This is a genomic window from Oribacterium sp. oral taxon 078 str. F0262, from assembly GCF_000160135.1.
GTDB lineage: Bacteria > Bacillota > Clostridia > Lachnospirales > Lachnospiraceae > Oribacterium.
Genome location: NZ_GG729935.1, coordinates 133,959 through 191,629 on the forward strand (window position 1 = coordinate 133,959; position 57,671 = coordinate 191,629).

The window sequence follows — 57,671 nt, forward strand, 5'->3', positions numbered from 1 at the left end:
CATCTGAAAAAGGCGGACTTTCGCCGAGTCCCCCCCCGCCGTCTCCTCTCGATTGAACTTTGTCTGCTTCTCTCCGTCTTTGAGTACCTCGGACAGAAGCTTCGGGAGAAGGGAGGCCTGTCCCATGCCCATTGAACCCAGGCGGAGAATACGTTATCTCACCAGCGCCCAGATCATCATCCTCGGCTTTTTTTCGATCATTCTCCTCGGGGCACTGCTTTTGATGCTCCCCCTTTCCTCTAAATGCGGGAGGATTACGCCCTTTTCGAAGACCCTTTTTACCGCGACCTCTGCGGTCTGCGTCACCGGCCTCGTCGTAGTGGATACCGGAAGCTACTGGTCCGCCTTCGGACAGACCGTCATCCTCCTCCTGATCCAGATCGGGGGACTCGGCGTCATCACCGTCGCATCGCTCTTTACGATGCTCTCGCACCAAAGGATCTCCCTTATGCAAAGGAGCATCATGCAGGATGCGATCTCCGCCCCCCAGGTCGGCGGCGTCGTCAGGCTGACCCGCTTCATCCTCCGGGGCACGATTCTCATCGAGCTTCTCGGCGCATTTTTTCTGCTCCCGGTCTTCCTCCGGGACTACGGCATCCGCGGAGTCTGGATGGCTCTCTTCCACTCGGTCTCCGCCTTTTGCAATGCGGGCTTTGACCTCCTCGGAACGAGCGCCGCTCCTTTTGTCTCCATCAGCTCCTATGTCGGGAACCCCGTCGTAAATCTCACGATCATGCTCCTCATCATCCTGGGCGGCCTCGGCTTCCTGACCTGGAATGATATCTACACCTGGCGCTTCCGTCTCCACCGCTACCGCCTGCAAAGCAAGATCATCCTGACGGCCACCGCCTTCCTCATCCTTTTGCCCGCAGTCTTTTTCTTCTTTGAGGATCTCTCAGCTCTCCCGCTCCGATCACGGATCCTGGCCTCTCTCCTCCAGTCCGTCACCATGCGGACGGCCGGCTTCAACACCGTAGAGCTCTCGAAGATGTCCGGTCCCTCCCAGGCGATTCAGATCGTTCTGATGCTGATCGGAGGCTCCCCCGGCTCAACGGCGGGCGGGATAAAGACGACGACCTTCGTCGTGCTCCTGGCGAATTTCGTGGCCACCATTTTCCAGAAGGAGGATGCGCAGATGTTTGGCAGAAGGATGGAGGAGAGCGCGGTAAAGACCGCCGCGACCATCTTTTTCATGTACGCCGCGCTCTTCTTTACGGGCGCTGTCATCCTCAGCGTATACGAGAGGCTTCCCCTCTCCGCCTGCCTCTATGAGACGGCCTCCGCCGTCGGCACCGTGGGCGTCACGCTGGGCATCACGCCAAAGCTCCACCTCCTCTCCCAGCTGGTCCTGATCGTCCTTATGTTCCTGGGCCGGGTCGGAGCGCTGACCCTGATCTTTGCGGCCATTTCCACGAGGACCCACAGCTTCGCGAAGCTTCCGCAGGAAAAGATCGCGGTGGGCTGAATACGCGTATAACGGATACGCCTATCACTTATGAAAAGAAAGGACTTTATCTATGAAAAGTATTCTCCTGATCGGCCTTGGGCTGCTCGGAAAGCATATCGCCGTCCACCTGAACGAGCTCGGACATGAGGTCATGGCCGTGGACAGCAATGAGGAGCGGGTCAACGAGGTCATGCCCTTTGTGACGAGCGCGCAGATCGGAGACAGCACCAACGCGGAATTTCTCCGCTCCCTCGGGATCGGAAACTACGACATCTGCATCGTGACGATCAGCGACAATTTCCAGGATTCCCTGGAAACCACCTCCCTCTTAAAGGAGCTCGGCGCAAAATGCGTCGTCTCCAGAGCGGAGAGAGATGTGCAGGAGAAGTTTTTGCTCCGAAACGGAGCGGACCATGTCGTATATCCGGAAAAGCAGATCGCAAAGTGGACCGCAATGCGCTATACGACAGACCATATCTTCGACTATATCGAGATCGACCGACAGCACGCGATCTTCGAAGTGGAGATCCCGGAGTCCTGGGTCGGCAAGAGCATCGGAGAGCTGGATATCCGAAGAAAATACGGCATCAATATCCTCGCCACAAAGCAGGACGGAAAGACCAATGTCACTGTGACGCCGAGTCTCGTCTTAACGAGAGATCTAACCATTCTCGCCCTGGGAGAATATAAGGAACTCCAAAAGTGCTTTCAAATCTGAGCTATCCAGACATGCGAATGAAATAGATACGCAGGCAAAAAGCCGCCCCGGCCTCTCTCCGAAGCGATCCCCTCTTTCAAGGAGCTCGTTAAAAAATCATGGATCCGAAGAGGCGGGATTTTGGCCGCTCCCCGGGGCGATCCTATCTTTGAGGAGAGCGATAAGGTAGAGGAGAAGCTCTCGATTGAAGAACCAGGAGATCAGGGGGTAGAGAAGCAGCCCTACGATACACTGGAGGAGAAGCGTCGGAAGTATCGCAAGGCCCGCATTTTCCAGGAGCCGGACCGGAATCGCCATCAAAAGCGAGCAGAGCGCGGAGGGGAGCATGTCCACGCATTGTGGGAGCGGTCCGTAGCCGATCAGCCTCTGATTCGGCCAGGCATTGATCAGGAGGTCCAGATATTCGACCCCCGCCTTCAGAAGAAGCATCGGGAGGATCCCAAAGGGAAGGCTTCCGATAAGAACCAGGATTCCGATCCCCTTTTTCAAAAGTTCCAGCTTCAGGAAGAGATCGGAGCGCCCCGCCGCATTCAGAAGCTGCAAATTGATCGAATGCATGGGGTAGATCGCATAGTAAAAGCAGAAGATACAGAGGTAGGGGACGACGGAGATCCATTTCTCCGTGAGCAGGAAGAGGATCAGGGGGCGGGAAAGCGCCATCATCCCGGCCATCATCGGAAAAAGCAAAAAGGCGGAGAGCCGGATCGAGCGCCGCGCCGCATCCCGAAGCCTCTCCCTGTCGGACTGAAGCTTCGAATAGGCGGGAAGCATGACAGACTGTACGGAGGAGGAAAGCGTCGCGCAGATCAGCTTCGGAAACATCTCCCCCCGATTATAGACGCCGAGCTCCGAGAGGGAGTACTTCCGGCCGATCACAAGGCCATAGACGTTCTGCCAGACGGTATCGATGAGTCCGGAGACCAGGATCTTCCAGCCGAAGGAAAAGAGCTTCTCCACGGAGCGGAGACGGAAAAGCGCGCGGGGGCGCCAGGGAAGATCCCAAAAGAGAAAAAGCATCAGACTGAAGTAGTAGATCAGCTGCTGCCAGGCCATGGACCAGGCCCCGAAGCCCAGAAAGGCCATGGATACGGAGGCCGCTCCGGAGAGAAGGACCGCGCCCATGGTGGCGCGAAAAAGGGCGCGAAACCGAAGGTTCCGGGAGATCCAGGCGGTCTGAATGGAGATGACGCCGCCGGGGAAAAGGACAAGGGCCATCGCGCGGAGCATGGGACAGAGCGCCTTCACGCGGTAGTAGCCGGCGACAAATGGCGAAAGCAAAAAAAGAAGGAGGAAGCAGCCGAGAGAGAGAAGCATGGAGATCCAGAAGACGGAATCATAATCCTCCTCGCTCACCCTTTTTCTCTGTACAAGAGCCGTCGCGAAGCCGGACTGAACGAAGGTATTTGCGATCGTGATGAAAATGCCGATCATGCTGACTGTTCCGACCTCCTCCTTTGTGAGAAGGCGCGCAAGCAGTATCCCGACCAGCACCTGGACTCCCTGATAGCCGCTTTGCTCTAAAAGCTTCCAGAAAAGCCCGTTCACTACCTTCGATTTCAGATTCTCTCCCGCCATATCCCTACCGTTTCTCTGCCTCTTAGCCCCCGGAAAATGTCTCTCCGTCCCTCACCGGAATCCGCGATCACGAAGATCCCTGCCGAATTGCCATTTCCGCGCATCACTTTTCCCACAGTCCAAGCTGCGAAATTCCGGCACCCCTATAAAGCCCTATCCGATCCCCTGCCCGAATCTCTTCTGCATCGCGCGGTAAAGCCCCGGAAGCCTTCTCTCAAACTGTAAAAAGAAGCGGTCCCGGAGACTGAGCTCACGATAGAATTCCCTGTTCCCTCTCCGATAAATCTCCGGAAAATCCCGGAGATTTACATCGCTTAAGAAGCGAAGCCTTCCGATCGCCCTCTCGATCTCCGGATGAAATCTCCCGCCGCTCTCCCGGTCAAATTCCAGGAAGCTTTTCTCCATCGCCTCCCGGTATCTTCTCTGCTTCTTTTCTCTCTCCCCTTCCCCCTGCTCCCTCGTCCAGGAGCCGCTGTGCTGAAAGCGATAGACGGAGAGAGGCTCATCCAGATAAAAGGACTTTCCGCAGCTCGCAGCGATCCACTCCAGAGGCCGGTCCCCCACCGGGCAGTCAAAATAATAATCCGGAAGCGTTTCAAGGATCTCCCTCCGAAAGAGAAAGCTCGCAAAGGGTGCGCCGCCTCTTCGGTCCACAAGCTCTGCGCCGCTTAAGATCCGGCTTCCCCGGTAGGGCCGCATCAGAGCGGAATTCCCGAAGCTTCCGTCCGGGAGGAGAACCTTCGCGGAATGAAAGCAGAATACAAGCTCCCTCTCCCTTTGAAAACATCGGATCTGCTTCTCAAGCTTTCGGGTATCGCAATAATAATCATCCCCGTCCATCACCGCGAGGAACTCTCCCCTCGCGCGCGGGATGTTGAAGATCCCGGTGATATTCGTCTTTCCCTTCGAGTACTGATTCTCCGTCTGTAAAATCGGCTTTATGATCTCCGGAAAACGCCGTTCATAATCCTCGATCAGCTCCCTCGCCCCATCCTCCGAGGCGTCGTCGTGAATCAGGATCTCAAGGCGGAAATCCCCCTCCTGCTTTAAAATGCCGTCCAGGCAGTCGGAAAGATAGGGCCTGTGATTATAGGTCACGACGCAGACGCTGATAAGGGGAAGCTCCGGATCCTCCGCCCTCCGCCTTGCCTCCGAAAAAATCTTTTCTTTTCCCAAAGATTCCAAAGACGCCCCTCCCCAAAAGCGGCTTCCCCTCAGATGAAGATCAGCTCTCCGATCGTCCGGTGCAGCAAATTATAGGTGAAGCCGTGCCCCAATATATTGATTATCTTCCCAAGCCTCCCCTGCTCTCTGATTCTGAGAAAATCCTCGAGAAGCCTCCTCTGCTCCGGCCTGAGCTCCTCCCCGTAAATCCGAAGGAAGCTCTCCGCCTGCTCAAAAAGAGCGGCATAAACCGCGCGGGAATGCTCGTCCATCTCTCTTTTGCTCCTTCCGTCCTTCCGCCCGATCCCAAGCCTCCCCAAAATCTCCGAGAACAAAGATCCCTTTTCGGCGCCGAGGACATTGGCCCCGTGCTGACGGTAGAGATAGAGCGGCTTCGGAAGGTAGAGGAGTCTCCCGAAGGCAGCCGCGATGAGCGCAATCCACTGGTCATGCATGACGATCCGCTCCGGCATCGTCCTGATCCGCTCCGAGAGGGCGCGGTTTATCATCACAGAAGCCCCGACCACATGATTTTGTACGAGGAGCTGCGCCAGCCTGTCCCTTTCGGGACTCATCTTCTGGTAGGCCGTAAAGGAAGGAGCGATCTCCCGGAGCTCTCCGTCCACAAGCCGGGAATCGCAGTGGACCAGGAGCGGGAGCGCCGCCCCACAGCTTCTCTCCATTTCCCGCATCGCGTCCAGGCTCTCCGAAAGCTTCTCCGGCTCCCAGACATCATCCTGATCAGAGAGCATGATATAATCCGCCCCCGCGGCATGGCCCTCCGTGAAAAGGCTCAGGAAATGCCGCCACGCTCCCCCGCTCGGGCTCTCTCTGAGGAGGAGGCGGACCCTGTCCGGCCGCCTCTCTCGGTAATTGCGGAGGATCTCTCTCGTCCCATCCCCGGAGCAATCGTCCGAGATCAGGAGCTCATAGTCCTCCTCCGTCCTCTGAGAGAGAATGGAGTCGAGCTGAGCCGGGAGATAGCGCTCCCCGTTATAGCTGCACAGCAGAATTCGGACCATTGTCGGCTCCTCCCTTCCGGATCTCTGTCCGCCCATTCCACGCTCATTGATTTCGTCCGCCAAAAACCAGTTTTTGTCTCTTTCTCCGGCCGTCCCAGCCCCCTCCGCACAGAATTCCGTCCCTTCAGCGAAGCAGGCCGAGCCGCTCCAGAAGCCGGGTCTCGAGGAGGACGATCCACTGGAAGAGCAGGGTCAGGAGCTGCCCCGGGAGCTTGATCCCAAGGTACTGCCTGTAGTAGTAGCGCTCCGATTCCTGGCGAAGCCTCTGGCGCTCCGTCGGAGTGCGGATGCTCCGGGAAATCGTCCCGGAATTTTCATGGTAATAGCTCTGTCCCCGGAGAAGATAGCTCTCATAGCCCCTTTCCGAGAGTCTCCGCGCCAGGATATTCTCCTCGGCATAGAGGAAGACCTTCGGGTCATAGCCTCCGGAACGAAGGTAGGCCTCGGCGGAGAGAAGGAGGAGAGAGCCGTGCAGGACTCCGACCCTCACCGCCCCTCTTCCGCGGAAAAAGGAGGGTGAGTAGTCGATAAAGCGGGAGAAAAGCCTCCGGCAGACCGGTCCGGAATTCAGGAGCTCCGGCAAAAAGCCGCGGAGCGGCCAGGCCGTCTTCTGCGCTCCCCCCTGCCGGTCCCGCATCACGGCGCTCGCAGCCCCCGCCTTTTCCTTTTGGATGAAAAGCCGCGCCATATCCCCGAGGCAGTCCTCGGAGAAGACAGCGTCCGGGTTTGCGACAAGGATATGAGTCGCTGCGAGATTTTTTGCGGCATAGCGGATGCCGAGATCATTTCCGCTCCCGTATCCTCCGTTCCTCCGGCTCGAAAGGAAGCAGATCTTCCCTCCGGCGAGCTCTCTCAGCCTCTCCCCGCTTCCATCGGTCGAGTGATTGTCCACGATCACGATCCGGGAGAGGAGGGAGAAGTCCCGGATCCTGTCCAGCTGCGCCCTCGTCCCCTCGTAATCATTGTAATTTAAAAGCACTGCCGCAAGCTTCATCTTCCGCCCTGCCTCTCCGTCGTTTCCTTTTCCGCCTCTCTCTGGAAGCTTTTCCTATAATAGCGATCCCCGATCCTAAAGCGAAGAGCCGGGAAACAGAAGCTCAGCAGGTTCATCCCGTGGTAGAGCTGCAGATAGAGCTCCCGCCCTCTCTCCCTCCTTCTGCCGGAAAAGGGAGTCCTCGAGAGAAAATAGTCATAGGCCCTCCGGTAGTGGCTTCGATTCCCGAAAAGCCAGGGGCGCTCATCCCCCGCAAAGTGAACGATAGTCGGGTGGTGCTTCGCCTCCCAAAAGCTTTCCTCGCTCTCGCAGGAGCGATACCAGGGGGAACGCGAGAGGAAGGAGCGAAAGCGGAAGTAATAATAATTACTGAAGAAATTATATCGCTGCGGGAGAAGCTTAAGCCTTCCCCGAAGAACCGCATTCAGAATATCCTGGTCATTAAAAGGAAGCCTTCCCTGCATCGAACGGTAGTAGGAAAAGCACTGCTCCTCACAGCCCTCCTCCCTCCAAAGGGCGAGGTTCAGGAGAAGCACCCCCGCATTGCAGTAGGGCTCTTCCGGAGAGAGCCCCAGAAAATCCCTGTGCGCCGGGTAGATGCTTGGCTCCGGCGCCATCGCCGCCGCCTTTTGTCCGAGCCTTGTGCGGTAGAGATCGTGGATCGACTGAAGAATGACGGTGTCCGCATCCAGATAGAGCGCCTTTGTGACCGTCTCCGGGAGGATCGATCCCATGAGAAGGCGGGCGAGCGTCGTCGTGCGGAACCTTCCGGTATCCATGCCGGGGACCCTCTCCGAAAGCTCCCCGGAGAGGTCCGAAAGCTCATAGAAGATGACGCTCTTTCCCTCATCCTCGATCTCCTCCCGGAGCATCCGGCGGTGCTCCTCCGAGATGCCGTCGGAGAGAATGTGAAAGCAGAGCTCCTCTGACTCATTGTGCTCCATAAGGGAAAGGATGGAGACCGAAAGACAGGCGGCATAGCCGTCATCCGAGGCATAAACGATATTCAAGCCTTTTTCTCCTCCGCTTCCTTTACTCTTCTTCTCCCGCTCTCCTCTGCCTCCTCCGGATAGAAAAGGCGGTTCACCGCGGCAAAGAGCGCGCGGATCGAGGAGCGCGTGATATTTGAGGAGACGCCCACGCCGTAGCTGCTCCTTCCGCTCTCCTCATCCAGGAGGTGGATATAGGAGACAGCCTTGGAATCCGAGCCCGCATTGAGCGCGTGCTCGGAATAGTCCAGGACCTTTCCCTGCATGGAGAGCTCCTTATTCAGACCGGAGAGCACCGCCGCGATCGGTCCGTTGCCCGAGCCGCTGAACTCGTGGAGGCGGCCCGCATTCCGATAAGTGACATCCGCGAAGGTGGTGTAGCTCCCGTCTGCATTCTCAATATCGGTGCTTCGGACATTCCGAAACTCGATCGGCTCCCGGCTCTCCAGATACTCGATCCGGAAGACCTCAAAGATCTGCTCGGGCGAAACTTCTCCCTGCTCCTCGGAGATCTTCTGGATGTAATCCGCGAACTCCCTCTGCATTCCCTTCGGCAGACGGTAGCCGAAGCGGTCCTCCAAGATGAAGGCGACCCCGCCCTTTCCGGACTGCGAATTGATGCGGACGACCGGTTCGTACTCTCTCCCGATATCCGCGGGATCGATCGGAAGATAGGGCACCTCCCAGATCGTCCCCTTCCTCTCCCGCATCGCCCGGAGGCCTTTGTTGATCGCATCCTGGTGAGAGCCGGAGAAAGCGGTGAATACAAGCTTCCCGGCGTAGGGATGCCGCGGCGGGATGCTCATCTTCGTGCATCTCTCATAGACCTCCTGAATCTCCCGGATGTTCTCGAGATTCAGCTTCGGATCGATCCCCTGCGAAAACATATTATAGGCCAGGGTCAGGATGTCTACATTGCCGGTCCGCTCCCCGTTTCCAAAGAGCGTGCCCTCCACCCTCTGCGCCCCCGCGAGGAGAGCGAGCTCCGCCGCAGCGACACCCTCTCCCCTGTCGTTATGGGGATGAATGGAGAGAATGACGGAATCTCTCCTCTTAAGGTTCCGGGACATGAATTCGATCTGATCCGCATAGACGTTCGGGCTGTGCATCTCCACGGTAGAGGGAAGGTTGATGATGATCTCCCGCCCGGGGCGGACGTCCCAGGCCTCGATAACCGCATTGCAGATCTCAAGAGCATAGTCCATCTCCGTGCCGGTGAAGCTCTCCGGGGAATACTCCAGGCGGACCTTCCCGGAAAAATCCTTCTCATGCCGCTTCACCATCTCGACACCCCGGAGCGCGATCTCCTTGATCTCCTCCCGGGATTTGTCGAAGACAACATCCCTTTGAAGGACAGAGGTCGAATTATAGATGTGGACGATTGCCTTGTCGAGCCCCACAAGACTCTCAAAGGTCCGATCGAGAAGCTCCTCACGGCACTGCACGAGAACCTGTACCGTCACATCCTCCGGGATCTGCTTTCGCTCGATCAGATTCCTCAGGTAATCGTATTCGATCTGGCTCGCGGCGGGAAAGCCCACCTCGATCTCCCGGAAGCCAAGTCTCACGAGAAGCTGAAAAAATTCAAGCTTCTCCTCCACGCTCATCGGCTCCACAAGGGCCTGATTTCCGTCTCTTAAATCGACGGAACACCAGATCGGAGCCTTTTCGATCTCCCGCTCCGTCCAGCTTCTCTTTGGATACCGGAAAATGGGGAACCCTCTGTACCTTTGATAATTCAGCATCCTCTTCCCTCCGTTTCTCTTCCGCCCTTCCCGAAATACAGCCTGCCGGCGCAAAAAGAGCTCTCCGCCGTCCTGCCTTTAAATCGTGAGCCCCGATTTTTCCATCACGGCAATGAGGCGGTTCACGCAGTCCTCACATTCCTCCTCTGTCTTTGCCTCTGCCATCACGCGGATCAGCGGCTCTGTGCCGGAGGCGCGAAGCAGAACCCTTCCCTCCTCTCCCAGTTTCTCGGAGAGCGCCCTGAGCTCCGCACGGACGGCGGGATCCTCCTCCGCCTTCTCCTTGTCCGAAACGCGAACATTCTTTAGGACCTGCGGATAAACGATGAAGTCCTCACAGAGCTCATGCAGGGACTTCTTTTTATCGAGGATGAGCTCCATGATCTTTAAGGAGGTCAGGATACCGTCTCCCGTCGTCGCATGCCTTAAGAAAATGATGTGCCCGGACTGCTCCCCGCCGAGACCATAGCCGTTCTCCGCCATGGACTCATAGACATAGCGGTCCCCCACCTTCGTCCTCTCATAGCGGATACCGAGCCGGTCGAGCGCCTTATAAAGACCGAGGTTTGACATGATCGTGGTGACAATGGTATTTCCTGGAAGCTGCCCCTTCTCCTTCATATAAGCTCCGCAGAGGTAGAGAATCTGGTCTCCGTCCACAAGCCTGCCCTCGTGATCCACGGCGAGGCAGCGGTCGGCGTCCCCGTCATAGGCGAAGCCCAGGTCGCAGTGCTCCCCTACGACGAAGTTCTGCAGCCTCTCCATATGAGTCGAACCGCAGTTTTCGTTGATATTAAAGCCATTCGGCTCGCCGGAGATCACATGGGTATCCGCGCCAAGAGCATCAAAAACCGCCTTTGCGCAGGAGCTCGCGGAGCCGTTTGCGCAGTCGAGTGCGACCTTTACTCCCTTAAAGGACTTCGTCGCGAGGGAGATGAGATAGCCGATGTAACGGTTCCTCCCCGCGGCGAAGTCCACTGTCCTGCCGATCTCCTCCCCCTTCGCAAGGGGGATCTCCGCTGTCCTGCCGTCGAGATAGGCTTCGATCTCCTCGATCACCTCGTCCCCGAGCTTCTCCCCGTTCTCGTTGATGACCTTGATGCCGTTGTCCTGGAAGGGATTATGAGAGGCCGAGATCATAACACCGCAGGAAAAGTCCTCGGAGCGGACGATGAAGCTCACAGAAGGAGTCGTCGTCACATGCATAAGATAAGCATCCGCGCCCGCTGCCGTAATTCCCGCAGCAAGCGCGTATTCAAACATGTAGCTGGATCTCCTCGTATCCTTTCCGATCACGATCCGGCATCTCTCCCCGACTCTTCCCTTTTTCTGATAGTACCATCCCAGGAACTTCCCGACCCGGAAGGCCGCGTCTGCCGTGAGATCCACATTGGCCTCACCGCGGTATCCGTCGGTACCAAAATATTTTCCCATTCTCTCCCCTCCTGCGCTGAGAGTTCTCCTGCGATTTCACACCTGCAGCCGGCAAAGCACCTGTGCCGTCGACAGGCATTCACAAGGCGGGCTTTCTGCCGCCCGGTCCGGACTTTCCTCTTCCCCTATAGGTGGCTGCCGACATTTTGAGGCACCTACCGGCATTTTGCCGCTGCTTCGCCAATCCGGGAGCCGGCCCGGCACTCAGCGGCACTTTCCAAAATAAGTCCCCGCGCGGCCGGACAGAGCAGGCGGCCGGAGCGAGAACGTCCTGCACCGGACGAACTTACCGCAGCGCCGCCGATCGATCCTTTTGTCCCTCCAAATCTCCTGTCCTGTCGAATTTATGCGGATTAGCCTGCCATCCATCCCGGATCTGCCTTGACAGAAGCAGTTCTCTTTCAGAGTATTCAGTATTCGGCATTCGGTATTCAGTATCCCGTATTTAGTGTTCCGTGAGCTCTGAGAGATAGCGGGAGAGCGCATCCCTCCAATCGGGAAGCGGCTGAAAGCCCTGCTCCAAGAGCTTCGACTTATCCAGGCGGGAGTTAAAGGGACGGGCCGCCTTGCTCAGTCCATACTCCGCCGTCGTGACGGGGATGAGCTTTGTCGAAAGACCCGCCTGGCGGTAGATCTCCTTTGCAAAATCATACCAGGAAATATAGCCGCCCTCATTGGTCGCGTGATAATAGCCGTATTTCTCGCTCTCGATCATATCGACCAGAAGTCTCGCAAGATCCAAAGTATAGGTCGGCGTGCCGACCTGGTCACTGACGACCCGCACACTCTCATGGGTCCTACCGACATTCAGGATGGTCCGAATAAAATTCTTTCCGTTCAGGCCGAAGACCCATGCCGTTCTCACGATGAAATACTTTTCCAGTATCTCGGAGACCGCGAGCTCCCCCTCCAACTTGCTCTTCCCGTAGACATTGAGGGGCGCATAGTCCTTCTCATCCGGCTCCCAGGGCCTCTCCCCTCTTCCGTCAAAGACATAGTCCGTGGACAGGTAGAGAAACTTCGCGCCCGCCTTTTTCGCGGCCTCCGCCAGAAAGCGCGTGCCCTCCGCATTGATCCGCATGACCTTCTCCACCTTGTCCGCATCTTCTGCATCATCCACCGCCGTCCAGGCGGCGCAGTGAACGACCGCGTCCGGAGAGAGCTCCGACATCCTTCGGGACACCGCTTCGGAATCCGTGATGTCCATCGAGAGATAAGGCATCGATGTCACGGCGGACCCGTCCGATATTCCGTTATACTCCGGAGACAGATCGGATCCCACGCCCTCGATCCCCCTCCGGAACAGCTCATTCATCACATCGTGTCCGAGCTGTCCGCCGACACCGGTCACAAGAACTCTCATTTTCCCCTCCTTGGCTCGTGCTCCCTTCATCCTGCCAGAGCCCTTCCAGAGCTGTCTGGGTCCGGAAGGGAAAAGCAAAGATCTCAGATCTTATTGTTCCTCAGGTCTTACATTGTTTCCTCAGGTCTTATATTGCTCTTCAGATCCTATATTGTCCCTCAGATATTATATTACTCTTCAGGTCTTATATTGTCCCTCAGATCTTATATTGCTCTTCGAAGTATTTCTGATACTCTCCGGAGATGATGTGCTCCCACCATTCCCTGTTCTTCAGGTACCAGTCGATCGTCACGGGGATCCCCGTATCAAAGCTGTACTCCGGCTCCCAGTGGAGCTCTCTCTCTATTTTCGCGGGGTCCATCGCATATCTTTGGTCATGCCCCGGGCGATCCTTCACATACTCGATCAGACTCTCCGGCTTTCCGAGCGCATGGAGAATCGTCTTTACGACCTCCAGATTGCTCCTCTCATTGTGTCCGCCGATATTGTAGACCTCCCCGGATCTCCCCTCCCGGACGATGCAGTCGATCGCCCTGCAGTGATCCGTCACATAGAGCCAGTCCCGGACATTCGCCCCGTTTCCGTAGACAGGGATTTTCTCCTCCTTCAGCGCCCTCGAGATCACAAGCGGGATCAGCTTCTCCGGGAAATGATAGGGCCCGTAGTTATTCGAACAGCGGGAGATTGTGACCGGAATCCCGAAGGTCCTGTGATAGGCCATGACGAAAAGATCCGCGCTGGCCTTGGAGGCCGAGTAAGGGGAGGAGGCCTTGATCTGGTTCTCCTCTGTAAAGAAAAGATCCGGGCGGTCCAGCGGAAGATCCCCATAGACCTCGTCCGTAGAAACCTGGTGATAGCGCCGGATTCCGAAGCTTCTGCACGCATCCAGCAGGGTGACGGTTCCCATCACATTGGTCCTGACAAAAATGTCCGGATCCGTCACAGAGCGGTCTACATGGGACTCCGCCGCAAAATTGATGACAAAATCCGGCTTTTCCTTCTCAAAGAGGGAGAAGATGAACTCTCTGTCCGCGATATCCCCCCTCACAAAATGATAGTTCGACTTCCCTTCAAGCGGCTTAAGCGTCTCCAGGTTTCCCGCATAGGTCAGCTTATCGAGACAGATCCACTGATCCTCCGGATAGGTATTGACCGCAAAATGCATGTAATTCCCGCCGATGAAGCCGGCGCCGCCGGTCACGATATATTTCATCCTCTTTTCCTCTTTTCTCCGGATGCTGCCCGCAGTTCTCCGGATCTCTCTGATATCCCGCCTCCGTCCCGCGGATGAGCGGGGCGGCTCTTCCGGATATAGCGGATGCTCTCTCTGCTATATCCCGTTTCCGGCCTGCGGACGAGCGGAGCGACAGCCGAAAGTCTCGGTCCCGCGCAAAAGCTCAGTCTCGCATAAAATCCCGATCCCGCGCAAGAGCTTAATCCCGCACAAAATCCCGGCCCTGTGCAAAGGCTCAGTCCTGTACGATAAACTTTCCGTCCAGCACATCCTTCAGATACTTACCGTATTCATTCTTCCGGTACATCTGGTAGGCACTCTCGACCCTGTCCCTATCGATCCAGCCATTCAGATAGGCGATCTCCTCCAGGCAGGCGATCTTCCGGTGCTCATGAGTCTCGATCGTGTGGACGAAGTTCGTGGCATCGACCAGAGATTCCTGCGTCCCTGTATCCAGCCAGGTAAAGCCCTGCCCGAGGAGAGAAACATCCAGCTCACCCTGCTCGAGATAGCTTCGGTTCAGATCCGTGATCTCGAGCTCCCCCCTCGCGGAGGGCTTCAGCTTCCTCGCATAATCTACGACCCGATTATCATAGAAGTAGAGTCCCGTCACCGCGTAATTGGATTTCGGGAACTCCGGCTTCTCCTCAATGGAGACGGCCTTCCCCTTTTCATCAAAGGAAACGATGCCGAAGCGCTCCGGATCATCCACATAGTAGCCAAAGACCGTCGCCCCTCTCTCCTTCGCGGAGGCCTCTCTCAGAATCTTCCGGAAGCCGTGGCCCGAGAAAATATTGTCCCCGAGAATCATCGCGACGGGATCCCCGCCGATAAAGTCCGCTCCGATCAGGAAGGCCTGGGCGAGCCCGTCCGGAGAGGGCTGTACGGCATAGCTCAGGCGAATGCCAAACTGTGAGCCGTCACCGAGAAGCTCCTCGAAGCGGGGCGTATCCATCGGAGTGGAGATCAGGAGGATATCCCGGATGCCGGCGTTCATAAGAACGGAGAGCGGATAATAGATCATCGGCTTGTCATAGATCGGAAGCAGCTGCTTGGATGTCACCCTCGTGAGCGGGTAAAGTCTCGTGCCGGAGCCTCCGGCCAATATAATTCCCTTCATGATTTCCCCCAAAAATCCTCTGCGGATCCCCTCTCCCGGCAAAAAAGGCCGCGGCCCGGAGAGGGGCGCCGAAGCCTCGGCATTTACATAATCCTTGAAATTTTAGCATAAGAAAAGAGGGCTGTCAAAAGCCCCCCAATCCCGTTGTCAAAGAAAAATAAGAGTCAGGGGAGATAGGTCCGAAACTTTCCATTCCGGATGAAATCCCAGATCCAATAAGAAACAAGGCATAGGAAAATGATATAAAACAAGGCATACGACATAGACGAATCGCCTGTAAAAATAAAGCTTTTTTGAGGGTCAAATGGCCAACACAAAAGAACCCAAAGAAAATATAAAAAGATGCATATAAGGAGCCAGAACAGTTCTTCGATAGATCTCGGGATTGGAATTAAGCCGCAGAGCAGGCCATAGATCCAGAATACAAAATAAGTGTAAAGTAACTTTTTCAGGAAGCCGCACAGCAACCTTTGCTTTTTCTCAGAAGGAGACAAGGGCGCCCTTTGACGGGATCCATCCTCCGGAAGACTACCCTGTGAGCTGCCGAGTAAAGTCATCTCCTTTACAGAGTCCTCCTCCGAACGCTTAGAGGAAGACAGAAAGGCGCGTGAATCCCACTGGTATCTCTGGACGAAATCCCAAATCCAATAAAGGAGCATCCCAAAAAGAAAGATATAGTAGATCAGCGGATAGCCCGAAAGAGAAGACAGATATTGTGGAAAAAAAGGCAGAAGGAGAACAAGGATAAAAAGAAAAGGAATAATGATGGAAATCTCAGGCAGGCGAGCAAGAGATCTCGGGACAAACTCAGGGTATACGATGAAAGCATAGATCCAAAACAGAAGGTAGAGAAAAAGAAGCCTTTTCAAAAATCCATAGAGAAGTCTCTGCCTCCCCACAGGAGAAGAAAGAATCCTTTCCAGGAAAGACAGAGCCTTATGGAAGATGTCCGTAAAAGCCTTCAATGACGAATTTTCTCTCATAATCGCTGCCTCCCTTTTTGTTCATGTACCAGTGAAGTGTAGCTTTACGAGGGACTATCGACATGCAATTTTTGCGCCAAAAGCGGTTTGCAAGACTTTCACAATACTGCGTCCCTCAAATATTTACTGCTTATGGCAGACTGTGGACTCAGTCCTCAGCCTCATCTTTCTCCACTTCACTTTCCTCTGCGGCATCTTCTTCCCGCCTTGCTTGATACCTGCGAAGCAGCAGAAGGATCAGAATTCCACCGCCCAATACCAGTGCGAATCCGGGGAAAAATAAAAATACCCGTACAAAAATGATAAGCATGTAAATCATCAGCTTCACTGCCAGTATCAGAAAATAAGTCAAACTCTGAAAAGAGATCAGCTCCCAGGAAGGAAGCAGTATATTACTGATACGAATCAAGAGATAAAGCAGCATGAGCCCTAAAAGGAAGTCTTGAACGACTTTTTTGTCGAGAGGATTCTCTTCCATTTTCATCTCCTAGCGAATATATATCTTCTCGAACTCATAATTTCCGACAGAACCCGGCAGTTTGCGAAGGATACCATTGTGATAGGAGTATAATTCCGGATAGGAGTCAATGATGTAGCCCTTTTGGCATCTAAAAAGCAGACAACTGTTTTCCTGTATAGAAGTGGAAGAATCGGACGAAGAATCATATCTAAATATCCTTTCGGCCATTTTATAAAGGATATCGGAATTCTCATCCTCAGGAGACAGCAGGACCTGGAATTTCTGTCCATTTCTTATCAGTACCTTTGGAGTACGATCCATTTCCTCAAATTCCGAAGGGACGGGTGAGACCTGTATTGAATAAGACACCCCTTCGGGATCTTCGTCGCGATGCGCAAGAAGGGAAGACTGCCAATTCGTCATCCGATAGGCTCTTCCGTCAAAGATCGCAAAATATTTTTGCTGGTCCGGATGTGTATCTAAAAGAAAATGATTCCATTCCATCCTTTCATTGCGGCATTCAAAACAGACGATTGCCTGAGAATGAAAAACGATAAGCGTATACATCATCTCCAGGGCGAGGCAGCCCATGAATAGATTCCTCAAAAATCTCTTTCGACTTATTGGATCAAGATGCTTCCATTTCAATTTCATAAGAGTCTTCCTCTCGTCAAAACATTAACGACATCATCCAATAGCATCTTAGAAGTATCTATGGAATCACTTTGATGTTTTATTTTAATTCCTTTCCATTTATCCAACTCGGGATCATGATAAATAGAATTAGCTCTGCTGACCAATTCCACATGGGAACCATTATATTTCCTAAAGTGAGCGTTATTCTCTAATTCGCCACACATGGTGGAAGAAAGAAGAGGTACGGTTCCATCTCCCCACTTCCAAGCTGCGTACTTTAAGGAACTCTCATATTTTTTTCTATAGAGAAATGCTTCATCCTCAAAGTCTAATTGGCATAAAGTGGAATGTCTTGTCCCAACAAAGAAAAACGCATTTTCATAATCCAGAAGAGCATTTCTTCCATTCACCCTTATTGATTTTTGAAATTGAACAACACGACTTAGAATTTTTTCTCCCCAAATTCTATTACACATTTCCAAATACTCTTCATAGCTTTGTGAGTCCAGATATTCTATATATTGTTGCGAAGGAATTAACTCTGCAACCCCTGGAAAACTGGCTTTTAACTCTTTTTTCAAACCTCCGAGGATTGCTAATCCGGTATCCAAGCTCATATTGATGAAATCGAGTTTCTTCAACACATCCCCCGATCCCAAGACGTTCCATCTTACGACAGAATCTATTAATTTGGGAGCACCTTCATAGGGAGTTCCAAGTGTAATAATCTTCCCGATTTTACTTCGTATAGATGTATCCGTACAAATGGTGAAATTCCCACCCCCTAAAGGCACAGCAATTTTGCCAGAATATAAAGCAGAAATTACCAGACCGCCCATACTATGACCAAGTAAATCAACTGTACGATAGTTTCGCCTTAGGCAAAGCGCTTCAATAAAATTTCTTAGTGCAGTTGCACTTTCAAAGTTACTTTTTCTCCAATCATAACTGAAAAAGTAGATTCCTCGCCCGCCTATTCTGTTATCCTGGCAAAGACCATCTATCAGAGTTTTTGCGCTATTTTGTGCTCCATATTCTCTTCCATATCTTTTTACACTGCCTTCGGCATATTTAGGAGAAAGATAGTTTTGATTCTCACAGGGTCTTGTATAAAGAAGCTCAGGTTGAGTAAGGGGTGTATATTCGTCCAGAGACATGGCAGAAAAGAAAGTACCGGGATCCCAAACTTGCGTATCTTTAGTAAAGACCGACGGATCTTTGTATAAACGACTCCCCATTACACCGGGAACAATGATAATAGGTGAATCCTTCTCCTCTAATAAATACTTACGCATGAATGTCAAACCGGAACTGATTGGAGCAATAATAGCTGTCGGGTTTTTCTCGCAAAAAGTATAAGAGTCCATGGTCAATGCGCGGCTGCCATCGTTAAATTCGACATTAGATATATTTTGCCAGTTTGTGGTAGATGTGCAAGTGGATATCTGTGGGCGAAGGTTTGATGATTGGCTAATATTTTCTTGAGCATACTTACATTTTCCAAAACATCCTTTTTCTAAACGATCCCCAGAACTAAGAAGAGGAAAGCATCCAGCATCCGCATAAACTCCGCGATCCTTCCCAAACATTTGCAGCGGTTCACAACTCCCATTCGTCTCCTGACAGTATTTGCAGATAAAGGCCGCTCCGCTCACGAGGTAATCGGCACCTTCAGGCGGGTGCTCCTGGAAATATTCGTTGACGAGTCGGTAGATTTCCTTCTCTTCCTCCTCCGTAAGGGGAGGGATGGGTTCTCTCTCTTCAAAAAAGCTGTCGATGAAGGTCTGAGAGAACTGCATCTCCGGAGGAATGGAATCTGAGGCCTGGGATTGGCCCCGGGGTTTTGTTTCCTGCTGCTTTCCGCTAGTCTCGCTCGGACTCGCTTTTTGTCTCTTCTCCTCTTTTTCCCTTTCCTTTTCTCTTTCTCGCACTCCTTCTCTTTGCTCTTGGTAGTCTGCTCCCTCCCTCTTCGCCTTTTCGAGTTGCGCGATGCGGGAGACGCCGAGTTTTGGTGCCTCGATTTGGGGAGGAGAAATGGCGGAATCCGCGGAATGAGAATGGGATTTCGCGTTTTGGGAGGAAGGCTGTGAATCGGCGGACACTTTCTTTTTTCTGCTGAATTCGTCGAGCATGGCTGTCTCCATAAAAGGGGCTTCCGCCGGAGCAAAGCTCCAGTCGGGGGAAGATGTTAAACCATAATGAAAAATATACAGAAATTCCGGAATAAAAAGCAACAGATATCATCGACAGCACCGGAACAATAGGATCCAATCGATGGACCTCAAGTCGGCAATAGCCGGCGATCTGAAAAATGAGACAAGGGCCAAACACCGAGGACATATGCCTGAGAGAAAAAACCGGTATTACAGACCTGTGGCGATAAAAGAGATAGCTTTTCCGGAAAGGGGGAATCCCCCCGATAAGAATCGAATGCGAAACTCTTATCTTCTTTAAGATAAAGTATAAGGCCGCAAAGAGAAAAATAAAAGGTCCAAAAGGACTTTCCTGAAAATGGAAATAGAGAATTCTATCCCTCCTTCTTGGAGAGAAAGCACAATAAGTATTCTAAAAAGGCAAAATAAATTCCTGCTTGGAAATGTTTTTCTATCGGAGCCTATCAGCGCTGCGAGATTCTGCTCCTTGCAAAACGCTCTATAGGTCTATCTCCGGCTTCCGGCATAAGCCCTGCCTCACCGGAGAAGGCTTTCCTTCCCCGGTGAGGCAATACCAGAAATATCCAGGCGGAGATAACTGCTTACTTTCCCCAGACCTCCTCCGCGACCTCCTTCACAAGCCGAAGCTTGTTCCACTGCTCTTCTTCCGTGAGCTTATTCCCGATCTCGCAGGACGCGAATCCGCATTGCGGGCTGAGACACAGTCTCTCCAGAGGCACGAATCTCGATGCATCGTGAATCCGTTTTTTCAGGATCTCCTTGTCCTCAAGCTGCGGCCGCTTCGTCGTGACAAGTCCGAGCACGACCTTCTTTCCCTCCGGAATCCGGGAGAGGCAGTCAAAGCTTCCGGATCTCTCATCGTCAAACTCCAGATAAAAGGCATGGACATTTTCGCCGGCAAAGACATAGGGAGCGACTCTGTCATAGGGGCCGCTGCTCGCATAGGCGGAATGGTAGTTACCGCGGCAGATATGGGTATTTACCGTAAGATCTTCCGGCAGATCCCGGAGCGAGAGATTATTGATCCTGAGATATCTCGATGCCTCCTCATCCTGCGTGCTGCCGTTTCCCACCCGGGCCTTCCAGTAGGCATCATCTACGATCATGCCCCAGGTACAGTCGTCGAACTGGATATTCCGGCAGCCCGCTCCGTAGAGGTCCTGGATCACCCTGCGGTAGGCAGCGGCCAGGTCCTGGATCAATTCTTCTGTATCCGGGTAGATCCTCGCTGTCTCCTCCGCATTGTCCGCCCGGAAGAGCTCGGCCAGGGTCTGCGCCGGTGCCGGGATCGTCTGCCGCGCGACGGTATTCTCATCCTCAAACTGCTTCAGAAAGCGGAAGCAGCGGACGAAGGGATGATCCTCTCCGCTGATCTTTCCTCTCACCCGGCAGGAGCCGTGCGTCGTCTCCTCACCATGAAAGAAATAGCCGTGATCAAGCTCGATATGCTCCAGTCCCTGCAGCCCCCACATAAAGTCCAGATGCCAGTAGCTCCGCCGAAACTCCCCGTCAGTGATCCCGTGATAGCCGAGTTCCTTTTGCTTCCTCACGAGATCGGCGATGCACTCCTCTTCGACCTTTTCGAGCGCCTGATCCGAGATCTCCCCCCGCGCCCGCGCGGCTCTCGCCTCCTTCAATCTCTCCGGTCTCAGAAAGCTCCCCACAAAATCATAGCGAAACGGCGTTCTCAGCTTGCTCATCGTAATATTCTCCTCTTCGTGCGGCTTGGATCAGCTCAATCTTCCCATGGCTTTTGATGCTTCCATCTTATTCCCTTCCGACTCTCCCGCATAATACTTATAAGCATGAGCTGTCTATAGTTTCAATTTATATATATTCGATGGTCTGCGCTTCTCTCATCGGATTCAGCACATTCATTACTTCCATTCCCTTCCTTGCTTCCATTCCCCTTCTCTATTCTATTCACTTGATTACTGTCATCTCCTTTATTACTATTATTGCCTTCATTGATGCATTTCTTTTATTGCTCCTATTGCTTTTATTCCTTCTATTACCTCTATCGCTTTCTCTCCTCTTCTATCCCTTACTCAGTCAGAAAATCGATTGGATCGTACCGCCCCCAACGACATTTTCTCCCTCATAGAGAACAATCGCCTGCCCTATAGCCGGCGCGCGCTCCGGCTCCTGAAAGCGGACACGGACTCTCCCATCCGGGAGGAGCTCCGCCTCGGCCGGAACCTCCTTCGCCCGGTAGCGGCTCTTCGCCGTGACCGGGATTGCCCCTTTGATTTCCGAGGGATCATAGAGAATCCAGTTAAAATCGTCCGCGATCAGCTCCTTCTGATAGAGCTTCTCCCCTCTCGTCAGATAAACTTCATTCTTCAGAAGATCCTTCTCATAGACATACATCGGAGCCTCCAGGGAGAGACCGAGCCCCTTCCTCTGTCCGATCGTATAGCGGACGATCCCGCGGTGACGCCCGAGGATCCTTCCCTCCTCATCCACAAAGTTCCCGGGCGGAAAGCTTCTCCCGAGGTAGGACTCGAGGAAATCTCCGTAATCTCCCTCCGTCACAAAACAGATGTCCTGGGAGTCGCGCTTTCTCGCATTCAAAAAATGGAGCTTCTCCGCGAGCTCCCGAACCTCCTCCTTCGTCTCGAAATCCCCCAATGGGAAGACGGAATGCGAGAGCTGCTCCTGAGAGAGGAAGTAGAGAACATAGCTTTGGTCCTTCGCGGCATTCCTCGCCTTTTTGAGAAGCCAGCGTCCTCTCCCGGCGTCGAAGGAAACCCTGGCGTAATGCCCCGTCGCGATCGAGTCAAAGCCCAGCTCCCTGGCCCTTTGATAGAGGCGGCGGTGCTTCATATAGCGATTGCAGTCGATGCAGGGATTCGGTGTCCCTCCCTTGAGATAGGTCTCCGCAAAGCGCCGGATCACCTCTCTCTCGAAGTCCCCCGTAAAGTTAAAGACATAGTAGGGAATGCCGAGCACGGAGGCGGCCTGCCTCGCATCCTCCGCGTCCTCTGCCGTGCAGCAGCTCCCGACCCGGCAAGTCCCTCCTCCCTCTTTCTCATAGAGCTTCATGGTCACTCCGATGCAGTCATAGCCCCGCTCCTTCATAAGGGCCGCCGCGACAGAACTGTCCACCCCGCCGCTCATGGCAACAAGCGCCTTCTTTCCCATTCCGCTCACCGCTTCTCTTCCTTTCCGTCCACAGTCATTTCCTTCCGATCTCTGCGGCCTCTGCCCCATACTTCAGGAAACAGATCCCATTTCTGTCCTCTTCAGGGATATCGCTTCCTCTTCCCAGCCCTGTCATTTCCGATGAGATGCTCCTGCCGGATCTTTTGGCATTGCGGTACAAAGCCAGCAGGAGTACATCCTTTGAATAAGCCTCTGTCTATTCTGAATTTCTCGGTATTGCGGTGTTCCTAAGCCCTGCACGCTTCCCGGGGCCCGGCTTCGATGGATGGATGTTATATTGCTCCTAAAGCCCTGCGCGATTTCCGGGGCCTGCTCCTCTGTGATGATTCGAGGCCGCCAAAAGGATAAGCCAGAGCTTCCATTTGCTTAGAAAAGAAGGCGGAAGCGGAAGTTATCCGGAGGTGAAAGCTCTTCCCTTCCCCGGATCGAAGCGATGAGGAGATCCTGCGTGTTGTCCTGTGATTCGGAGAGCGTTCTGCAGGCTGCGAGCATCCCATAGCCGCCGGTTCCGCTCGCCCGGTAATTGCTCATTACGAGGCGGTAGCTCCTGTCCTCCGAGAGCTCCTCTCCGCTGAGCCTCCGAAGCCATGCCACCCTCTCCCCGATCGGACGCCTTAGGTCAAAGGCATAGTCCAGCCCCGCATAGAAATCATAGTTGTAATGCTCGATCTTCGGCTCCAGAAATTCCCCGGAGATCGCGGGCTGCCCTTCTTCATCCAGTGTGAAATAGGACGCGCAGCGTTCCAGCGCCTCCTTAAGGCTCTTCCTGTCCACCTCCTTCACCACCATGCTGTTCGAAAAGGGATAGATCCGATAGATGTCCCGGATGCTGATCTCAGGCCCGAGATAGGCCTCTTCATTGGAAAGTCCCGTACAGGAGAAATCCGCTCCGCTCTCCGCAAGCTGCACCGCATTGATCAGCGCGGCGATCCTGCTTCCGTATCTCGCCGTTTTCAGCTTTTCCTCCGGCCCGATCCGCTCGGGAAGCCTTCCAATCGGCTGCTCCAGCCAGCGCTCCGTCCTTTCCTCCAGTGCGGAAAGCTTCTTCGCGGCCGCTTCCGAAGGGACATTTCCGGAGGGAAGCAGCTTCCCGGAGAGAGAGAGATGCCTCTCCCCCCTCCCTGTCTCAAGCTCCCCCTCAAAGAGGAGGTAGCGCTCCGCATTGGCGGGGGGCTGTGCCGTAAAGCTTCGGAAGAGCCGCCTCCCCTCCACCGCCATATGCTGATGACCTGTGAGGAGAATGTCAAAGCCGCATTCCCTCGCGATCTCGCAGGCGATATTTTCCCGGGAATCCGTGAGTTTTCTCCCGCTCGAAAGCTCCTCCTCATATCCCCCGTGGTAGATGCAGATCGAAATATCGCAGTTCCCCCGGAGCTCCTCATAGCAGCGCTTTGCCGCAGTAAGGGCGTCCGTGATCTTAAGCCCCGAGAGATGCTCCGGGCTCTCCCAGACATTGACATAGTCTGTCACAATCCCGCAAAGCCCGATCGTAAGCCCGTTCTCCAGCCTGTGGACAGCGGTCCTTCGGAGCGGAAGCTCCCCCCGGAGATCCGACAGATTCGCGCAAAGGCACTGGGCCCGCATCGATTGAAGATAGTCCCGGAGTACTTCGTAGCCGAAGTTAAAGTCGTGGTTTCCGATCGTGAAATACTGAAGCCCCATCGCCCCGAAGGCCTCTGCGAGCGGATGAAAGGAGAAATCCTTTCGGTGCTCCAGAAAGTACTGAAGGAGGGGACTTCCCTGCAAATTATCTCCTCCGTCCAAAACCAGGGTATTCCCGTCTCTTTTGATCCGGCTTGCCATGGACAAGAGTCCGCAGTCCTTTTTCTTTCCGGTCCCGTAGTCCAGCGGAAAGAGCTTCCCGTGGATATCCGACGTATAGATCAGCTGAAACGCTCTCTTCATCTTAGTCTCTCCTCCCCTGTCTCTTCCCCTCCGGCTCCTCTTCTCTGATTCCTATTCTCTGACTCCTCTTCTCCGGCCCCTCTTTTTTGCTTCCCTTTCCGGATTTTCCCCGGCCTTTTCCTTTTTCGGCCGGCTCTCCTTTACCGGTTCCGGCTCTCCTTTTGCACTTATGGGGAGTCGATTGTACAAGGATACTTCAAGGAATGCAAGGGGAGAACGTCAAAGACATCATGAAGGGTATAGGAATCCGGTTCGAGCGGTATTTTCGAAGTTGATGATTATCTTGCACCAGATTCTAATTCTTATCCTCTCTATCGTTATCCTCTCGTCAGACGGACGCGGATCTTTGTCGAAATCCACTCCACGAAGAGAACGAGGACTGTGAGCCCCACCAGAATGGCCCCGGCCTCTCTCCAGCGGTAGGCATTCATCGCAAAGATGAGCGGCGCTCCGATTCCGCCCGCTCCGACCAGTCCCAGGACCGTGGCATCTCTCAGATTGATGTCGAAGCGATAAATCGCGGTAGAAGCGAAGTTCGGCATAAGCTGCGGGAGGATGCCATAGCGGATTTTCTGCCAGCTGTTCAGACCCGCCGCATCCAGCGATTCCAGGATCTTTTCATCCAGGTCCTCGATCGCCTCGATATACATCTTTGAAACCATCCCGATCGAGCAAAGGGACATCGTCATAAGACCGGCAAAGGCTCCCGTACCGGTCACTCGGATAAACATAAGCCCATATACGAAGGCCGGAACGGTGCGGACTGCCATGATAAAAAGCCGCCCCAGAAAGGCGATCGGCTTTGGCGCGAGATTCCCGGCGGAGAGGAAGGCCAGAGGAATCGAAAGAATCGCCCCGACGAGCGTCCCGAGAAAGGCAATGCACACGGTCTCTAAGAGGAGATAGGGAACTCCGTTCTTAGTGAGAGAGAAGAGGAGCTTAAGATCCGGATGGGCGATGCCACTTAAGATGCTCAGCGCCATCTTCCATCCGCTCGCTCCGCCGGTCCCGGCGCTCTCCATCCCGCTCAGGCTCCAGAGGAGGAGGGCGAGGAGGAGAAGGACGAGCAGCAGGATATAGACGAGCTCCCTCGGTCTCTCTTCATAGGCTTTTTCGATTCTTTCGTTCATCTCGCCTCTCCTCTCACCAGTCTTCTCCGGATCTCCCGGCTTATGGTCTCAATGAAAAATACTGTGACAAAGAGAGCGAGGAGAATCATCCCCACATTGGCATAGGATCTCCATCCGAGCTGTTCATTCAGGATGAGGCCGATTCCCCCCGCTCCGACATAGCCGAGGATTGCGGCGTAACGGACATTTCCCTCAAAGTTATAGAGGCTGTTGGAGAGGTAGGAGGGAAGAACCTGCGGCAGGATCCCATGGCGAAAGGCCTGCGCCTTCGTCGCGCCCATGGCCTCCATCGCCTCGAATGCCCCCATATCCACGGTCTCGATCTCCTCATAGAGAATCTTTCCGATATAGGCGAAGGAAAAGACCGCGATCGCCGTCGTCCCCGCGATCGTCCCCAGTCCGAAGATAAAGGTCGCGATCAGCGCGGACACAAGCGTCGGAAGGGTCCGGACGAGGCTGAAGAGGAGCCGCATCAGCATGACCAGAGCGCGGCTTTTGCAGACATTTGTCGAGGCCAGCATCGCAAAGGGCAGGGCGAGAAGGGAGCCGAGGAAGGAGCCGAGAAAGGACATCTTGATCGTGTCCAGAATCGGCCCGATGACGCTCTTTAAATAGGCCGGATTCGGCGGAAACATTGCAGCGAGGATGGAGAAAAATCTCCCTCCTCCGGACAGAAGGACAGAGAGGCGGAAGCCCGTGATCCTCACAGAAAGTACGGAGAAAACGAGGAAGAGGAGGAGATAGAGCGGCGCCCTCGAGCGCCTCTCCGCCGCCTCCTTCCCGTCCGGAAGGCGATAGATTCTCGGAGGAAAAAGCTTATCGTACATCATCCCTCCTCCCCCTCATAGATCTGATGCAGCACCGGCTCCGTGACCTCGGATGCCGGACCATCGTAGACGATTTCTCCCGCCCGGATTCCGATCACTCTGTCGCAGTATCGGAGCGCGAGATCCACATGATGGATATTCAGAAGGATGCTGATCTTCATCTTCTGATTGATTCTCTTAAAATCATCCATGACCTGCTTCGCCGTGACCGGATCGAGAGCCGCGACCGGCTCGTCCGCGAGGATGATGCGGGGGTCCTGGGCGAGCGTCCTCGCCAGCGCAACTCTCTGCTGCTGTCCTCCCGAGAGCTGATCCGCCCGCACAAAGGCCTTGTCCAAAATCCCGACCTTGTCCAGGCACTCGAGCGCCCGGAGCTTCTCCTCCCTCGTATAGATCGAAAAAGCGGAGCGGAGCGGCGGCATATCCGGAACCAGGGCCGTCAGCACATTCCGGATGACGCTGGTCCGCGTGATCAGGTTAAAGGACTGAAAGATCATGCCGATCTTCCGGCGAAAACGGCGGAGCGCCTTTCCGGAGAGCGACATGACATCCACGCCGTCTACGGTCAGCCTGCCGCTCGTCACATCGTGCATCCGGTTTACCGTCCGGATCAGAGTGGATTTCCCCGCCCCGGACAGCCCTATGATCGCGACAAACTCTCCCTGCGAAATCTCCAGATTGATATGCTTCAATGCCTCATAGCCGTTTGGGTATTTCTTCCCGACATCCTCGAACTTGATCATATTTTTCTCCCGCTGAATGCGCTGCCTCCTCCGCAGCGCCTGTTTCCGAATAAGCCCTATGACAGCGTCTTCGTCCGCTTCGCGCCCTTCGCCGCTGTCCTTCCTCCGGCTATCTTTGCCGTTTGAGCCAGGATTTCTCCGGCTTCCGCCTCCCGAAATCCTGCCGGGCATTCGCAAAGCGCTCCGCTCCTTCCTCGCTTCGCTTCTTTGCTCATGTCCCTTGCCTCGCCCTATGACAGCGTCTTCGTCCGCTTCGCGCTCTCCGCCGCTGTCGCACGGCGAGAGCTCATACGGCATAAGAATAGGCAGCGAGGTGCAGTTTTTCTCCCCGCTGCCTTGGCGCATTCTTCTCTTAGTTCTTCTGGCCGAGCTCCTGCACCGCCTTTTGTGCCGCTCTCTCCGAGTCATAGTCGGAGTCCTTCGCCGGCTCATAGCCCTTATGGCTGTAGATGGCGATGACCTTCTTTCCCTCCTCGGACTTTCCGATGTTGATGAAGGCCTCCTGCAGTGCCTTCTTCAGACCATCATCCATAATCTTTGAATTCTTCGAGACGGAAATCGTATCATTGTAGATCGCCGGAGTCACACCGATGAGGTCGGTATCCTCCCAGATGGACTCCTTCATGCCGTAGTCGCTCTGCCACTTCTCCGCGAAGTCTCTCCTGGCATCCGCATAGGTGCAGAGCACATCGAGCTGCCCCTGCGCAAGCCTCGCGAAGGCGGTCCCGTAGGAATCACATTGCACGGCATGGCTTAAATCCGTGATGTTCTTTTGGAAATTGTCCTTGATCCAAAGAGCCGGATAGATATAGCCCGCCGGAGAGGTCGGACTCATCACGCCCCAGTTCAGCGCATCCAGATCCTCGAAGCTGAGCTTCTCCCCCTTATTTACCTTCTCCGCGACGGCCCTTCCCTTTTCGGAGGGACCCGCGATCATCAGGGCGCGGTAGGATGTCACCTGCTGATCCGTGGCCTCTGTCGGCTTCTTTTCATTCCAGACCTTGGGATCATCGGAGTCGATGGAAAGCCCGTCCCTTGTCGCCGTGAGCAGTACCTCCGCCCCGTCGGAGTAGAGCACATAGGTTCCCCCCGGGATAAAGCCGACATCGATCGTACCGGCCTCCAGTCCCTCGCCGACTGCCTCAAAGTTCGTGCCGACCGTGATATCGACATCCTTCACTTCATAGCCCTGCTTCAAGAGCTCCTCCTGCAAAAGCCCCTTCAGCGGCTCAGTCGCGGTCACAATCTCCTGCGGCTCGCGGGACGGGACGAATGCGATCTTTAAGCTGTCGAGCTTCTTCATCTCTCCCTTGCTCTCCGCTCCGCTCTCTCCCGCAGCCTCCGTTCCCTTCGAGGCCTCTGCCTCTGAGCTCTTCGGGGCCTCGGTCCCGGTCTTTGCCCCGGAGCCTCCGCAGGCCGTGAGAAGCGACGCTCCCACCGCCGCGGCCAGAAGCACTGACGCCAATCTCTTCATACTGTCTCCTTCCATGAAGAACGGACAGAACGGGCTTCTGCCCTGCCCCGGAAAGCTTCCCATCCCCCTCCAAAGCTCTGTCCCAAAACCTACAGAAAACTATTATAGTCACCTGCCGAAAACTTCGCAAGCGATATGCATAAGTCACAGGGGCGGAGCGCTTCTGATTTTTGCTGCCGATCTGATGCTTTGTCTGCCAAAAAGCAGGCCGTCTTTTGCCCCGGCGCTTAAGGACTCGGCTGATGCCTCCCGGAGGAAAGTCGCGCGCCCACATGAAGGAAAAGGGGCCGCAGCTTTTCCGTGCTGCGGCCCCTTTTCCTTATTCCGGTGTGCCGGGCGCGCCGGCCTCGATAGCATCCTCCATCCTGCCCGCGCTCTCTCCCTCATTGTTGTTGCTGTTGTTATTATTCTCCTTACTGCCTGAGCTGCCCTGCTTTTGTGTCTCTATGGTCTCCTTCTTCTTTTTCGTCTCTTCACTCTTTGTGCTCTTACTGCTCTTTGAGCTTTCCGATTTCTTCTCCTTGCTGCTGCTCTTCGTCTCGGATTTCTCGGAGCTCTTCTTTTTCCCGCTGCCTTCGGACTTTTTCGAGCTGTTCTCCGAGCTCTTTGTCGTCTCCCGCTCTAGCGCCCGAAGATCGGAGGAAGCGCTCTCATAGGGCATGCTGGCCATTGGGACAGAGCTGCTCGGAACCGACGCCCCATAGCCCTCTCCCGCGGAAGAGCTCATCTGTACTCCGGCTCCGCTCTCCTGCATACTGCCAAAGGCCGCGGCATTTGGCAGGCTCTGCCCTGTGACAGCCGCTGTCGTCGTCTGCATCTGCGTCTGCGTCGTCTGACTCTGCGCGGAGGAAAGGGACTGTCCGTTCGGCGGGAAGGAGTCATATTGTTTTCCGTTTCCGCCCTGAACCTCCGCGTGCCTAAGCGCGATCATTTCCGAGACCGTCACAAGCTGATATCCCCTCGCGGAGAGCTCCGGGATGATCGTCCTGCACGCCTCCGCCGTTGAGAGGTAAAGGGAATGCATCAAAATGATATCCCCGTCCTTCACCTGATTCATCACGATATCGACCACGGACTGCGCGTTCCGGGACTTCCAGTCGTCAGTGTCCACGGTCCAGTAAATCAGCGGCTTCTTCACGGCCTTTTTCACATCGTCCGAAATCGTTCCGCCGGGAAGCCGGATGAGCGCCGTCTCCGAACCTGTGACCGCTCTTACGGCATCGTCCGTCTTCGAAAACTCGGAGCTGATATAGGACTCCCCCTTTCGGCTCAAGCGGATATCATGATCCCAGGAGTGATTCCCGATCTCATGTCCCCTCTCCGCCATCGACTTCACATCCGCAGAATAGCGCTGCACTCTCTGCCCTACCACAAAAAAGGTCGCTCTTCCGTTGACCTTTTCGAGCTCATCCATGATGATCTGATCGATCTGCTGGTCCGGCCCGTCATCGAAGGTCAGGGCGACCAGCGGCTTTGTGGAATCGATGTAACGCCCTCCGGAGAGGATCTTCGTCGGGTCGGCGCTCTCCGAGCTGCCGGCGGAGGATGCAGCGGAGGCGGATTCACTCTGCGGGGCGGAGGAGGCGCTCTCCGAGAGCGCCGTCGAATTTTGGCTCTCCGGCTGCGTGAACTCGGTCTCTCTCTGTCCCGCCCGGCTCCGGTCCAGAAAGCCGATCACCGCGCCGATCCCCTTGATCCCGAGAAAGAGAACGCATAGCAGAAACACGACGGCAAAGATCCGGTACATCCTAACCTGCTGCGCCCTCTGCCTCTTCTGCTGCTCTATCCTCCTTCTCTGCTGTTCCCTGCCCCCGACCGGCGTCCGCTTCGTCGCTCTGTTCCCCGCGCTCCTCTCTGTCCGCTGGGAGCTGCGGAGCGGGATGCGGCCAAGCTTTATCCCGTTTCTCTGACTGCTCTTCCCGCCTTCCTCCTCTCCCCCTCGGCGGCTGCTCTGCCTTCCCGCGCTGTTTCTTCTCTCCTGTAAACGCTTTCTATTATTCTCTCTCGCCCTTCGGCGAAGCTCATCTCTGTCCATCCTATGCCCCATTTTTTAAATCTATGATTGAAATGCCCTTCGGCATGCTTTTTGTCTTCCATGACTTTTAGAGTATACCATAAAACTCTCTTAATATTCCCCTAAGATCACTGGAATTTTTAAAAACATAGGCTTATATTGTCCTGGAAGCAGAAATATGATTCCGCGCGCTCCTGCCCGGCGGCTCCCGGGCAGCTGCCCTCCGCCCGCATTTTCACAGGATTTCATCCCGCTTTTTACTCTTAAAAGGCATATCCTATCCGGCATGGAGAGAGGCTTTTGAGAGCGGAATTTCAGTTTTGACAGCGCCTCCAAAGGAGGCAGAGCGGCGATCGGAGGAAGCCCGCAGATGGAAAAGAAAGAAATCAACGAAATCAGAAAGTGTTTTCAGAGAAATGACTGCCGCATAGACCGGCTGCGCGGCTGCTATGTCAATGAAGAAAAGGAGAAAATCAGCAGTATCCGCGAGCTTTTTCTCGCTCTGGAGGATGAGGAGATGAGCCGCTACTGTGAACTCTTCCGAAAGGCTCTCTCCGGAAAAATCGGGAGAAACCTCTTTAATCTCTCCTTCCCCCTTGCGGAGGAAGCGGAGGGAGGCCGTCAGCATTTTCTCCTCCGCCTCCTGGACTCGGAGCTAAAGGACGAGGAGCTCGTACAGGAATTTTTCGACCGAGTGATCGAAAGCTATCAGGAAGCCGGGAAATATCTCATCATCCTCGTCCGCGGCGTCTACGATATCCCGGGGAGGACATCGGACGGCCTGGGGCTCGGGGACGCCTCCGAGGAGGTCTACTCCTTTCTCCTCTGCTGCATCTGCCCCGTGGCACTGCTCCGGGAGGGACTTTGCTATGACAAGGCAGCGGGGAGCTTTCTGAGCCGGAGCGATGACTGGGCTGTGCAAAAGCCGGACAGCGCCTTCCTCTTCCCCGCCTTCCGGGAGAGAAGCACGGATCTCCATGAGGCGCTCTACTACGCCAAAAAGCCGGCGGAGCGGCATGAGGAGATCCCCGGGGAGCTTCTCGGCGCCCCGCTTCCGAGAGCGGAAAAGGAGGAGCAGCTCCTCTTCCGGGATCTCGTGGAGGATGTCCTGGGCAGAAAATGCGACTTCGACTCCGTAAAGGGGATCTCTGAGAGTCTCTCCCAGCTGGTGGAGGAGGGAAAGGAGAAGGAAGAGAGCGCTCTCCTGGACCGGGAGGGAATGAAAAAGCTGCTCCGCGAAAACGGCGCCGAAGAGGAGCGGCTGCTCCGCTTCGAAAAAAGCTATGAGGAAAAAACGGGGGGAGACGACAGTCCTCTCCTCGCGGAGAACATCCTCCCCGGAAAGGAGCTTCGGCTCAAATCCAAGCTTCTGAAGCTAAATATCAGCTCGGAGCTCTCGGAGCTTCTGGAGAGCCGGATCATAGATGGGCGGGAATACCTCCTGCTTCCGATCTCGGATGATCTGGAGTTAAACGGCATCCGGCTCCGGCAAAAGCTCTCGGAGGACTAGTGCGATGAGACTCGACCGATTCCTCTCCGAGATGGGGATTTCCTCCCGCTCGGAGCTGAAGAAGGAAATCCGGAGGGGCCAGGTCCTTCTGAATGGGGAGGAGGCAAGGGATCCCTCCCTCTTCGTCGATCCGGAAAATCCCCCCGTTGTCCTCTACCGCGGAAGGGAATTTCACTATGAGGCTTTTTCCTACTATATGATGAATAAACCCGCCGGAATCCTATCCGCGTCCAGAGATAAAAAGCAGAGCACGGTTCTCGACCTGATCCAAGAGGACAGGAGAAGGGACCTCTTCCCCGTCGGGCGTCTGGACAAGGACTGCGAGGGCCTTCTCCTTATCAGTAACGACGGCCCCCTCTCCCACAGGCTCCTCCGCCCGAAAAGCCATGTGCCTAAGCTCTATTTCGTCCGCGTAAGCGGAAGACTCACAGAGTCCGACGCCGAGCTCTTTCGACGCGGTCTTCGCTACGATGAAGACCTCACTGCCCTTCCCGCAGAGCTCACGATCCTTTCCGCAGAGGACATAATATCCGAGGCATGCGTCCGGATCACGGAAGGAAAATTCCATCAGATCAAGAAAATGTTCCTCGCGCTCCCAAAGAAAAAGGAGGTCCTTTTCCTAAAGCGCATTGCCCTCGGACCTCTTAGGCTGGACGAAGCGCTAAAGCCGGGAGAGTACCGAAAATTAAAAGAGGCGGAGATCTCCGCCCTGAAAGAAATTCCCTCTTCCGCCTCGGAAGAGATGCGCCGATAAAGCAGCCCGAAAAGGAGTTTTTCATGTCCCGCTATGCCAAACACTATTTTAATTACGAAAATGCCCTGCCCTTTTTCCTGATCTCCTTCCTGGGGCTCCTCCTCGTTCTGGCCCTCATCCTCGCAGCGGCGCGGATTCAGTACAAAAGGGATGAAAGAGAGGAGGAGGAAGAGGAGGGGCGCGGATTTCCCCGCTCCCGCGCCCGGAGCGACCTAAAGGCTCTGGAGATTCTCGAGAGCTTCTATGAGATGGTCTTTGCGAGCTGCTCCGTCCTCCTGATCCTGGCCCTCTACTACATCATAAATGACCGGATCGGCGGACCGCTCTCCGCTCTTTGGAAGAGCTATAAGGACTGGATGCTGATCCTCTTTCTCCTGATCTCCATGCTCCTGAACCGCTTTCTGGACTGCTTCCTCGTGCCGCTTAGGCATCTTGATGTAAAGCAGGAATCCTCCATCCGGCTTGTGAGCGCCCTCTATGTCGTCCTGATCCTCCTCTACATCCGCTTCATCTACGAGGATCTGAACTATGAGAATCTGATCCTCTACTTCATGACGCTGATCATCGGGCGCTTCGTCTACTTCGATGTCACCTTCGAAAACTTCCTGAACGATCTCCGGGGCATCCTCACAAACCTCCCCATCCTTCTCCTGATGAGCGCCTACTCGGGGGCGGTGATCTACTACGGCTTTCACTCCGGCTTTCTCTGGAAGTCAAACGGCGTCATTGTGAGCACTCTGATCGCGCATCTTTTCATGATCATGGCGATCTTTCTGATCGATAAAAGCAGGGTGCTCCGCCTCTTTCTGGACTGAAAATCCTATTTCCTCAGTTTTTTCCGGATTTCCTTCAGGTTTACGACCAGGAAGAGCGCAATGACGGCGAGCAAAAGCCCGATCAGCGCGTTCTGCATGAGGATCCGGTTCCGGAGAAAGCGGGCAATCGGATTTGTCGTCACGATGAAATCCGTGATATCCACGGACGACTGATTCCCCGCGGCGTCCACCGCAAGCACCCTGAGCGTGTGCGGCGCCGTGCTGTTTCCGGAGATCAAAAAGGAAAAAACTCCCTCCTTTCCGCTCTCCGCGATCTCCTCTGCATTCCACCTCCTGGCCTCCTCCCCGTCAAAATAGACGACGAGACTTTCCAGGCGCAGGTTGTCCGATGCGACGATATCCGTCTCCAGCTTGTCCGTGGGATAGGTCCCCCCTGTCTCGAGATTCGGAAGGAAGAGCTCCGGGGCGGTCCTGTCGATGCCGAAGCGAATCGCTGCGCCCTTCTCCTCCTGCGTATTGCCCGTCACCGCTCCGTCCTGATCCTCGGCGCGGAGATTCACGCTGTAGAGCGCATCCTCCGAGAAATTCTCTCTCGCTATCGTATAGCTCGTTTCCACCCAGCCCCCGCTCCCCTCGGAGCTTTCCACGCTGTAGTCCTTCCCCGCCTCGAGCTTCCGGGGGACGGCATTTCGAAATATTGTCATGCTGCTCTCTCTGACCGGACCGAGGCTGATCTCACGAAGCTCTATATCGGAGGGTTCTCTCGCGTATTTCCCATTCAGCGCTCTCGTCCCCTCCCCCAGGATAAAGGTCGGACCGAAGCGGTTCACGGAAAAGCGAAGCTCGGCGGAGGCTGTATTCCCCGCAAGATCCGAGGCCTCCGCAAAGAGATGGTAGACATCGTCCTCGGATTTCGTATGCGGAAAATCGCGGAGGGAAAAGCGGTAGCTCCCCTCCCCCTCCGAGATATCTCCGTCTGGCTCCCTCTCCACGTGCTTCTCTCCGCTGAGCCGGATCCGGATGCTGTCCTTATCCAGGTTTCGGTCCTCGCAGTGGACAGAGGGCCCCACATTACCGGAATTTACGGACTCTGCGCTGAGCCCGTCGATTCCCAGCCCGGGCGCCGTCTTGTCGATGCAAAAGTCGAGCGGAGCCTCCGTGCCCTTCCCGTAGTCCGTCTTCAGTGCGGCATTCCCCGCGCTGTCAATGCAGTAGATCCTCAAAAGGTATTCTCCGTCCTCGGTAAAGGGGATGGCCGTCGTCCAGACGGGGTCGCTCCCATCCTCCGGGTCCTGCCTCGTCCAGCCGTTTGGAGAGGGGGGAGCGGCATCGGAGGACTCGATCTGAATCAGCGTGCTGTCCGGGGAGAAATTCCGCTCTGTGACGGCGATATAGGCCACCCTTCCCTGCTTGAAATATTTTCCGTTCTGAACCTCATTATTGTCATATTCCATGCGGAGGAGAGGAGCGGTGGCATCGATCGCGACCTGCCCCGACTGCGCCGCGGGATTCCCCGCCTTGTCCGTCGCAAGAACAGTGATGAGGATCTCATTTCCTTCATTCAGCTCGCTCTTCAGCAGAAATTCCCCATCGATCTCATAGCGATCCGCCTCTCCGTCCGAGCTCCCCTGCCTCTCCTGAAGGGAAAAGAGCGTTCCCGACTGCGTCTGCACCCCCGCGTTGTAGACCGTGTATTCGACGGAGCGAAGGCCTGTCGAGGGATCGAGAAGACCGGCCTGCGCGTGGACAGAGACCTTGATATCCCCGTTATAGATATTGTTGACGGGCTCTCCGTTCTCCGGGGAAAGGCTGAAGCTGATCTCAACATTAGAGGCCGGAGCAGCGGTCTCCGCCGGAGCGGGAGCCTCCGCCGGGGCAGCTGCCTCATTCGGAGCCGGGGCGCCGCCCTCCGTTCCGACCGCATAGACCGAAAAGCTGCCCCCGGAGCGGCTTAAGAAAACGATTCCAAAAAAAAGGCAGAGCAAAGCCCTCTGCCAGTTTCCATGCCCTGAACGCATATTGAAAAAAGCCTTCCTTCGAATATCCTTCATAGATTCCTTCAGCGGATCAAGTCCTTCGCGGTCTTTGATCCCATCTCCACATCCACCCGATAGCTCTCTTCCCGCTTTTCTTCCTGTTTTTCTTCCCGTTTCTCTTCCTCTTTCGGTTTCTCTTTCGGTTTCTCTTCTTTCTTCTCTTCCCGTTCCTCTTTTTCTTCCGCTCTCTCTTTCCGCTCTGTCTTTTCCTCCTCCGGGAAAGAACGGGAATCGGAGGGCTCCTCCGCTAATTCGGAAAGCAGGGCCGTCTCCCCGGAAGAAGAGCGGGAGGGATCATAGAGAAGCTCTGTCTCCGCGGAGCCGCTTCCCTCCTCTATCCCGCTTCTCCCCGTGCTCTCTCCTACGGAGAGGGGAGGAAGGGGAAAGCCGCTCCCGGTCTGTCTCCCTCCGATCTCTCCGGAACCGATAAGGGATGCCGCCGTCTCCCTAAGCCTCGATGCCGGAGAGCGGAGCTCCCTGAGCCTCTCCGTCCAGTCCTTTTGATTCTTCTGGTTCAGGCGGGACATATCGATCTCTCCGTTCAGAGCGCCGCTTTCTCCTCCCGTGTCCTGATTCCTCTCCCGAATCGCCTCGATCGCTCTCCTCTCCGCCCGGCCACTGAGATAGCCGATCACCAGGGGGATGCGAAAGACGATGAACAATACGACGGCCAGGAGAAAAAAGACCGCGGACAGGATAAAGCAAAGCCCTGAAAACTGATTTAAGGATTCTATATTCATGCGCCGGCCTCCGCCCCGTATGCCGTCCGTATCGCCTCCTCCGCGTCATTTTTCCGCCCCAGAAGCTCCTTTTTCAGAGCATCCGTCGTATCATTGGAGGCCTCCGTCATCCCGCCGAGCTTCCATAGAAGCGAAAGCAGCGCTTCCGCCCTCTCCTCCGAGATCCCGTCCCGCCGGAATTTATCCGCATACTGCATCAATGTCATCTCGGAGAAGTTCATGAGCTCAAAGCGGACCATCTCGCTCTCATTCTCATCGGAGGCCACGCTGTCGATCAGACTCTCCATGCTCTGGAAGAGGGGCGCATAGCTCCCATTGTCCTTTCCCTCCGCGATATTGCTCGCGATGTCTCGGTAAAAGGCCCCGATCGTGGCATAGGCCTCCGCCATTCCTCTCTTCGGATCATCCTTCGGCGCGAGACTCAGCACCGTCTCGAACCAGCCGGCGGCGCTCTTTGCGCGGGTCACTCGGTTCTCTCCGCCGTCCCCATAGGAGTAATAGTACCAGAAAAGCTTTCCGGTCTCGTAGCAGACCTCGATATAGCCGGGGAGATCCAGGAAGAGCTCATTCCGGTGCTTCCGGATCAGAGACTCCAGCTCCTCTGCCTCCTCCGTCGTGAAGTTCCCGTCCTCCTTATAGCTCTCGATCAGGGCGAGATAAGCTTCCTTGTTTCCTCCCATATCCGGGATCGCGATCGCCCTCACATAGGCGGCCTCCCTCTCCCTAAGGTCGGACATCTGCCTCGCGTCCATCAGGAGATCCTCGTAGCGGCCCGCCGCCTGTCTGTCCGCAGAATAAACGGAGAGAAAGCCCGTCGCGAAAAAGCCCGCCGCAAGGCTCGCCGCGAGGAGAAAGAGGCCCAGCTTCCAGCGCTGTCTCCTCCGGAAGCTGTCGTCAATCTCCTCGATGTGGTCCAGAGCATACATCATCTCCGCCGCCGACTGATAGCGGTCCTCCGGATTCTTCTCCGTGCACTTTAGGATGATCCTCTCAAGCCCCTGTGAAAAGGTCGGATCGATCTCCCGGATCGGCTTCATCTCATAGGGCGGCTCGGAGGGATTCTTTCCCGTGACGAGGTGGTAGAGGGTCGCCCCCAGGCCGTAGATATCCGTCCTGGCGTCGGTCTGACCCACATTTCCAAACTGCTCCGGTGCGGCGTAGCCGACCGTCCCGAGGCAGGTGGTGTCCTCATTTTTCGCTGCCTTGAACTCCCTCGCCGTCCCGAAGTCGATGAGAGAAAGTCTGCCGTCCGGCCTCAGCATGATATTTCCCGGCTTCATATCCCGGTAGATGATCGGAGGCTTCCGCGTGTGGAGATAGCCCAGTACATCGCAAAGCTGCCTGGCCCAGGCGATCACATAGGCCTCCGGGAGAGCGCCGTACTCCTCGAGCGCCTGTCCGAGGGAGTTTCCCTCCACATAGTCCATCACGATGAGAAAGACATCGCTGCTCTCGATCACATCGACGATACTGGGAAGGTTCGGGTGATGCAGCTTCTTCAGCATGTTGGTCTCTACGACCAGGCTTCTCTTCACCGCCTCAAAGTCTATGACCGCGTTCTTTCGGACCTCCTTGACCGCCCAGGTCTTGTTGGCCTTCTCATTGATCGCCATGTAGACGACGCTCATTCCGCCTCTCCCGATCACGCTCAGGATTTTATATTTTCCATCTATCACAGAGCCGATCTCGAGCATGGCTTCCTCCCAAAAATCCCCGCCCCGGAGGGCGGGCAAAATTTATGCTTTAAAATCCTCGCCGTAATTTACAGCAGCCTGATTCATTCCGCTCCGCCGCTTCTATGCTAAAGGCTAAATCCGGGGCGGGATCTCCCCCTTTAGCTTAATAGGTGCGGATCGCGATCGCCGTGATATTGTCCTGTTCCATCCGCCTCATATCCAGGGCGATCAGGCGGTCGATATTCCGCTTGATCTCCTCCGGGCTCGCGCAGACATCCGCATTCAGATGCCTGTGAATCTCCGCATTGCTGATCTTATGGCGGAAGCCGTCGGAGCAGAGGAGGTAGACGGAATTCAGCCTCGGTCTCCCGAAGAAGAAATCCGGATAGATCTCCTCCGAAGCGCCGATGCACTGCAAAAGGACGCTGCGGCGCGGATCCGTCTCCGCCTCCTCCGGCGTCAGATTTCCCATCTCGATCTCCCTCTCGATCACGGTATGATCCCTCGTGATCTGGAGGATGCGGTTCGTGATCTCGTAGGCCCTCGTGTCCCCCACATTCATGATATAGTAGCGGGACTCCGTGAGGAGGAGAGATGTCACCGTCGTGCCGAGACGGATCTGATGCTCCCTGCCGTAGCGCTGGAGCTTCTCATTATAGGAAAGCGCGATCTCCGTCCAGTCCTGCCGGATCTCCTGATCCGGAATCTCCTGCACACAAAGAGAGGGGAGCCTCTCCTTGGTCCAGCGGCGGAAGGCCTCCGTCACGGATGCGCTGGCAAGCTCCCCTCTGTCCAGCCCTCCCATCCCGTCGCAGACGATGGCAAAGGCCACCTTCCCGATCGGTGTCGAGCTGATCTCCGCAAAATAGCTGTCCTGATTCGTTTCCTTAACCATACCGGCATCCGAGGATGCCATAGCGATATAATTCATATCTCCTCTGTCCCGGCTTTCCCCCGTCCCGGACTCAGAACGGGGCGAAAGGCTCAAAGAAGCTTAAACTCGAAGTCCTCGTTCCCGAGGCGGATCCTCGAGCCGTCCTCCAGGGCGGTCTCCACATTGCTCTCCAGCATCTTCCCATTCAGGAAGGTGTGGTTTGTGGAATTGTTGTCCACCACATAATAGCTCCCGTTTCTCCCGACGATGTTGGCGTGGCTCCGGCTGATCGCCCCGTTGTCGCTGATCAGGTAGTCCACAAAGCTCTTTTCCTTTCCGAGGCGGAAGACCGGCTTGTTGATCGGGATGCGCTCATTATTTTTCAGACGGATCAGAAAAGGGGACTTTGGGGCGTCCGGCCGCTCTGTATGGCTGAGCACCGTCGTCTCCCCGATGCCCGCTCCCCCTCCGAGGACGGTCGTCTCTCCGAAATTGAGCGTGGAGTTCTGTCCGATCGGAGCTCCCGCCTTTGGCGGCGGGGCCGTCTCCTTCTGCGGGGCCGGATTCCTGCTCTCTGCGGCGGGGGCCGGCGCTCTTCCGGGAACCTGGAAGCCGAAGTCTGCCTTCGGGGCTCCGCCGTTTGCCTTCTGAGGGGCTGCCGCTTTGTTCTGCTCCCCGCCCCCGAGACCGGGCACGGAGAAGCCGAAGGATTTCTGCTTTTGTTTCTGCTTCTGCTTTCCCGATGCCGGCTGAGATGCCTGCTTCAGAGCGGCCTTTCGCGCCTTCAGCTGCTTTTGCTGCGCCATGTACTGCTTGGCCCGATCCCCATTGTAATGCTGCAAAAGGTAGAAGAGAGAGATTCGCTCCTCCTTCGGGATGTCCTCCGGGATATCCACACTCTCCTCTGCGCTCTCCTCGGGCTCTGCCGAGGGAGCGGGGGATGCGGAGAGCGGCGCAGCCGATGCGGGATGATAGGAGCTGTAGCTTGCGGATATGCTGCCGCTCCCGCTTCCATTTCCGATTCCGCTTCCGGCGCTCTCCGGAAAGAGAGAGGCCTCCGTTCCTCCGGAAAGCGCGCTCTCCTGCCTCCGTTCCGCCTTTTCCTGGAGCTTCTCCTCCTTCTTGATATCCTCGAGAAGGCCCTTGAAATCCATGGGGGAGAAGGCGGTATTTCCGTTCAGATAATTCAGGATTTTCGTCACATAGCTTCCATCCTCAGAGGGATCGAACTGCGCGCCGAACATGGTCTCCTTTAAAAACTGCTTCGGATCCCTGTCGGACTTTCTGTCCTCGATCGGGAGGCAGATGAGCTCGCTCTCGCCCGTCGACACATCCGTGAAGATCTCGTTCAGATCCAGGATGAGTGAACGGGGATCCAGCATGTAATCCTCCGCCGAGATCAGGGCGTCCGCGATCCCGGAGAAGACGCCGAGGAAGCTCTTCTTCGTCACAGGCCGGCTGAAAAACTGGTCCGCCGTGATCTTCGCCGTGATATTGAAGCGGATAAATTTCCTGTCATCCAGCTGCATGAAGCTGGTGGCAGCAAGTCCTCTGATCCGGTTCCCGGTCAGCATCCCCAGGCTGATCGCGTCCAGCTTCTCCTCCGCATCGACCTCGTAGACAAGATAGCTGTTCGCTCCCTGATTCTCAATGCTAAATTCTTTCATTCCTCTACACTCCCTCATCCCCTCCGGAAAGCCCGGATCCCTGTCCCTTAGCCCGCTGGGAAAACGCCGATACAGGAAAGCGTTCTCCCTATTTCACTCCCCAAAGCCTGGCCTTTACGGTCTGCTCCATGGGGATTTTTGCCGTATTAAAGGGGTCGAACCAAAATGACAGCTTATACTTCACTGTGATCTTGAAGTCCTTATCCTCCTTCTTCACCGAAAAGTCCATCCCGCTCAGCCCGTTCTCGACACCGAGCCTCTTCAGCTTTTCCTGCGCGTCCCCCTCCCCGGAGGAACCGTCTGTTCCGGTGAGATAGGCGACGAAGCGCTTCTTCGCCACATTGCTCCCGGATCCGCCCTTATACCAGTCATCCGGGGAGGTATAATAGCCGTTTGTCATCGCCCTTCTCCCAAGATCCATGAAAAGGTCGGTGAGACTCCCCCAGAAGTTCCAGCCCTCGTCAAAGAAGGATTCTATGGCCTCATTGGCGTAGGCATCCATCCCCATGCTGTTTGCAGACTGTACCAGAGCGTGCGTGATCTGGTTCTGCGCGGAGAAGATGAAGAACATCCCGTTCAGCGCCATGAAAAGCGCGCAGAAGATCGGAAGGATAATCGCCGCCTCCAGCGTCACGGAACCGCTCTGCCGTCCCTGATTTCTCATGATTTCCTCCTTGGATTCCTTTCCCAGGCCGCATTCTTACCCGCCTGCATGCCGCTGCTAGTAGGAAAGATCCTTTTTCTTCTTGACCGTAACGCCGCTCGTCATGCGGCTGTCCAGCTTCACCATGGGATTCAGCTTATAGCTCGCATTCGACGAGATACAGGTATATGCCTTGGTCAGGGAGAAGTCCACCTTCCCCTTGTAGTTCTCCTTCGCCTCCAGCTGGATCAGATTCTGAAGACGTTTCAGATAAATCTGCTCCGGGGCACAGATCAAGAGCAAGAGAAGCCCGTGCTCGGTGTAGTCCATCTCCAGGATGCCGTCCTTTGTGGCAAGTCCTCCGGCCTCCATCCAGGGCTTCGAGCCCTTTCCCTTTTTCCCGGCATCACCGAAGGTCTTCTTGATATCTCCCTTCATATCATCTGTGAGGCTGGACACATCCACAAGATCCTTGACCAGAGCCGGAAGCCCCTTGACGGACATATAGGCCGTCTTCTTAAAAAGATACTCTTTTCCTCCGTTTGCGAGGATCACGACATCGAAGAAGGGCTCCATAATCATGAAAATGATGGTCAGCGCGATACGGACCGGCCCCAGGGCGGAGACCGCCTCCAGGATATCCGATTTCGAAACCGCGACGATATCCGCGACAAAGCGGAACATATAGTAGTCGAAGAAGGCCGCCGCCTGACTGACATACTCGGAGTTCGCCCCGGTGAGCATGTACTCGAGCTCCGCTCCCTTGAACATTGGATCCGAACCCGACTCATCGTGCATGCCGGAGAAGTCCAGCAGAGATCCTCCGGAGGCGAGCACCGCCGTAAGCTTATCCGCTGAGCCTCCGGCCAGATTGAAAATCTTGGAGTAGCCGTAGCCGGTCAAGGTCTTTCCATCCTTATAGACTGTGCGGTTTGGAAGATCATAGGCCGCATAGCCGTACATGAGAAGGTGATGATAGAACTTCGGAAGATCCAGAATGAGCGTGGCCAGGTTGACGAAACGGGTCCCGATCCAGTAGAGCACCGAGGTAAAGAACTTTACGACATTTCCGATAAAGGTCACGAAGCCCGTGATCGCCTTCAGGACGTTGAGACCCATGACGCCGTCCGCAAAGTCTCTCGCCGAGCTGATCATCCCGGTCAGTCCCTCTACCGTAGAGATCGCGCTGGTATCATTGACATCCTGGTGCAGCAGAAGGGATGCGTTGATCTTGGAATCCAGAGAGATATCGTAGAGCACCGAGGTCTGCAAAAGCCGGTTTCCAAGATCTGCAATATTTAAGATATCCTGGACCCCTTCTGAGTCGGCAGTCGCCAATTCACCAAGGTCTTTCTCCAGCATCGTCAGGGTCAACCCGATGCCTGTCGGAAAGCTTACGGGTAACACCTCACCATATTTGCTCCACACGGTTGAGGCATCCCAGTCCTCTCCCACCTCGGATGCTTTAAAGGAATTCAGCGTATCCATCTGCGTCCGCAAGGACGCCTGCTCCTGGTTCGACAGAGCCTGATAATCATCCTTCACATTCGTGGAGTAAAAGTTTACAACGAGATCATCTATGTCCTGAAGCCATTTACAGGAATCCTCCGCAATGGAGCCCGCAGCCTTCGAATCGTCGCTTCCCTCACTCTTTCTTTTCTCCATATCTTCATGCAGCTTGTTGAGATCCTTTTGCAGGTCTCCACGTGCTCCCATGATATTGGCCATATCGTCGGTGAGCTTTTTCAGGCTGTCTTTGAAGCCGGAGGCCGCGCTGCTGTAGTCCCTTGCGGCAGACTCTGCGGCATCCTCCTTCGACTTCAGATCCGTTCCGTCGTCTCCGCCTTCCTCGCCCTTGTCCTTCTTCGCCTCCGCAAGATCCACGACAGCGGTCTCAAAGCTCCTGTACTTCTCGTCATAGGTCTTGAACTTCTCTCTAAAGTCCACGCCATCCTTTACGGCGTCGATCACCGCCTGAACCAGCTTCTCGGCATCCTTTGCCGCGTCCTCCGCGATCTTTGCCGTATCGATATTCTTCTTCAGCGGCTCCAGCCACTCCGCCTTCTCCAGATTCTGGACCAGCTCCTTGAGATTGACTCCCTCCACGATGGTATTTACGGGAACGGAGAGCTCACTGTAGTCATAGAGCTGCTGGGAGAGGATCTCGGGATCGTAGAGCGCCTGCGTCCCCGAGGCATCGGAGGAGGACAGCGTCAGCCCCTGCCCCATTGACTTCAGATTCTCCGAGAGGTATCCCTTGTTGGTGGAAGCGATATCCGTCTTCTGATCTACGGAGAGAAGACCGAAGCGCTCCTCCAGATAGCTGTCGTAGTTTCCGAGCGTGGAGAAGACCGAGCTCCCCATCAGCTCCCGCATGATCTCATTTGCGCTCTGGTACCTCGCATACTCCACAAAGACAAAGGTGCACATGAGAAGCGGTGAGACCGTAAAGGCGAGAAAGAGGGAGAGCATCCCCTTCCCGCCGTTGACATAACGGCGTAGAAATCCGCGCAGAGCTTTGAAAGTTTTTCTGATATTCACGCTGTACCTCTCTTCCTTCCTCCGGGGAACTGATATCTCCATCGGGAACCATGCAGGGCGCGGCTCCCTCTTCAGCCCTAATGCCCGAACACGCTTCCCCCGATCTTAAACGTGCTGTTGATCAGCTCTATGAGAGAATTGACCGCTCCCACGATAGTGGACAGCCCCTGCGCTTTTTTCAGCGCATATTTTGTGAATTTGATCGTATTGATATAATAGGATGCATCAAAGTCCGAGGTCACCGCCTGCGCACTCAGAAGCTCTGTCTCCTTCTGCCCCGCCGCCCGGAGCAGCTTCCCGAAGAGAAAGGTATAGCCCTTGCTCACCGTGACGACGTAGTGACAGCGCCCGATATCATCGACCTTTCGCTCCACCTTCACAGAAAGCCCGCCGTTGTCCTTCGCAAGCGTCGCCTTCGTCAGGCGGTCATCGAAGAAGCGGGTCGCCTTCGCGACTCCCGCATTGTGCCTGTCGGACAGCTTCCCCGGCAGAAGATAACGGTAGAGGCCGATCTTTGTGATGTCCTCCTTCGAGATACTTTCCGGATCCGGAAGCTCTCCGAACTTATAGGTCTCCGCCACAATTTCCGCGGCCTCATTTGCCGCGACCTTGACCATGACCTTCTGATAGAGAAAAATGCTGAAGCTGAGGAAAAACATCAGGATAAAGATACAAAACGTTATCCCGATCGACCATTCCAGTATGACGGTTCCCCGCTCGTCCTCCCGTCTCATGAGATCCCCCCTCCCGATGCTTCTTCCGGCCGCTGATTCCGGCATGGAATTGATTTATCGAATCAAAGCGAAAGGCAACTCCGCGCGCTTATTTTCGCGGCCTTCTCCGCATGAGCGCGGAAAGCCCTCCCGCCTCCTACTTCCCGTCGTAATATTCTTTCTTGTCGAAGACTCCCTCCAGCATGCCGCTGTCGTAGTTTTGATCGAACCAGGAGCCCTCTACGACATAGGCTGTCGTCGTGTCCAGCGCAGCGAAGGAGGAGTGCTCGATGGACTCCAGCGTGACCTTCTCCGGAACATAGACGGATGTCACACCGCTCCCCGCAAAGGCATAGCCCCCGATCTTCTTGATATCCTGCGGCAGTCTCACCGTGCTGAGAGCCGTATTGTCCAAAAAGCAGTTCTTCCCGATCTCCGTCACCGTATCCGGAAACGTGATATCCTTGAGCGCCTTGCAGTTCTGAAAGGCATTGTCACCGAGCTTCTGCACACCCTCCCCCGCGAACTTGACCGTCTTCAGCGCGCCGTCATAGGCGAAGGCGAACTTTCCGATCTCCGTCACGGATGCGGGGACCTCGATCTCCTCCAGCGATTCACAGTGCTGGAAATCCGCATCCCCGATCTTTGTCAGCTTCGCGGGAAGCTGCACCTTCTTCACAGAGGACTGCGTGAACGCGCCGTCCAGCGGGATGTCCTCGTCGCTCTCAAAGCGGACCTCCTCTACGGAATTCTCCCTAAGAAGGAAGATATGGTCTGTGAAGCCCTTGCACTTTGCCGGGATCGTGAGCGTCTTCTGCTTCGCACCCTCCTCGCTTAGGCTTGAGATCTTGTCCCCGTTCCACTCAAAATACGAGTCGCTGCTCTTCGCCGCCTGCTCGGATTTCGCGTCTTCCTTTCCTCCGCCATCGTCCTGCTTCTTTCCTCCGCAGGCGCCAAGTCCCAGTGCAAGGAGCAGCAAAGCCGCGATCAAAAAGGTCCTCTTCTCTCTTCTCTTCAATGGATTTTCCTCCCCGCCAAAGCGTATGCGTTCTGTTCTCTTACAACACTTCTCTTTTTCTTTATCTTTATCTCTATCTCTACTCCGTCACCTTCCGCCGGATGAACTGCCAGAGCTTCTGTCCGGTCTCCACCATGCATAAGCCGGAAGGGGAGAAATAGTCCGCACTCAAAAACTGATAACGAATCACAAGCTTGTTGTCCATATCGATGAAACCCCACTTCCCATCACTCGCGACCGCCGCGATCTGATTGGAAAAGCTCTTCGCGCCCTCATACTCCGGAGCGATGAGCACATTCCCCTTTGTGTCCGCAAAGCCCCACTTGTCGTCCTGCATAAAGGCAAAGACGCCGTCCGATGTGATCACATCCACATCATCCGCCGAGAAATCGCCGATCATTTTCTCCTTCTGATTGTAGAGATGATACTTTCCGTCCTGCTTTGCCAGCATGACGCCCTTTTTGATCCAGCTCCCATCCAGGTTTAAGCGGATCTCCTCATAGCTCCCCTCGGAAACGGTCTTTCCCGTGGTATCGATCAATCTCCAGCCCTCGCTGTCCGATACCGCCGCTTTGCCGTCCGTGAAGCTCCCGGCATTTTCATAGTCCCCGAAAGCCTTATCGCCCATGACTCCGTAGTAGGAGACACGCTCGTCAACCCTCGCGGGGAAGAGCTTTTCGCTGTAGACGCCGACCTCTGTGGGTGCGTCCCCCTCCAGGATCCCCTGTGTGACATGCTTTCCGTCCGAGATTCGGAGCGCATTGTCCTCCCCGATCAGACGGATTCCGGACTCTCCCACCGGCCCCGCGAAGCTGAGCTTCTTAAAATCTGTCTCATCCCCGTTGTCGGAGAGGTAGGTCCAGCCCTCCTCATCATAGACCTCGTAGAAGCCGTTCACCGCGCTTCGAAAATTCCGATAGCTCCGCCAGTCCGTATCGAAGATATAGCGGATCTCCAGGAGAAGCTGTTCGAAATCCTCCCCGGAGGCCCCTCTTTCCTTCGCCTTTTTCAGGTAGTAGCAGGCCGAGCTGTAATCCTCCTTCACGACGAGCAGCTTCGCAAGCTGCATGGCGAAATCCGCATTCCCGCTGTATGCGGTCGCGGCCTCTCTCGCGGCATCCAGATAGGTCGAATAGGTCCTCTGATTCTCCTCATAGGCCGCCTTGCAGGCGTTCAGGAGACCGGTGTAGACCTCCTCCGACGGCTTCAGCTTCGCCGCGCTTTTATACTCCTCCCCGGCCTTCTGGTAAAGACCGCGCTTCATATAATCCGCCGCTGTCCCGAGGTAGTTTTCGTATGCCGCTCTCGTCTTGTTCCGCTCCGCCACCGTCCTGTTCCAGCCGATCACGATGAGGAGCAGGAGGCCTATGGTGACTGTAATTTTATTCAGCTTCAAATCGCTACCTCTCTACATGGTATACGGTCCTGCCGCGTCCTAGATCATGGAAAAGAGTATGGAAAGGCCAAAGGCAATCAGGATAAACGGCCCCAGCGGGAGCGCATCCTTCAGCCCTTTCTTCTTCATGATAAGCGCGGGGATCGAAAACAAGGCGCAGAGGACAAAGGAAAACAAAAGCGTAATGCAGAATGCCGCAAGTCCGCACAGAAAACCCAGTGCGCTGAAAAGCTTGACATCCCCCATTCCGATCCCGCCCCCGGAAAGCTTCGCCATGATCAAAAGAAAAATAAGCGCGATCAAAAGCGCGGAAAAGCTGTTTATAAGAAGGGCGAGTGGTTCGGCCTTCAGAAAAATCAGCTCGCAGATACCGATGAGAAGTTTGCCGACGAGCATCACGACCGGACACGGATTCGGTATGATCTGAAGCCGGGCATCCGTCACTGCGGAGACCGTGAGCACCATAAAAGCAAGCAGGATCTTGGCAAATGCCGCGGGGTCGACGGCCACCGCCCGGGTGAAACAGCCGCAGAAAAAGGAAAACACGGCGATCCCGATGAGAGCCGCGGCTTCCAGGATCCGCCCGTAATCACGCCCGCCTCTGATCCTCGGAAGATCGGGAGCCGTCTCCTCCCTCCCCGCCCTTCGGGCAAGCATCGGAATATAATATTTCTGTGTCAGGAATATCGCAAGCAGCGTAAGCGCCGCCCATCCCAGACCGCAAATCAGGTTCCCGTATGATATCATTTCCCCTGTTCTCTCTTCCGTCTCGCTTTCCTGCAGAGCGGCCCGGAGTACGGTACTCTATCGAGGACAATACCCGCTAAAGTTCATCATGGCAGCGTTTTGTATCGCCCTCTCCTGAGCGCCCGCCCCTCCGGACCGGCTCCGTCTAGCTGTTGATCCCTGCAATCAACGGGTTTCCCTTTACAGGCCGTTGACGAACTGGGAGACCTTATTCTGCACTGTGGTGAGAATACTCTGGCCCATGGTTTTGAAAAGCCCGCCGAGGAAAACGGCGATAGCGATGATAATCAGCATCGAGATGAAGTTGGTATCTCCGCGCTCCTCGGAAAGGAATGCATCGAGACCATGCTCCGCCCGGATCTTTCCGGCCAGCAGCAAATCATTTAACCTGTCCATTCTTTCTCCTCCTTCCTTCTCTTTCTATATTTAGAACAGTGAGCCCGCAAAGGCCGCTGCCATGATTATAATGATGATGCCGATAAAGACCAGCATGATGGGAGCGAGAAGCTTCGCCGAGGCCTTCTCCCCAAGCTGCAGGGTCTTCTGCCTCTTGCTGCTCCAAAGCTCCGAGGACTCCTTCGCGAGAAAGAGCGGAAGCTCCGAGCCCCCCTTCTCCATGCTCTGCAAAAGGGCGCTGGTGAACTTGATGATCTCCGGCGAATCCGTCGCCCTGCCGAAAAGAAGGATCGCGTCCGCGTCGGAGTAACCGTTTTGCATGTTCTCCCCCGCCTCCCGCATGAGCTTATAGATTGCGCCCTCCGAGCTCTCCCCGATCATCCTCCAGGCGTCCCGGAGCACCATTCCGGAGTTGACCAGGATCGCCATGGTGGAGACGACCTCCGGGAGCTCCAGCTCGCAGTCCGCCGTCCGCTTCGAGAGTTCATTATGCATATTCTCGACGGCGTAGACGCCCGCGAGAAGCGCGATGAACATCCCGATCAGGAAGGTCGTGCCGCTGTTCTGCCAGGCCGCGTAGATGCAGGTGACAGCGCTGATGAGGTGCACCAGTGTAATCCCCATCGCCCACTGCAGATTCGCGTAGTAATCCGCATACTGGGGGCCGTAGATCAGCGCCGCCTGCTTCTTCAGGCGGTCTCCCATGGCGCCCCTCAGCGAAAAGGGCGGCCCGTGGCTCCAGGCGAAGCCGACCACATAGAGCTCCTTCAGGGGATATTTTTTCTCGTCTACCCCCTCCACCAGCGCCTCATAGCCCTGCCCCCGGAAGAGCTGAGCGATGAAGAGCAGGGAGAGGATACTCCCGATAATCAAAAGTCCTGTCTGCATACTCTCATCCCTTGATATCCATGATCTTCTGCCCCAGCAAAAACGCCAGAACGAATATGCCGAGCGCGAAGGTCGTCGCTATGACGCCGAGCGGCGTGGAGAAGCTCTTCGCGAAGTTCCCCCCCATGGCCCGGAGCATCAGGATCAGAAAGACCGGGATGACCATCATCGCATTGAACTGCAGCTTGTTGGAGGAGATCGCCGTCGCGATTTCTCCGCTGATCTCGATCTTCTCCCCGATGATGTCCGCGGTGCGGCGGACAATGTCCCGGATATTTCCCCCGGCGCGGTAGCTCACATTGAAGACCGTCGCGAAATTCCGGATGTCCCTGTTGTCGCTCCTCTCCCCGAGGGAGCGGATCATATCCTCTATCGGGATATTGTTCCGCATCCCGGAGATCATCTCCTCCGTCTCCTTGACGATCCAGGAGTCCCTCGTGTACTCCAGCACCAGATCCTTATAGACGCTCTGGAGGGAGTCATTCATGTTCATGCCGCTGGACAGCGCCACCGCAAGGGCCTCCAGGAAGCCTCGAAACTGTATCGAGAGCTCCGTGATCCGCTTCTTCTGGAGCATCTTGCTGCGGATCGACTGGGCGAAGATCCCGGCGATGGAGCCTACGACAAGGAAGATCACGACATTCCCCGTCGCGGTCGCGCCCGTGGGCCTCCCCGAGGAATCCAGAAACTGATTTCCGTAGAAGACCAGGCTCACTCCTCCTCCGAGTAAAAGCGCGGCGAGAAAGGTCCTGAGCCTCTCGGAAAAGGACATGCAGTAGACCTTATAGTTCAGGAGCGGAGTGCCGAGAGGCGAGATGATGTACTTCGGCTCCTTCTTCTTTTTTTGCTTTTTCCCGAACAAGTCTTCCTCCTTTAAAGGGCACTTCCTCAGATCGTCTCCCGTATCCCGGCGAGCCGGAGCTTGAAATCGTTCTGCATCCGGTTCTCCGTTCTCTTGAGAACCCCTCTGACCTTCGCCACCGTGCTTTCCGGTGATTCCTCAAAGACATAGAGGGGATTTAAGATGATCTCGTCATTCTCATATCCCAGGACCTCCGTGATCTCCATCGTCTTTCGGGAGCGGTCCCGGAGCCTCGAGAGATGCACGATGATGTCCACGGCCGATGCGATCTGCTGCCGGATCGCCTCCAGCGGGACGTTTGCCGCCCCCTGCAGCACCATCGTCTCCAGACGGCTCAGCATATCCCTCGTGGAGTTTGCGTGGCCCGTGGAGAGCGAACCGTCGTGGCCCGTGTTCATTGCCTGCAGCATGTCCAGCGCCTCGCCTCCTCTGACCTCTCCGACAACGATGCGGTCCGGCCGCATACGGAGGGAGGACTTGATGAGGTCCGTCATGGAGATCTCGCCGGCTCCGGTGGAGTTCGCATTTCTCGTCTCCAGCCGGACGAGGTTGTCGACATTCTCGATCTGCAGCTCCGCAGTGTCCTCGATGGTAATAACTCTCTCGTCATGGGGGATGAAGTTCGACAGAGCATTCAGGAAGGTCGTCTTCCCCGAGCCCGTGCCCCCGCAGACAAAGATATTATAGCGGGCCTTCACCAGGAGCCTGAGCTTCCCCGCGATCTCCTCCGTGAGAGAGCCGAAGCGAATCAGCTTCTCCATGGTCATCGGCTCCTTCGAGAACTTTCGGATCGTGATCGTCGGGCCGCAGAGGGCGACCGGCGGGAGCACCACATTGACACGGGAGCCGTCCGGAAGCGTCGTATCACAGATCGGATTTGCCTGATTTACCTCTCGCCCCGCGAGACCGACGATCCTCTGGATGATGTCCTCCAGCCTCTTCTGGCTCTCAAAGCTCCGATCCAGCTTGAAGAGCTTTCCGCTTTGCTCGATAAAGATATTGTCTGTGCCGTTGATCATCACCTCGGTGATGCTGTCGTCATTCAGGATCGAATTCAGGAGACCGAAGCCCCGGATCGAGCCGTAGACCTGCTGGACGATGGAGAGCTTCTGCTCCACGGAGCAGTACTGCCCCCCTGTCCGCTCGTTGACCGCCTCCTTGATCTTATCCTCCAGGATATCGTCATCGATCTGGCTCAGGATAAAGCTGCCGGAAATATGCTTCTTGATCTCCTCTACCAGCCCCTGCTCCTGCTCATGTGTCATCTATTCTCCCCCGTCTTCGCTCCCGCTTCTTAAGTCTCTCTCGCCGTCTCGGAAATCTGAACATTGTCTCCGATCAGAAATCCCCCCGCAGGATCTCGTCGAAGATCTCCTTCTCCGCGACCTGGCTGAGAATCTGCTGCACCGTGGCGTGTTCATAGCGGGGGATCCCTCCGAGGTTTCGGATATCCACCTCGCCGAGCGGCCGCCCCGTCTTATTGCTGAACCTGTTGTAGATGTAGGACATCCTCTTCAGAAGAGGCACCTCCACATTCTCCTCCTTGATCCTTAGGGCCTGCAGCATGCTGATCGTCTTCTGATTTCCGATCTCCGAGCCATCCACCGTGATGACGATCTCATGCATGCCCCGGTAGATGTCGATGTGATCCTTGTCGATATTGAAATCGCTGTCGACGATAATGTAATCATAGGAGCCGCTCAGGCGGAGCTCCCTCAGAAGGCGGAGATTCTCCTCCGCGGAGAGCTCCATCATATCCAGTGCGACCTTGGGCTTTTCGAAGAAATAAACCCCTCTCGCATCCTGCCGCACGCAGCTCTCCAGCTTCAGGGAGAAGTTCGCCTTCTGCTCCTTCAGCGCGAATACGACATCGCTCATGTCAAACTGCCCGTCTGCGGAAAAGAAAAGGTCGGAGGAGCCGAATCTCTCCAGGTTCAAGTAGAGAACCTTCTTCCCGTTCATCGCGTAGTGAAGAGCACAGGACGCCGCCATCGTGGAAGCCCCCGCACCCCCCGCGGCGGAGCCGAAGCCGATCACTCTGCACTGATCGTCCTCCATCCTAAGGCCGGTGATGCCCTGAATCTTCTCCGCGTAGATGCTGAGAATCTGCTTATAGATCAGATCCGCCTTCCGATACTTGCATATCGCCGGCTGATCCCGGAAGCTCTCGATCTCCGCCGAGGCCACAAAATATGCGAAGCTGCAGTTGGACGGGAGAAGGATCGTATTGATCTCAAAGGACGCATCCGCGACCAGGACATCGATTTTGGACTCCCGGACCGTCTCAATGCAAAGCTCCGGATCCGTAAACGCATAGATCTCAAATTTCTCGGAGTACCTCGTGCCAAAGGCAGTGACGATCCTCTCCAGATAATCCCTGTCGCTATCCAGAAGTGCCAGTCTGATCTTCATAGCAGCATACCTTTCTCATACCCTTCTCGCGGAAACTCCCTGGAGGCCTCTTAAATCCAGGGAACTTCTCAATCCAAATTGAAAGCTTCTTAAAATTTGTGTCTTTTCTGTGTCCTACCCTTCATGATACTTTTCCGATCCCGCTGCTGTCAAATTACAATTCCCTAATTTTTTGTTACAATTCAGGGGCAATCCGTCTTTCGATCGGCTGCCCTTTCTCGGCTGCCCTTCAGGAATCCCTCCGCGGGCGGGGAGCCAGGATCGTCCGGCACAGCCAGCCGATGAAGACCAGAACGGCGAAGAGAGCGATGAACCTAAAGACATCAATCTTTTCATTCATCGCACGGCAGTCCTTGGGATTGTCCGGATTGTAGGCGATCGTAATCATCTCCCCCTCCTCGATGAGGGGAGTCGTATCATAGGTAAGCAGTCCCTCCACCTTCTCCCCATTGACGGTGTACTCAAGATAAAGCTCGTACTCGTATTCTATGTCCGATCCCTCGACCCGCCTCTGATAATTCCGGACCTTGACGACACGCGCCTCCGTCCTCGGATAGGAGTAATACGGCAGCGTCTCCCAAAGAGCGAGGAGCAGAGCGGAGGCCCCCACGAGAATGAAAATCACCACAATGATGATCCCGATCATTTTCGCCGCAAAATTCTTCATCGTCACCCTCTTTCTGATCCCGGGAAAAGCTGCGCCTCCTCCGGCGCCCGCCTTTCTTCCTCTTCGTTTCTTCGGAAACAGTGTAGCACATTTCCGCTCCTTCGAAATTTACGAGACCTTTACGATTCCCGCCGACATGACAGCTCTTCCATAGAGGCGGATGAGAGCGCCGGCGGGAGACGGCATCTCCCGTGCCGGCCGGGCTCTCCCTTATCGCAGCAAGCATCGATAAGACCTTTGACGGCGTGAAACTGTTCGGTGTCGGCCGGGCTCTCCCTTATCTCAGTAAGCATACTAGCAAAGCAGCGGCATGTCTTTCGATAAAAGAGCGACCAGCTCACAGTTATTGGTCTGGGGGAACATGTCAACGGGACAGCAGCTTTGAAGCCGGTAGCCCGCCTCCTGCAGGGGGAGCAGGTCCCTCGCAAAGCTCTTTGGCTTACAGGCCACATAGATGAGGGCCGGAGAGGCATAGGCAATGATCTTCCGAAGCGCCTTCGGATGGATGCCATCCCGCGGCGGGTCCAGGATGATGAGATCGGGGTGCGGAGCCGGATAGCGGCTTCCGTCCTCCCGGATAAGCTCTTCCCCCTCCGAAATCACCTTGAGAACATCTCCGGCGAAAAAGGCGCAGTTTGTGATGCCATTGTCCCTCGCGTTCTCTCTCGCCGCTCTCACGGCCTCCGGCACGAGCTCTATGCCGATCGAAAGACTCGCTGCCAGACTCATAAGCTGGGTGATGGTCCCTGTCCCGGAGTAAAGATCATAGATCACGGGCTTCTGCCCCCCCCTTCCCGCAGGAAGGGAGAGAGCGGCGTAGTCCCGTATCTTCGAATAGAGCTTCTCCGCTCCGAGGGAATTCGTCTGAAAAAAGGAAAAGGGACTGATTCGAAAGCGAAGTCCCAGGAGCTCCTCGCAGATGAAATCCTCCCCCCAGAGAATTTCCGTCCCCTCATCGATGACCGCATCGGAGAGAGCGTCATTTCTCGTGTGCAAAATGCCGCGGATCCTCCCCCGGAGCTTCCCCTCCTCCTCCGCCCGGAGAAGAAGCGCACTCCAGCCAAGGAGCATCTCCCTCTCAGCAGCATCGGAAATTCCGCTCCCGTCCTCTTTCACGTCCTTTTTCTCAGGAGCTCCCCCAACTTCCTCCCTTATGGAAGGAACGGCCCCCGGAGAGAGCGCGGGCTCCGCCCCTTTTGGAAAATCAGAGGAGCTCACGAGGTCTACGAGGATTTCCCCGGTCTTTACTGCCCGACGGATCAGAAGATGGCGAAGATAGCCCCCGTGACTCTTCTTATGATAATAATCGATGGAAAGCGAGGCAAAGTACTCCCTTGTCAGGCGAAGCAGCACGCCGAAATCGGGGTCCGGCAGGCGGCAGTCATCCGCATTGAGAATATTAAAAAAGCTCCTCTTCTGATGGAGTCCGAGGCAAAGAGGGCCTCCCTTTTCCTGATCCCCAAAGGAAAATTCCATCTTATTTCGATAGGCGCTCTCCTTGGGCGAAGGGAGGATATTCTCGAAGCGATACTCCCCGAGCGCGGCGGGGAGAAGGAGCTCCCGGATCTCCCTCTCCTTTATGGCAAGCTGCTCCTCGTAAGGCACCCCCTGATAGAAGCAGCCCCCGCATCTCCCTTCATTTTCACACCACATGATTTTCCCCCCCGGCATGGCATCCTTCCCGATCTTCCCCATCCGAAAACAGAGCATTCATCCCCGGCACTTTGCGATTTCCTCTTCCCCGCACACGCAGAGGATGCTGTCTGAAAGCTTTACAGCGAAAAAAGCCTGTCCTTCATTCCCGGGGCGATGCCGCTCCCGGATAAATGTGTGACAAGCTTATATTCATGGCGGCGCCAAAAACTGCGGCGCGGAGATCTCCTCAAAAGACAGAGGAAGGAAGCTCCGGAGGAAAGCCCCGCAGCATCCTCTTTTTTCCTCAGTTCTCCTCTACGACGTCCTCGTCGGCGTCCTCCGCGTCCTCCCCGGAATCTCCCTCGTAGTCCTCATAATCCTCCAGATAGTCCGGAGCGACAAAGCGATAGACCGCATAGGCGATCGCCGCCACTGCCGCCACGATCCCAAGGACAGCCAGCACCGTAGTAATCGTCTTCTTCATCTTGTCCTCTTCCCTCTTTCTCTCTAAAAGATCCGTCAGCTTTATGCTGTTAATGAGCCCCTCCGCCCGGGATCTCGCATCCTGCGCAAAGTCCGCTGCATTGCTCTTCCAGCTGTCCATATCAAATCCATTCATAAATTCTCCTCTCCGGCGGCCCCGCGCTCTCCTTCACGCACCGCCACCCCCGTACATCATACCATCCGAAAACAGGCTTTGCCACATCTTTAATGGATTTTTTTCAGCTTTGCGAAGGCCGCGAGCATCTTCTTCTGCCCCGCCTTGTCGAAAAGGACCGTGACCGTATAGTCTCTCTTTCCATCCTCGATCGCCTTCACGATGCCGTTTCCGAATTTCACATGGGAGACCCGGTCCCCGACGCAATAATCCAGCTTCTCCGCCTTTTGGATCTCGCTCCCCCTCTTCATAAGAGGCGGGATGCCCGGTCCGGAGGGAAAGCTGCCGCTCGCCTTTTTCAAAGCTTTTTGCAGGGCACTCCCGCCTCTTTCCTCCCCCCTTCTCCTCCAGGCCGTTCCCATAAAGGGGGTAGCGGAGAGATCGACGCTCCCCGAACGGATTTCCGAATCCCCCTCCCAGCGGCTCTCCGGATCAGAACGATAGAGCAGCTCCTTTTTCACAAGGAGATCCGGCATTTCCCGGATAAAGCGGCTCGGCAGCAGCCTTTGGAACTCCCCGTTTATCATCCGGGAGCGGGCGGAGCTCATGACAAGCTCCTCCTCCGCCCTCGTGATCCCGACATAGCACAGCCTCCGCTCCTCTTCCAGCTCCTCCGGCTCATTGATAGAGAGAAAGCCCGGAAACAGCCCGTCGCTCATGCCGACGAGATAGACCTTCGGAAATTCCAGGCCCTTGGCCCCGTGAAGCGTCATAAGCGTCAGACTGTCCTGCTCTTTATCGCTCCGGTCGAGATCCGAGATGAGGGAGACCTCCTCCAAAAAGGCGGAAAGCTTTACTTCCTCCGCCTCCTCCTGGAAGCTCACGGCCTTCGAGATGATCTCCTCAATATTCTCAAGCCTCGTCTGCGCCTCGACCTCCCCCTCGGCGCGGAGCTCATCCGCGTAGCCGCTGTCATCCCGGATGGATTCGATCAAAAGGCGAAGGCTGTAGCTTCCCTCTCTGCCCGGGGAAGCCGCCTCATCTAAAAGTCCCGCCTCCTTCAGGGCAGTTCTCCAGCCCTGAAGCATCTCCCGAAAGCCCCGGAGCGCCTTCAGTGCCTTCCCGCTGATCCCGATCTCTTCCGCCTGCGCGGAGGCCTCGGAGAGACTCAGACCCTCTTTCTCGGCACAGCGGCGGAGCTTCTCCAGACTCGCCGCGCCGATCCCCCTCCGGGGCACGTTGATAATCCGCTCAAAGGCGACATCATCCTCCTCGTTTGCGATGAGCTTCATATAGGCCAGGATGTCCTTGATCTCCCGGCGCTGATAGAAGTTTACTCCGCCCACGATCTGATAGGGAATATTCCTTCGGATGCACTGCTCCTCGAAAAGCCTCGACTGCGCATTTGTCCGGTAGAGCACCGCCTGATCCCGGTAGGCTCTCCCGCAGCTCTCCACTTCCCTTAGCACGGCGAGGGCCTCCTCCGATGCGCTCTCATATTCCGTGAAGCTGACCTCCTTCCCCTCCTTCTTCTCCGTCCAAAGCCTCTTTTCCTTTCTCCCCTTGTTGTGGGAGATGACGGCATTCGCCGTGTCCAGGATCGGCTTCGTGGAGCGGTAATTCTGCTCAAGCTTCACCACCCTGGCGTCCGGCCAGGTCTTTTCAAAGGACAGGATATTCTCAAGATTCGCGCCCCGAAAGCGATAGATGCTCTGGTCGTCATCCCCCACCACACAGATATTTCGATTCCGCTCCGCGAGGAGATGGACGAGCTCGAACTGAATATCATTGGTATCCTGGTATTCGTCCACCAGGATATAGCGGAATCTCTCCTGATAAAAGGAGAGGATCTCGGGATCCTTTCGGAAGAGCTCCACCGTTTTCAGAAGAAGATCATCAAAGTCAAGCGCATTATTCCGGCGAAGACGCTTCTCATAGGCTGTATAGCAGTCCGCAATCCGTTTCCCGCGAAGGTCAGCTCCCTGCTCCTTCTGGAAATCCTCCGCGGAGATTCCCGCATTTTTCGCGGCGGAGATAGCGGAGAGCACCGCCCTCTCCCGAAAGCTCTTCGGATCGATCTGGAGCTCCTTGAAGAGCTGACGCATCACCGTGCGCTGGTCCTCCGCGTCATAGATGGAAAAGTCCGGTCCATAGCCGATGGCCTCGATCCGCCTCCGCAGGATTCTGACACACATACTGTGAAAGGTTGAGACCCAGACCGCCGCGCCTCCCGCACAGAGCAGCTCGTCGACCCGCTTTCGCATCTCCTCCGCCGCCTTATTCGTAAATGTGATCGCGAGGATGTGCCAGGGCGCCACGCCGCAATTCTCGATAAGATACGCGATCCGGTATGTGAGTACCCTGGTCTTTCCGGACCCGGCCCCCGCCAGGACCAAAAGCGGCCCCTCCGTCTGCTTTACCGCCGACAGCTGCTCTTTATTCAAGATCTTTTCCAGATCCTTCATGCTTTCTCTCCTCTTTCCTTTTTCCTTTTCTGCGCCTCGTTCGCTTTGCTCCTGCGCCTCGCCCGCTCTATCCCTATATCTCGTCTGCTCCGCTTCTTTCATCTGCCCGTTTCGCTCCCGGGTCTCATCCGCTTTGCTTCTGTACTTCATCTGCTTTGCTTCCGAGCGGACGGATTCCCGTCCTATATGTATCTCTTCGCTTCGTTTCCGGGCCTTTCCCGCTTCGCTCCTACACCCTCCAACTCCGAGCTCTTCCCTCAAATCTCGTTTCGGAAACCATGTCTTGTCGCTGTATTTTCTCTATGCTATACTGAAAATATGGACGATACGATTCTAAACGA

The 57,671-nt window shown here is 55.4% G+C and carries 49 protein-coding genes (2 of these 49 cut by a window edge); 8 read left to right on the forward strand and 41 right to left on the reverse strand.

Annotation, left to right across the window (positions count from 1 at the left end):
• The 3 genes in view from GCWU000341_RS08075 to GCWU000341_RS08085 are tightly spaced (at most 52 nt apart) and all read left to right on the forward strand, a layout consistent with a single transcriptional unit that may run on beyond the window.
• Positions 1 to 135, forward strand: the 3' portion of a protein-coding gene (locus GCWU000341_RS08075) for a glycosyltransferase family 2 protein (protein WP_009215411.1). 882 nt of this gene lie to the left of the window's left edge; only the last 135 of its 1,017 coding nucleotides appear in the window; its start codon lies off the left edge, out of view; its stop codon occupies positions 133 to 135.
• Positions 125 to 1,465 carry a TrkH family potassium uptake protein gene (locus GCWU000341_RS08080; protein ID WP_009215412.1) on the forward strand — a complete coding sequence of 447 codons (1,341 nt, stop codon included), beginning with the start codon at positions 125 to 127 and terminating at the stop codon, positions 1,463 to 1,465. Before GCWU000341_RS08075 ends, GCWU000341_RS08080 begins: the two co-directional genes overlap by 11 nt.
• A gap of 52 nt (positions 1,466 to 1,517) precedes the next feature.
• The gene (locus tag GCWU000341_RS08085) at positions 1,518 to 2,165 is read left to right on the forward strand and encodes a potassium channel family protein (RefSeq protein ID WP_009215413.1); all 648 of its coding nucleotides are present in this window, start codon (positions 1,518 to 1,520) and stop codon (positions 2,163 to 2,165) included.
• A 96-nt stretch (positions 2,166 to 2,261) separates the two neighbouring features.
• On the opposite strand, the gene GCWU000341_RS08090 is transcribed toward GCWU000341_RS08085, so the two are convergent.
• The 10 genes from GCWU000341_RS08090 to rfbA form a co-directional block, all read right to left on the reverse strand.
• Complete coding sequence (locus GCWU000341_RS08090; protein ID WP_009215414.1) at positions 2,262 to 3,740, reverse strand: lipopolysaccharide biosynthesis protein; 1,479 nt, start codon at positions 3,738 to 3,740, stop codon at positions 2,262 to 2,264.
• A gap of 153 nt (positions 3,741 to 3,893) precedes the next feature.
• A complete protein-coding gene (locus tag GCWU000341_RS08095) occupies positions 3,894 to 4,925 on the reverse strand; it encodes a glycosyltransferase family 2 protein (protein WP_242651649.1) in 1,032 nt (343 codons plus the stop codon).
• A 29-nt stretch (positions 4,926 to 4,954) separates the two neighbouring features.
• Positions 4,955 to 5,926, reverse strand: a complete 972-nt coding sequence (locus GCWU000341_RS08100) for a glycosyltransferase family 2 protein (protein WP_040654032.1) — start codon at positions 5,924 to 5,926, stop codon at positions 4,955 to 4,957.
• Positions 5,927 to 6,050: 124 nt separating this feature from the next.
• Positions 6,051 to 6,920, reverse strand: a complete 870-nt coding sequence (locus GCWU000341_RS08105) for a glycosyltransferase family 2 protein (protein ID WP_009215418.1) — start codon at positions 6,918 to 6,920, stop codon at positions 6,051 to 6,053.
• Positions 6,917 to 7,930, reverse strand: coding sequence for a glycosyltransferase family 8 protein (locus GCWU000341_RS08110; RefSeq protein WP_009215419.1), 1,014 nt, complete (start codon positions 7,928 to 7,930; stop codon positions 6,917 to 6,919). The genes GCWU000341_RS08105 and GCWU000341_RS08110 overlap by 4 nt, the downstream gene beginning before the upstream one ends.
• Complete coding sequence (gene leuA, locus GCWU000341_RS08115; protein ID WP_009215420.1) at positions 7,927 to 9,654, reverse strand: 2-isopropylmalate synthase; 1,728 nt, start codon at positions 9,652 to 9,654, stop codon at positions 7,927 to 7,929. Before leuA ends, GCWU000341_RS08110 begins: the two co-directional genes overlap by 4 nt.
• 78 nt (positions 9,655 to 9,732) lie before the next feature.
• Positions 9,733 to 11,088 carry a phosphoglucosamine mutase gene (gene glmM, locus GCWU000341_RS08120; RefSeq protein WP_009215421.1) on the reverse strand — a complete coding sequence of 452 codons (1,356 nt, stop codon included), beginning with the start codon at positions 11,086 to 11,088 and terminating at the stop codon, positions 9,733 to 9,735.
• 445 nt (positions 11,089 to 11,533) lie between these two features.
• A complete protein-coding gene (rfbD, locus tag GCWU000341_RS08125; protein WP_040653918.1) occupies positions 11,534 to 12,451 on the reverse strand; it encodes a dTDP-4-dehydrorhamnose reductase in 918 nt (305 codons plus the stop codon).
• Positions 12,452 to 12,647: 196 nt separating this feature from the next.
• Positions 12,648 to 13,664 (reverse strand): dTDP-glucose 4,6-dehydratase, encoded by a 1,017-nt coding sequence (rfbB, locus tag GCWU000341_RS08130; protein WP_009215424.1) that lies wholly within the window; start codon positions 13,662 to 13,664, stop codon positions 12,648 to 12,650.
• Between the two features lie 256 nt (positions 13,665 to 13,920).
• Entirely contained in the window at positions 13,921 to 14,805 is an 885-nt protein-coding gene (gene rfbA / locus GCWU000341_RS08135; protein WP_009215426.1) for a glucose-1-phosphate thymidylyltransferase RfbA, read from the reverse strand.
• A 713-nt stretch (positions 14,806 to 15,518) separates the two neighbouring features.
• Here rfbA and GCWU000341_RS13550 point away from each other — a divergent pair.
• Positions 15,519 to 15,773, forward strand: a complete 255-nt coding sequence (locus GCWU000341_RS13550) for a hypothetical protein (protein ID WP_155812737.1) — start codon at positions 15,519 to 15,521, stop codon at positions 15,771 to 15,773.
• A 163-nt stretch (positions 15,774 to 15,936) separates the two neighbouring features.
• Here the strand turns inward: GCWU000341_RS13550 and GCWU000341_RS08145 are convergent, their stop codons facing one another.
• The 11 genes from GCWU000341_RS08145 to GCWU000341_RS08195 form a co-directional block, all read right to left on the reverse strand.
• Positions 15,937 to 16,266: a hypothetical protein gene (locus tag GCWU000341_RS08145; RefSeq protein ID WP_040653920.1), complete on the reverse strand. Its 330-nt coding sequence runs from the start codon at positions 16,264 to 16,266 to the stop codon at positions 15,937 to 15,939.
• 9 nt (positions 16,267 to 16,275) lie between these two features.
• Positions 16,276 to 16,902 (reverse strand): hypothetical protein, encoded by a 627-nt coding sequence (locus GCWU000341_RS08150; protein WP_009215429.1) that lies wholly within the window; start codon positions 16,900 to 16,902, stop codon positions 16,276 to 16,278.
• A complete protein-coding gene (locus tag GCWU000341_RS08155) occupies positions 16,899 to 19,028 on the reverse strand; it encodes a lecithin--cholesterol acyltransferase (protein WP_009215430.1) in 2,130 nt (709 codons plus the stop codon). Before GCWU000341_RS08155 ends, GCWU000341_RS08150 begins: the two co-directional genes overlap by 4 nt.
• 611 nt (positions 19,029 to 19,639) lie before the next feature.
• On the reverse strand, positions 19,640 to 20,758 hold the full coding sequence (locus GCWU000341_RS08160) for a 5-methyltetrahydropteroyltriglutamate--homocysteine S-methyltransferase (protein WP_009215432.1): 1,119 nt from the start codon (positions 20,756 to 20,758) through the stop codon (positions 19,640 to 19,642).
• Between the two features lie 352 nt (positions 20,759 to 21,110).
• Complete coding sequence (gene mnmA, locus GCWU000341_RS08165) at positions 21,111 to 22,202, reverse strand: tRNA 2-thiouridine(34) synthase MnmA (protein ID WP_009215433.1); 1,092 nt, start codon at positions 22,200 to 22,202, stop codon at positions 21,111 to 21,113.
• Positions 22,203 to 22,589: 387 nt separating this feature from the next.
• Positions 22,590 to 24,128 carry a bifunctional metallophosphatase/5'-nucleotidase gene (locus GCWU000341_RS08170; protein ID WP_009215435.1) on the reverse strand — a complete coding sequence of 513 codons (1,539 nt, stop codon included), beginning with the start codon at positions 24,126 to 24,128 and terminating at the stop codon, positions 22,590 to 22,592.
• Between the two features lie 317 nt (positions 24,129 to 24,445).
• Positions 24,446 to 25,258 carry a phosphonate ABC transporter, permease protein PhnE gene (gene phnE / locus GCWU000341_RS08175; RefSeq protein WP_009215437.1) on the reverse strand — a complete coding sequence of 271 codons (813 nt, stop codon included), beginning with the start codon at positions 25,256 to 25,258 and terminating at the stop codon, positions 24,446 to 24,448.
• Entirely contained in the window at positions 25,255 to 26,088 is an 834-nt protein-coding gene (gene phnE, locus GCWU000341_RS08180; protein WP_009215438.1) for a phosphonate ABC transporter, permease protein PhnE, read from the reverse strand. The genes phnE (GCWU000341_RS08175) and phnE (GCWU000341_RS08180) overlap by 4 nt, the downstream gene beginning before the upstream one ends.
• Complete coding sequence (phnC, locus tag GCWU000341_RS08185) at positions 26,085 to 26,828, reverse strand: phosphonate ABC transporter ATP-binding protein (protein WP_036599450.1); 744 nt, start codon at positions 26,826 to 26,828, stop codon at positions 26,085 to 26,087. The genes phnE (GCWU000341_RS08180) and phnC overlap by 4 nt, the downstream gene beginning before the upstream one ends.
• Positions 26,829 to 27,180: 352 nt before the next feature.
• A complete protein-coding gene (locus tag GCWU000341_RS08190) occupies positions 27,181 to 28,302 on the reverse strand; it encodes a phosphate/phosphite/phosphonate ABC transporter substrate-binding protein (protein ID WP_040654036.1) in 1,122 nt (373 codons plus the stop codon).
• A gap of 319 nt (positions 28,303 to 28,621) precedes the next feature.
• A complete protein-coding gene (locus GCWU000341_RS08195; protein ID WP_050761969.1) occupies positions 28,622 to 30,337 on the reverse strand; it encodes a polysaccharide deacetylase family protein in 1,716 nt (571 codons plus the stop codon).
• A gap of 349 nt (positions 30,338 to 30,686) precedes the next feature.
• Between GCWU000341_RS08195 and GCWU000341_RS08200 the strand changes: the two genes are divergently transcribed.
• Genes GCWU000341_RS08200 through GCWU000341_RS08210 form a run of 3 tightly spaced genes read left to right on the forward strand, consistent with a single transcriptional unit; the run spans position 30,687 to position 33,395 of the window.
• Positions 30,687 to 31,826, forward strand: a complete 1,140-nt coding sequence (locus GCWU000341_RS08200) for a DUF4317 domain-containing protein (RefSeq protein ID WP_009215443.1) — start codon at positions 30,687 to 30,689, stop codon at positions 31,824 to 31,826.
• A gap of 4 nt (positions 31,827 to 31,830) precedes the next feature.
• On the forward strand, positions 31,831 to 32,580 hold the full coding sequence (locus GCWU000341_RS08205; protein WP_009215444.1) for a pseudouridine synthase: 750 nt from the start codon (positions 31,831 to 31,833) through the stop codon (positions 32,578 to 32,580).
• A 23-nt stretch (positions 32,581 to 32,603) separates the two neighbouring features.
• Positions 32,604 to 33,395: a hypothetical protein gene (locus GCWU000341_RS08210; RefSeq protein ID WP_009215445.1), complete on the forward strand. Its 792-nt coding sequence runs from the start codon at positions 32,604 to 32,606 to the stop codon at positions 33,393 to 33,395.
• A 5-nt stretch (positions 33,396 to 33,400) separates the two neighbouring features.
• Here GCWU000341_RS08210 and GCWU000341_RS08215 read toward each other — a convergent pair whose 3' ends face one another.
• From GCWU000341_RS08215 to GCWU000341_RS08315, 20 genes are all read right to left on the reverse strand, one after another.
• The gene (locus tag GCWU000341_RS08215) at positions 33,401 to 35,374 is read right to left on the reverse strand and encodes a hypothetical protein (protein ID WP_196794826.1); all 1,974 of its coding nucleotides are present in this window, start codon (positions 35,372 to 35,374) and stop codon (positions 33,401 to 33,403) included.
• A 41-nt stretch (positions 35,375 to 35,415) separates the two neighbouring features.
• Positions 35,416 to 36,132, reverse strand: coding sequence for a hypothetical protein (locus GCWU000341_RS08220; protein ID WP_009215447.1), 717 nt, complete (start codon positions 36,130 to 36,132; stop codon positions 35,416 to 35,418).
• Entirely contained in the window at positions 36,129 to 37,826 is a 1,698-nt protein-coding gene (locus tag GCWU000341_RS08225; RefSeq protein ID WP_040653923.1) for a serine/threonine protein kinase, read from the reverse strand. Before GCWU000341_RS08225 ends, GCWU000341_RS08220 begins: the two co-directional genes overlap by 4 nt.
• A gap of 145 nt (positions 37,827 to 37,971) precedes the next feature.
• Positions 37,972 to 38,739: a PP2C family protein-serine/threonine phosphatase gene (locus GCWU000341_RS08230; protein WP_009215449.1), complete on the reverse strand. Its 768-nt coding sequence runs from the start codon at positions 38,737 to 38,739 to the stop codon at positions 37,972 to 37,974.
• Positions 38,740 to 38,792: 53 nt separating this feature from the next.
• Positions 38,793 to 40,349, reverse strand: a complete 1,557-nt coding sequence (locus GCWU000341_RS08235; protein WP_009215450.1) for a DUF6382 domain-containing protein — start codon at positions 40,347 to 40,349, stop codon at positions 38,793 to 38,795.
• Positions 40,350 to 40,437: 88 nt separating this feature from the next.
• On the reverse strand, positions 40,438 to 41,013 hold the full coding sequence (locus GCWU000341_RS08240; RefSeq protein ID WP_009215451.1) for a TadE/TadG family type IV pilus assembly protein: 576 nt from the start codon (positions 41,011 to 41,013) through the stop codon (positions 40,438 to 40,440).
• A 57-nt stretch (positions 41,014 to 41,070) separates the two neighbouring features.
• A complete protein-coding gene (locus tag GCWU000341_RS08245) occupies positions 41,071 to 43,533 on the reverse strand; it encodes a hypothetical protein (RefSeq protein ID WP_155812741.1) in 2,463 nt (820 codons plus the stop codon).
• Positions 43,534 to 43,610: 77 nt separating this feature from the next.
• Positions 43,611 to 44,267 carry a hypothetical protein gene (locus GCWU000341_RS08250; protein WP_155812743.1) on the reverse strand — a complete coding sequence of 219 codons (657 nt, stop codon included), beginning with the start codon at positions 44,265 to 44,267 and terminating at the stop codon, positions 43,611 to 43,613.
• Positions 44,268 to 44,403: 136 nt separating this feature from the next.
• Complete coding sequence (locus tag GCWU000341_RS12690) at positions 44,404 to 45,264, reverse strand: leucine-rich repeat domain-containing protein (protein WP_009215454.1); 861 nt, start codon at positions 45,262 to 45,264, stop codon at positions 44,404 to 44,406.
• A gap of 79 nt (positions 45,265 to 45,343) precedes the next feature.
• Positions 45,344 to 46,660, reverse strand: coding sequence for a WG repeat-containing protein (locus GCWU000341_RS08260; protein ID WP_009215455.1), 1,317 nt, complete (start codon positions 46,658 to 46,660; stop codon positions 45,344 to 45,346).
• Between the two features lie 39 nt (positions 46,661 to 46,699).
• Positions 46,700 to 47,407, reverse strand: coding sequence for a prepilin peptidase (locus GCWU000341_RS12695; protein WP_009215456.1), 708 nt, complete (start codon positions 47,405 to 47,407; stop codon positions 46,700 to 46,702).
• A gap of 180 nt (positions 47,408 to 47,587) precedes the next feature.
• The gene (locus GCWU000341_RS08270; RefSeq protein WP_009215457.1) at positions 47,588 to 47,803 is read right to left on the reverse strand and encodes a hypothetical protein; all 216 of its coding nucleotides are present in this window, start codon (positions 47,801 to 47,803) and stop codon (positions 47,588 to 47,590) included.
• A 30-nt stretch (positions 47,804 to 47,833) separates the two neighbouring features.
• A complete protein-coding gene (locus GCWU000341_RS08275) occupies positions 47,834 to 48,691 on the reverse strand; it encodes a type II secretion system F family protein (RefSeq protein ID WP_009215458.1) in 858 nt (285 codons plus the stop codon).
• 4 nt (positions 48,692 to 48,695) lie between these two features.
• Complete coding sequence (locus GCWU000341_RS08280) at positions 48,696 to 49,553, reverse strand: type II secretion system F family protein (RefSeq protein WP_009215459.1); 858 nt, start codon at positions 49,551 to 49,553, stop codon at positions 48,696 to 48,698.
• Positions 49,554 to 49,579: 26 nt separating this feature from the next.
• Positions 49,580 to 50,818: a CpaF family protein gene (locus tag GCWU000341_RS08285; protein WP_009215460.1), complete on the reverse strand. Its 1,239-nt coding sequence runs from the start codon at positions 50,816 to 50,818 to the stop codon at positions 49,580 to 49,582.
• A 73-nt stretch (positions 50,819 to 50,891) separates the two neighbouring features.
• The gene (locus GCWU000341_RS08290; RefSeq protein WP_009215461.1) at positions 50,892 to 51,965 is read right to left on the reverse strand and encodes a hypothetical protein; all 1,074 of its coding nucleotides are present in this window, start codon (positions 51,963 to 51,965) and stop codon (positions 50,892 to 50,894) included.
• A gap of 229 nt (positions 51,966 to 52,194) precedes the next feature.
• On the reverse strand, positions 52,195 to 52,632 hold the full coding sequence (locus GCWU000341_RS13175; RefSeq protein WP_040653925.1) for a DUF3592 domain-containing protein: 438 nt from the start codon (positions 52,630 to 52,632) through the stop codon (positions 52,195 to 52,197).
• A 294-nt stretch (positions 52,633 to 52,926) separates the two neighbouring features.
• Complete coding sequence (locus GCWU000341_RS08305) at positions 52,927 to 54,342, reverse strand: class I SAM-dependent RNA methyltransferase (RefSeq protein ID WP_242651650.1); 1,416 nt, start codon at positions 54,340 to 54,342, stop codon at positions 52,927 to 52,929.
• A 229-nt stretch (positions 54,343 to 54,571) separates the two neighbouring features.
• Entirely contained in the window at positions 54,572 to 54,886 is a 315-nt protein-coding gene (locus GCWU000341_RS08310; RefSeq protein ID WP_009215465.1) for a hypothetical protein, read from the reverse strand.
• An 89-nt stretch (positions 54,887 to 54,975) separates the two neighbouring features.
• On the reverse strand, positions 54,976 to 57,330 hold the full coding sequence (locus tag GCWU000341_RS08315) for an ATP-dependent helicase (RefSeq protein WP_040654044.1): 2,355 nt from the start codon (positions 57,328 to 57,330) through the stop codon (positions 54,976 to 54,978).
• 318 nt (positions 57,331 to 57,648) lie between these two features.
• Between GCWU000341_RS08315 and GCWU000341_RS08320 the strand changes: the two genes are divergently transcribed.
• Positions 57,649 to 57,671, forward strand: partial view of a DUF1836 domain-containing protein gene (locus GCWU000341_RS08320; RefSeq protein ID WP_009215467.1) — the 5' portion only. It continues 580 nt past the right edge of the window; 23 of the gene's 603 nt are visible here — the first part of the coding sequence; the start codon lies at positions 57,649 to 57,651; its stop codon lies off the right edge, out of view.

Excerpts from the sequence above, each read along its gene's own strand:
- rfbD (WP_040653918.1), bottom strand. The coding sequence starts at position 12,451 with ATGAGAGTTCTTGTGACCGGTGTCGGCGGACAGCTCGGACACGATGTG.
- GCWU000341_RS08225 (WP_040653923.1), bottom strand. The coding sequence starts at position 37,826 with ATGCTCGAGATCGGCTCTGTGATAGATGGAAAATATAAAATCCTGAGC.
- GCWU000341_RS08290 (WP_009215461.1), bottom strand. The coding sequence starts at position 51,965 with ATGAAGATCAGACTGGCACTTCTGGATAGCGACAGGGATTATCTGGAG.
- GCWU000341_RS08310 (WP_009215465.1), bottom strand. The coding sequence starts at position 54,886 with ATGAATGGATTTGATATGGACAGCTGGAAGAGCAATGCAGCGGACTTT.
- GCWU000341_RS08305 (WP_242651650.1), bottom strand. The coding sequence starts at position 54,342 with ATGCTCTGTTTTCGGATGGGGAAGATCGGGAAGGATGCCATGCCGGGG.
- GCWU000341_RS08190 (WP_040654036.1), bottom strand. The coding sequence starts at position 28,302 with ATGAAGAGATTGGCGTCAGTGCTTCTGGCCGCGGCGGTGGGAGCGTCG.
- GCWU000341_RS08150 (WP_009215429.1), bottom strand. The coding sequence starts at position 16,902 with ATGAAATTGAAATGGAAGCATCTTGATCCAATAAGTCGAAAGAGATTT.
- GCWU000341_RS08145 (WP_040653920.1), bottom strand. The coding sequence starts at position 16,266 with ATGGAAGAGAATCCTCTCGACAAAAAAGTCGTTCAAGACTTCCTTTTA.
- GCWU000341_RS08205 (WP_009215444.1), top strand. The coding sequence starts at position 31,831 with ATGAGACTCGACCGATTCCTCTCCGAGATGGGGATTTCCTCCCGCTCG.
- GCWU000341_RS08240 (WP_009215451.1), bottom strand. The coding sequence starts at position 41,013 with ATGAGAAATCAGGGACGGCAGAGCGGTTCCGTGACGCTGGAGGCGGCG.
- GCWU000341_RS08105 (WP_009215418.1), bottom strand. The coding sequence starts at position 6,920 with ATGAAGCTTGCGGCAGTGCTTTTAAATTACAATGATTACGAGGGGACG.
- GCWU000341_RS08100 (WP_040654032.1), bottom strand. The coding sequence starts at position 5,926 with ATGGTCCGAATTCTGCTGTGCAGCTATAACGGGGAGCGCTATCTCCCG.
- mnmA (WP_009215433.1), bottom strand. The coding sequence starts at position 22,202 with ATGGGAAAGAAGGCGCTTGTTGCCATGAGCGGCGGGGTGGACAGTTCT.
- glmM (WP_009215421.1), bottom strand. The coding sequence starts at position 11,088 with ATGGGAAAATATTTTGGTACCGACGGATACCGCGGTGAGGCCAATGTG.
- GCWU000341_RS08170 (WP_009215435.1), bottom strand. The coding sequence starts at position 24,128 with ATGAAGAGAGCGTTTCAGCTGATCTATACGTCGGATATCCACGGGAAG.
- GCWU000341_RS08200 (WP_009215443.1), top strand. The coding sequence starts at position 30,687 with ATGGAAAAGAAAGAAATCAACGAAATCAGAAAGTGTTTTCAGAGAAAT.
- rfbA (WP_009215426.1), bottom strand. The coding sequence starts at position 14,805 with ATGAAGGGAATTATATTGGCCGGAGGCTCCGGCACGAGACTTTACCCG.
- leuA (WP_009215420.1), bottom strand. The coding sequence starts at position 9,654 with ATGCTGAATTATCAAAGGTACAGAGGGTTCCCCATTTTCCGGTATCCA.
- GCWU000341_RS08195 (WP_050761969.1), bottom strand. The coding sequence starts at position 30,337 with ATGGACAGAGATGAGCTTCGCCGAAGGGCGAGAGAGAATAATAGAAAG.
- GCWU000341_RS12695 (WP_009215456.1), bottom strand. The coding sequence starts at position 47,407 with ATGATATCATACGGGAACCTGATTTGCGGTCTGGGATGGGCGGCGCTT.
- GCWU000341_RS08275 (WP_009215458.1), bottom strand. The coding sequence starts at position 48,691 with ATGCAGACAGGACTTTTGATTATCGGGAGTATCCTCTCCCTGCTCTTC.
- rfbB (WP_009215424.1), bottom strand. The coding sequence starts at position 13,664 with ATGAAATATATCGTGACCGGCGGCGCCGGCTTCATCGGCGGGAATTAC.
- phnE (WP_009215438.1), bottom strand. The coding sequence starts at position 26,088 with ATGATGTACGATAAGCTTTTTCCTCCGAGAATCTATCGCCTTCCGGAC.
- GCWU000341_RS08270 (WP_009215457.1), bottom strand. The coding sequence starts at position 47,803 with ATGGACAGGTTAAATGATTTGCTGCTGGCCGGAAAGATCCGGGCGGAG.
- GCWU000341_RS08315 (WP_040654044.1), bottom strand. The coding sequence starts at position 57,330 with ATGAAGGATCTGGAAAAGATCTTGAATAAAGAGCAGCTGTCGGCGGTA.
- GCWU000341_RS08090 (WP_009215414.1), bottom strand. The coding sequence starts at position 3,740 with ATGGCGGGAGAGAATCTGAAATCGAAGGTAGTGAACGGGCTTTTCTGG.
- GCWU000341_RS13175 (WP_040653925.1), bottom strand. The coding sequence starts at position 52,632 with ATGAAGAATTTTGCGGCGAAAATGATCGGGATCATCATTGTGGTGATT.
- phnC (WP_036599450.1), bottom strand. The coding sequence starts at position 26,828 with ATGATCAAGTTCGAGGATGTCGGGAAGAAATACCCAAACGGCTATGAG.
- GCWU000341_RS08230 (WP_009215449.1), bottom strand. The coding sequence starts at position 38,739 with ATGAATTATATCGCTATGGCATCCTCGGATGCCGGTATGGTTAAGGAA.
- GCWU000341_RS08250 (WP_155812743.1), bottom strand. The coding sequence starts at position 44,267 with ATGAGACGGGAGGACGAGCGGGGAACCGTCATACTGGAATGGTCGATC.
- GCWU000341_RS08080 (WP_009215412.1), top strand. The coding sequence starts at position 125 with ATGCCCATTGAACCCAGGCGGAGAATACGTTATCTCACCAGCGCCCAG.
- GCWU000341_RS08210 (WP_009215445.1), top strand. The coding sequence starts at position 32,604 with ATGTCCCGCTATGCCAAACACTATTTTAATTACGAAAATGCCCTGCCC.
- GCWU000341_RS08235 (WP_009215450.1), bottom strand. The coding sequence starts at position 40,349 with ATGAAAGAATTTAGCATTGAGAATCAGGGAGCGAACAGCTATCTTGTC.
- GCWU000341_RS08085 (WP_009215413.1), top strand. The coding sequence starts at position 1,518 with ATGAAAAGTATTCTCCTGATCGGCCTTGGGCTGCTCGGAAAGCATATC.
- GCWU000341_RS08220 (WP_009215447.1), bottom strand. The coding sequence starts at position 36,132 with ATGAATATAGAATCCTTAAATCAGTTTTCAGGGCTTTGCTTTATCCTG.
- GCWU000341_RS08215 (WP_196794826.1), bottom strand. The coding sequence starts at position 35,374 with ATGCGTTCAGGGCATGGAAACTGGCAGAGGGCTTTGCTCTGCCTTTTT.
- GCWU000341_RS08285 (WP_009215460.1), bottom strand. The coding sequence starts at position 50,818 with ATGACACATGAGCAGGAGCAGGGGCTGGTAGAGGAGATCAAGAAGCAT.
- phnE (WP_009215437.1), bottom strand. The coding sequence starts at position 25,258 with ATGAACGAAAGAATCGAAAAAGCCTATGAAGAGAGACCGAGGGAGCTC.
- GCWU000341_RS08155 (WP_009215430.1), bottom strand. The coding sequence starts at position 19,028 with ATGGAGACAGCCATGCTCGACGAATTCAGCAGAAAAAAGAAAGTGTCC.
- GCWU000341_RS08160 (WP_009215432.1), bottom strand. The coding sequence starts at position 20,758 with ATGAGCAAGCTGAGAACGCCGTTTCGCTATGATTTTGTGGGGAGCTTT.